Annotated in this window: 34 protein-coding genes (1 of these 34 cut by a window edge); 14 read left to right on the top strand and 20 right to left on the bottom strand. The window is 72.1% G+C overall.

The features are described from left to right. Window positions 1-52 precede the first annotated feature (52 nt). Window positions 53-553 (bottom strand): hypothetical protein, encoded by a 501-nt coding sequence (locus ACZ434_RS27505; RefSeq protein WP_468460422.1) that lies wholly within the window; start codon window positions 551-553, stop codon window positions 53-55. Window positions 554-1,258: 705 nt separating this feature from the next. Between ACZ434_RS27505 and ACZ434_RS27500 the strand changes: the two genes are divergently transcribed. Next, window positions 1,259-1,510 carry a helix-turn-helix domain-containing protein gene (locus tag ACZ434_RS27500; protein ID WP_468460420.1) on the top strand — a complete coding sequence of 84 codons (252 nt, stop codon included), beginning with the start codon at window positions 1,259-1,261 and terminating at the stop codon, window positions 1,508-1,510. Further along, the gene (locus tag ACZ434_RS27495) at window positions 1,447-2,163 is read left to right on the top strand and encodes a hypothetical protein (RefSeq protein WP_468460418.1); all 717 of its coding nucleotides are present in this window, start codon (window positions 1,447-1,449) and stop codon (window positions 2,161-2,163) included. Before ACZ434_RS27500 ends, ACZ434_RS27495 begins: the two co-directional genes overlap by 64 nt. Window positions 2,164-2,643: 480 nt before the next feature. On the opposite strand, the gene ACZ434_RS27490 is transcribed toward ACZ434_RS27495, so the two are convergent. From ACZ434_RS27490 to ACZ434_RS27480, 3 genes are all read right to left on the bottom strand, one after another. Then, on the bottom strand, window positions 2,644-3,687 hold the full coding sequence (locus ACZ434_RS27490; protein WP_468460416.1) for a hypothetical protein: 1,044 nt from the start codon (window positions 3,685-3,687) through the stop codon (window positions 2,644-2,646). A 142-nt stretch (window positions 3,688-3,829) separates the two neighbouring features. Continuing rightward, window positions 3,830-7,657, bottom strand: a complete 3,828-nt coding sequence (locus tag ACZ434_RS27485) for an AMP-binding protein (RefSeq protein ID WP_468460414.1) — start codon at window positions 7,655-7,657, stop codon at window positions 3,830-3,832. Continuing rightward, window positions 7,654-8,592 carry a helix-turn-helix domain-containing protein gene (locus ACZ434_RS27480; protein ID WP_468460412.1) on the bottom strand — a complete coding sequence of 313 codons (939 nt, stop codon included), beginning with the start codon at window positions 8,590-8,592 and terminating at the stop codon, window positions 7,654-7,656. Before ACZ434_RS27480 ends, ACZ434_RS27485 begins: the two co-directional genes overlap by 4 nt. 247 nt (window positions 8,593-8,839) lie before the next feature. On the opposite strand from ACZ434_RS27480, the gene ACZ434_RS27475 reads away from it, so the two are divergent. Next, the gene (locus ACZ434_RS27475) at window positions 8,840-9,496 is read left to right on the top strand and encodes a maleylpyruvate isomerase family mycothiol-dependent enzyme (RefSeq protein WP_468460410.1); all 657 of its coding nucleotides are present in this window, start codon (window positions 8,840-8,842) and stop codon (window positions 9,494-9,496) included. Between the two features lie 88 nt (window positions 9,497-9,584). Here ACZ434_RS27475 and ACZ434_RS27470 read toward each other — a convergent pair whose 3' ends face one another. The 10 genes from ACZ434_RS27470 to ACZ434_RS27425 all read right to left on the bottom strand — a co-directional run bounded on the left by ACZ434_RS27470 (window position 9,585) and on the right by ACZ434_RS27425 (window position 19,942). Then, window positions 9,585-10,259, bottom strand: a complete 675-nt coding sequence (locus ACZ434_RS27470) for a nucleotidyl transferase AbiEii/AbiGii toxin family protein (RefSeq protein ID WP_468460408.1) — start codon at window positions 10,257-10,259, stop codon at window positions 9,585-9,587. Next, the gene (locus ACZ434_RS27465; RefSeq protein ID WP_468460406.1) at window positions 10,256-10,714 is read right to left on the bottom strand and encodes a hypothetical protein; all 459 of its coding nucleotides are present in this window, start codon (window positions 10,712-10,714) and stop codon (window positions 10,256-10,258) included. The genes ACZ434_RS27470 and ACZ434_RS27465 overlap by 4 nt, the downstream gene beginning before the upstream one ends. A gap of 92 nt (window positions 10,715-10,806) precedes the next feature. Further along, on the bottom strand, window positions 10,807-11,772 hold the full coding sequence (locus tag ACZ434_RS27460) for a transaldolase family protein (RefSeq protein ID WP_468460404.1): 966 nt from the start codon (window positions 11,770-11,772) through the stop codon (window positions 10,807-10,809). Window positions 11,773-12,210: 438 nt separating this feature from the next. Beyond that, window positions 12,211-13,392, bottom strand: a complete 1,182-nt coding sequence (locus tag ACZ434_RS27455) for a 3-dehydroquinate synthase family protein (protein ID WP_468460402.1) — start codon at window positions 13,390-13,392, stop codon at window positions 12,211-12,213. Window positions 13,393-13,400: 8 nt separating this feature from the next. Then, window positions 13,401-14,588 (bottom strand): chorismate synthase, encoded by a 1,188-nt coding sequence (gene aroC / locus ACZ434_RS27450; RefSeq protein ID WP_468460400.1) that lies wholly within the window; start codon window positions 14,586-14,588, stop codon window positions 13,401-13,403. 122 nt (window positions 14,589-14,710) lie between these two features. Continuing rightward, window positions 14,711-15,529 carry a class II aldolase/adducin family protein gene (locus ACZ434_RS27445; protein ID WP_468460398.1) on the bottom strand — a complete coding sequence of 273 codons (819 nt, stop codon included), beginning with the start codon at window positions 15,527-15,529 and terminating at the stop codon, window positions 14,711-14,713. A gap of 138 nt (window positions 15,530-15,667) precedes the next feature. Beyond that, complete coding sequence (locus ACZ434_RS27440) at window positions 15,668-17,206, bottom strand: FAD/NAD(P)-binding protein (protein ID WP_468460396.1); 1,539 nt, start codon at window positions 17,204-17,206, stop codon at window positions 15,668-15,670. Between the two features lie 337 nt (window positions 17,207-17,543). Continuing rightward, the gene (locus tag ACZ434_RS27435) at window positions 17,544-17,888 is read right to left on the bottom strand and encodes a LysR family transcriptional regulator (protein ID WP_468460394.1); all 345 of its coding nucleotides are present in this window, start codon (window positions 17,886-17,888) and stop codon (window positions 17,544-17,546) included. Window positions 17,889-17,978: 90 nt separating this feature from the next. After that, entirely contained in the window at window positions 17,979-18,356 is a 378-nt protein-coding gene (locus ACZ434_RS27430) for an AMP-binding enzyme (RefSeq protein ID WP_468460392.1), read from the bottom strand. Further along, window positions 18,353-19,942: a class I adenylate-forming enzyme family protein gene (locus tag ACZ434_RS27425; RefSeq protein WP_468460390.1), complete on the bottom strand. Its 1,590-nt coding sequence runs from the start codon at window positions 19,940-19,942 to the stop codon at window positions 18,353-18,355. Before ACZ434_RS27425 ends, ACZ434_RS27430 begins: the two co-directional genes overlap by 4 nt. A gap of 485 nt (window positions 19,943-20,427) precedes the next feature. On the opposite strand from ACZ434_RS27425, the gene ACZ434_RS27420 reads away from it, so the two are divergent. The 7 genes from ACZ434_RS27420 to ACZ434_RS27390 all read left to right on the top strand — a co-directional run bounded on the left by ACZ434_RS27420 (window position 20,428) and on the right by ACZ434_RS27390 (window position 31,887). Beyond that, complete coding sequence (locus ACZ434_RS27420; RefSeq protein WP_468460388.1) at window positions 20,428-21,837, top strand: extracellular solute-binding protein; 1,410 nt, start codon at window positions 20,428-20,430, stop codon at window positions 21,835-21,837. Window positions 21,838-21,963: 126 nt separating this feature from the next. Further along, the gene (locus tag ACZ434_RS27415) at window positions 21,964-22,923 is read left to right on the top strand and encodes a carbohydrate ABC transporter permease (RefSeq protein ID WP_468460386.1); all 960 of its coding nucleotides are present in this window, start codon (window positions 21,964-21,966) and stop codon (window positions 22,921-22,923) included. A gap of 18 nt (window positions 22,924-22,941) precedes the next feature. After that, a complete protein-coding gene (locus tag ACZ434_RS27410; protein ID WP_468460384.1) occupies window positions 22,942-23,817 on the top strand; it encodes a carbohydrate ABC transporter permease in 876 nt (291 codons plus the stop codon). 147 nt (window positions 23,818-23,964) lie between these two features. After that, on the top strand, window positions 23,965-25,575 hold the full coding sequence (locus tag ACZ434_RS27405) for a glycoside hydrolase family 13 protein (protein WP_468460381.1): 1,611 nt from the start codon (window positions 23,965-23,967) through the stop codon (window positions 25,573-25,575). A 153-nt stretch (window positions 25,576-25,728) separates the two neighbouring features. Beyond that, entirely contained in the window at window positions 25,729-26,739 is a 1,011-nt protein-coding gene (locus tag ACZ434_RS27400; RefSeq protein ID WP_468460379.1) for a LacI family DNA-binding transcriptional regulator, read from the top strand. 229 nt (window positions 26,740-26,968) lie between these two features. Then, window positions 26,969-30,346 carry a CARDB domain-containing protein gene (locus ACZ434_RS27395; RefSeq protein ID WP_468460377.1) on the top strand — a complete coding sequence of 1,126 codons (3,378 nt, stop codon included), beginning with the start codon at window positions 26,969-26,971 and terminating at the stop codon, window positions 30,344-30,346. Between the two features lie 191 nt (window positions 30,347-30,537). Beyond that, complete coding sequence (locus tag ACZ434_RS27390; RefSeq protein WP_468460375.1) at window positions 30,538-31,887, top strand: GOLPH3/VPS74 family protein; 1,350 nt, start codon at window positions 30,538-30,540, stop codon at window positions 31,885-31,887. A gap of 39 nt (window positions 31,888-31,926) precedes the next feature. On the opposite strand, the gene ACZ434_RS27385 is transcribed toward ACZ434_RS27390, so the two are convergent. Together ACZ434_RS27385 and ACZ434_RS27380 are read right to left on the bottom strand one after the other, a co-directional pair. Further along, window positions 31,927-32,409, bottom strand: coding sequence for a hypothetical protein (locus ACZ434_RS27385; RefSeq protein WP_468460373.1), 483 nt, complete (start codon window positions 32,407-32,409; stop codon window positions 31,927-31,929). A 9-nt stretch (window positions 32,410-32,418) separates the two neighbouring features. Further along, complete coding sequence (locus ACZ434_RS27380; RefSeq protein ID WP_468460371.1) at window positions 32,419-33,858, bottom strand: hypothetical protein; 1,440 nt, start codon at window positions 33,856-33,858, stop codon at window positions 32,419-32,421. A gap of 205 nt (window positions 33,859-34,063) precedes the next feature. Between ACZ434_RS27380 and ACZ434_RS27375 the strand changes: the two genes are divergently transcribed. Next, window positions 34,064-34,288, top strand: a complete 225-nt coding sequence (locus ACZ434_RS27375) for a hypothetical protein (protein ID WP_468460369.1) — start codon at window positions 34,064-34,066, stop codon at window positions 34,286-34,288. Beyond that, window positions 34,285-34,662 (top strand): DUF6415 family natural product biosynthesis protein, encoded by a 378-nt coding sequence (locus ACZ434_RS27370; protein WP_468460367.1) that lies wholly within the window; start codon window positions 34,285-34,287, stop codon window positions 34,660-34,662. Before ACZ434_RS27375 ends, ACZ434_RS27370 begins: the two co-directional genes overlap by 4 nt. Window positions 34,663-34,912: 250 nt before the next feature. Here the strand turns inward: ACZ434_RS27370 and ACZ434_RS27365 are convergent, their stop codons facing one another. After that, a complete protein-coding gene (locus tag ACZ434_RS27365; protein ID WP_468460365.1) occupies window positions 34,913-35,599 on the bottom strand; it encodes a ScbR family autoregulator-binding transcription factor in 687 nt (228 codons plus the stop codon). A gap of 171 nt (window positions 35,600-35,770) precedes the next feature. On the opposite strand from ACZ434_RS27365, the gene ACZ434_RS27360 reads away from it, so the two are divergent. After that, window positions 35,771-36,757, top strand: a complete 987-nt coding sequence (locus ACZ434_RS27360) for a ScbA/BarX family gamma-butyrolactone biosynthesis protein (protein ID WP_468460363.1) — start codon at window positions 35,771-35,773, stop codon at window positions 36,755-36,757. A gap of 502 nt (window positions 36,758-37,259) precedes the next feature. Here ACZ434_RS27360 and ACZ434_RS27355 read toward each other — a convergent pair. The 3 genes from ACZ434_RS27355 to ACZ434_RS27345 all read right to left on the bottom strand — a co-directional run bounded on the left by ACZ434_RS27355 (window position 37,260) and on the right by ACZ434_RS27345 (window position 40,970). Next, the gene (locus ACZ434_RS27355; protein WP_468460360.1) at window positions 37,260-38,024 is read right to left on the bottom strand and encodes an SDR family NAD(P)-dependent oxidoreductase; all 765 of its coding nucleotides are present in this window, start codon (window positions 38,022-38,024) and stop codon (window positions 37,260-37,262) included. Between the two features lie 109 nt (window positions 38,025-38,133). After that, entirely contained in the window at window positions 38,134-39,378 is a 1,245-nt protein-coding gene (locus tag ACZ434_RS27350) for an acyl-CoA dehydrogenase family protein (protein WP_468460358.1), read from the bottom strand. Window positions 39,379-39,410: 32 nt separating this feature from the next. Next, window positions 39,411-40,970 carry an FAD-binding oxidoreductase gene (locus tag ACZ434_RS27345; protein ID WP_468460356.1) on the bottom strand — a complete coding sequence of 520 codons (1,560 nt, stop codon included), beginning with the start codon at window positions 40,968-40,970 and terminating at the stop codon, window positions 39,411-39,413. 809 nt (window positions 40,971-41,779) lie between these two features. Between ACZ434_RS27345 and ACZ434_RS27340 the strand changes: the two genes are divergently transcribed. After that, window positions 41,780-42,264 carry the 5' portion of a replication/maintenance protein RepL gene (locus ACZ434_RS27340; RefSeq protein ID WP_468460354.1) on the top strand. It continues 106 nt past the right edge of the window, so 485 of the gene's 591 nt are visible here — the first part of the coding sequence; its start codon is at window positions 41,780-41,782; its stop codon lies beyond the right edge, outside the window.

The following is a 42,264-nucleotide window of genomic DNA, read 5'->3' as shown; positions in this document are numbered from 1 at the left end:
CAGGGAGCAGACACCGGCAGACGGTGCACCCCAGGGAGCAGAACCCGCGCACTCAACCGCGGAGATCCCCTACACCACACAGCGGGACGCCATCCCACCGGTAGGCGTAGTGCGGGTTCAACTGGTACTGGCCTCGCTTGTGCTTCCAGGCGAAGTTGTGCTCGTCGAGCATCTTCATGGCCCGATTAATCTTCGAGTGATGGCAGCCGAAGTACGCACCGAGGCTCTGCTGGGTTGCCTGCACCAGCCCGTCCTCGTCGTGCGTCGCCACTATGTGGTCGAGGAGATCACGGGCCATCGGGCTCAGCTTGAACCGCCAGAGGTTCTCGTGGATCTCTGTGGAAAGGGCGAGGTGCTCGCCGCCGGGGAAGGCGTATCTCTTCCGGGGCGGGTCGGCAACGACCGTGCCGCCGTTCCGGCTGATCCTCTCCAGTGCTTTGAGCAGGGTGCGGGACTGGTCTTCCAGGACACTGCGCGACGGATGAGGAACAGCTGACAGCCGAACCGTCTTCCGTGGTCCGGGAACAACGGCGCTACGCCTCGGTTGGGGCACTGACCTGCTCTTTCTTCAACTCTCCTTGTGGCCGACATACCTAACGAGTCATCCAATTTCCAGTTGCGGGCACGGATCGGCGCGCTGCCCTTGCCACGACCACTTTGTGCATGCAGCTGCACAGTTCGCAGGGTTCCAGGCCCCCGTTTTGTGCACCCTGGGTGCACATAACTCCAGCATCGTCGCAGGTCAGAGGCTCGCCGCTATCTTTAAAGAAGGGGCGGAGGTCCGGCGGTCGCGTGCGGCGCCGTACGTGCGGCCCTGCGGTCCTCGCTGCGCTCCGGTCCTCGGGGTGGTTCCACCGCGTGAGTCGGACCGGACCGTGATCCGGGGCGCAGGACGGTCGGCAGCGAGAAGCGTGGCTGGTGCCCGGCCGTGGTTGCTGGAGGCACACGCGCGCCGGACCGATCGGCTGCCCGTATCGCTGTGGTTGACTTTCGGTGGTTGAGGTTTGGACGGGTGGATTCCGGGTCTTCCGTGGAAGGGCGGTCACCCGCTGTAGGGGCGGTCTGTACAGGCGGACTCGTCCCAACCCGCTGGACGGAGTCGACCACGGCGAGAACCCGGCGGGAACCGCCTGTGCCCGGCCCTACGCGATTGAGGAAAGACGAAACCCCACCCGCCCGGTGAGCGGTGGGGTCACTCGTGTACCTGCGGAGCCGGCCGCGGGTAGCGTTCTGGTGTCGAAGCAGAACAGGAGCCAGTATGCATGCTCTGCCGCAGGACCACACCGGTACCAGAATCGCGCGTCTACGCCGCGAACGGCACCTGACGCAGAAGGCCCTCAGCGAGCTCGCGAACATCCCGTACAGCACCCTGACGAAGGTCGAGCAAGGCGTCATTCCCCCTCGCCCCACGTCGTGGGGGCGTGAGCCCGTGCGCTGCGCGTGGAAGTGGCGACCATCCAGGGCCAGCCCTACGCGGACAAGCTGCGCGTCGACCAACTCGACGTATTAATACGGCCCATCCGTGAAGCCCTCGACGTCTACGACCTGGGCGCGGACCCCGACGTTCGCGCACGCCGACCGGAAGAACTGCGTCGCGAAGCCGAGCAGCTCTGCGCCGATGTGCGGGCAGGGAACATCAAGAGCGCCTCGTCGCGCGTTGCGGGCCTCATCGAGGAGGCCACGACCGCCGCCCACACCGTCCGAACCCGGGAAGGCTGGCTGACCCTCGCGAGCCTCTACCGCACGGCCTACGACGTCGCCGTGAAGCTGGGATTCCCCGACCTCGCCCAGCTCTCCCTCGCCCGGCTCGACTGGGCGGCCCAGCGCGGTTCGGACGCCGTCCTCGGCGGCATGCACCACTACTCGCGCGCGCTGACCTACCTGCGTGAAGGCACCGGAACTGGTCACCAACGCCATCCAGCACGGCAGCGGCGCGCAGGTCACCTTCACCGTGGCGATGCGCGACGGCTTCCTGCGCGCCTGGCCGTGCACATCGAGACGACCGGTCGGCCGGTCGTCCGCCACGCCGACGTCGGCGCCGAGAGCGGTCGTGGCCTCTTCCTCGTCGACCGCCTCACCGCCGCCCACGGCGGCACCTGGGGAACCAGCAACGACGGGGCCACCACCTGGTGCCGTCTCCCCGTCCCCGGCGACCGACCATGACTGCCTCGCCGTGCCCCGGTGGGGACGGTAGCGATGGGCCCGGCGCGGCACACCGGACGAGCGACGACGAGGGGAGCGGCTCGGTGGAAGTGGAGCCTCGTGAGGAGGAGCGGCGCGAAGTCGCACACGAACTTGTTGGCCGCGAGGTCTTGCCCGCATTCGGGGTGCCAGCCACGGTCACGCCGGTCACCTCGGACAGGGACACGCACACCCGGGCGGCGTCCTTGTCCACGCCCAGCTCCCAGCGCGTCAGATCAGTGGGCGGGCGGTCGCTGGGGCGGATTCTTCGCAGGCGTGGTCAACGGGTCGGAGCGCAAGCCCCGGGACACAGCCCTGCTGGGCCGTCCGGCGGCACGGAGACCCGTGTGCATCGCCAGGCGTCCGTCAGGAACCGTGCCGCCTCCTGGTACTTCTCCAGCCCGGCCCGTGGCAGGGTGCGGGCCCGGACGATCACGGCGCCGTAGACGCTCGGTCAGGCGTTCATGATCGGTACGCGTCGTGGTATCTGCGCAGCCGGGGGGTGCGTATTGCGGGCAGGCTGACCAAGGTGTCCTCGAAAGCGCGGTGGTGGGGTGTCAGCGGGCGCCAGGGATGCGGCGGCAGGGGATAGTCGTCGCGCAGGACGCCGTCCGGAAGCACACCCGTAGCGGGTATCGGTGAGGTCTCGCCCGGGTGGGTGAGGTACGCCCAGACCCCGCTGTCCAGCGGCACCACGGCCGCGTCGTCGCCGGGCGGGCGCCAGGGAGTGCCCGTGAGGGGGTGGCAGGGGACCAGGAGGACGTCGGGGCGGGGCCGGGGCGTGCGGATTCCCGGGCCGGCCAGCTCCACGGTACGGGCATCGGGCCCGGCCGGAAGGTACCGGCCGACGGCGTGGCCGAGCAGCTCGGTGACGGGGCCGGCGGGAAGGACCGCGGGGCGCGCCTCGGTTGCCGCCACGAGGTGAGCCAGCGCGACCCCGACCGCCGCTTCCCAGCGACGGCTCCACGACCCGTCGGGTTCGACGGGTGGGACGCGGTGCTCGGCGCGCTCCAGCTCGTCCCAGTCGGGAGGCGGACTGGCGGGGAGCCCCGAGGGGTGGCGTACGACTGCGCCGGGCTCCAGCCATACCGTCTGCCACAGTCCGCAGTCGTCCATGCGGGTCGCCACGGCCCGCCCGCACCCCTCGCAAGCCAGGTTGGGGCCGTCCCGGCCGTCCACACCCCGGCAGTAGCCCTCGCACTTCTCGGGTATCAGGACCATGGACCGGGAGTCGCCGGGGGCGATGACGATCCTGTTCCGCGCGCCGAAGGAGAGGGAGAACACCGGCGCGTACACGCCCTGCTGGGCAGCCGCCTCCTCTCCGACCTCCTCCCACAACCGCCACGGCGGTCCCGTGGGTCGGGGATCGACGGCGTACGTCGCGGGCTTCATCAGCGGAGGATGAAGTTCCTCCCATCCCCCGTGATGGGTATGGACCGGGAGGGCCACTCGGGACACCGGCGCCGTCAGCTCCGTGCCGCACCCGGCACACGCAAACACGTCCAACCAAGCTCCCCTCGCCCCGGTTCTCCGGGAATTGTGCCTCGCCCCTACGGCGAAGGGCCCACCGGATGGTGGATCGCGCGTCGGCCACGGCTACGGCTACGGCGGCCGGGGTGTGCGGGTCGTGGGGCGGCTGCCCCCGTGGTCAGCCGGTGGCGGTCAGGACGCCCGAGATCGTGTGGCCGCCGAGTTCGCGGTCGGTGCCCGGGAGGATGTGGAGTTCGGCGTCGTCGGGGGAGGGGAGGGTCAGGCGGACGAGGTCCGGTACGCGGAGGGTGAGGGCGGAGGGGGTGGGGTGGTCCACCTGGACGACCACGTGGTGGTCGAGGAGCCGGCCGATCAGGGACTGTACGGTCCACGCGTCGCCGGCCAGCAGCTGCCCGGCCCGTTCCATGTCGAAGGGGGCCGCTCCGGCCGATGCGAGGAGGGCGAGGGCCCGGCGCAGCGGTGCGGGCAGCCGGGCGACGGCGGCGGAGGCGCGGGCCAGTACGTCGCAGGCCTCATCGTGGAGTTCCGCCGCCAGGTGGCCGTCGTGGACCAGACCGAGGGCCAGGTCGGGGAGCGTCCACATGGGGCGGGCCGCGAACTTCTCGCCCACGGCGCGCAGGGTGAGGGGGTAGTGGCCCATCAGCTCCGTCACCTTGTCCAGGGCGCCGGGCCCGCCGGCCATGCGCTCGGGACCGGCGACACCCGCGAAGAAGGCGGCCGCGTCCCGGGCCGACAGCGGCCCGAGCTGCAGTGACCGGGCGCCGGGCAGGCCGGGCAGGCGGACGCGGGAGGTCACCAGGGCGAGGCTCGCGCCGTCGGCCGGGAGCAGCGGCAGGACCTGGTCGGTGCCGGCGGCGTCGTCCAGGAGTACCAGCAGGGACCGTCCGGCGCTGAACGCCCGGAACATCCCGGCGAGTTCGTCGGTGTCGTCGGGGAGTGGCCCCGGGCCGCCCGTGCCGCAGTCCCGTAGCAGTCCGCGCAGTACGGACGCTGCCGTGCGCGGGCGGTCGTCGGCGTCGTGCAGCCGGGCGTGCAGCACCCCGTCGGGGAAGTCCCCGGCCAGCCGGTGCGCCCCGTGCACGGCGAGCGCGGTCTTGCCCACCCCGACCGGGCCCAGCACCACCACGACCCGCGGGCCCGCGCCGTGCGGTGCCGGCGGGGTCCCGTCCCGGCGCGTGTCCCCGCCCGTCTGCACGGTCGGCGCGGTCAACTCGGCCAGCTCGGCCAGTTCCCGGGTGCGGCCGGTGAAGTCCGGTGTGTCCAGGGGGAGTCGGCCGTGGGTGGGCTGTGTGGGGCGTGCGGGGTGTGTGGGGGGCTCGGGGGTGGGGGCCGCCGGCCGTGGGGGTGCCGTGAGGGGCAGGGGATCCGGTCCGGGGAGGGCCTCGTTCAGTACGTCCTGCTGGAGCCGCTGGAGCCGTTCGCCCGGTTCGATGCCCAGTTCGTCGACGAGCCGGCGGCGCAGCCGCGCGAAGGCCTCCAGGGCGGTGGCACGCTGCCCCGACCGGTGCGCGGCGAGCATCAGCTGCGCGGCGAACTCCTCGTTGAGCGGGTGGTCCGCGGTGAGCTGGCGCAGTTCCCCCACCAGCCCGCGGTGGCGGCCGAGTTGCAGGTCGGCGGTGATACGCAGCTCCAGCGCGCCGAGCCGGGAGTCGGCGATCTGGGCGATCTGCGCGCCGAGCAGCAGGCCCGTCTCCAGCCCGGCGAACGGCTCCCCGCGCCACAGGGCGAGCGCCTGGCGCAGCAGGGTCGCGGCGGTGCGCGGATCGCCCTCACCGAGCGCGGTGCGGGCGCGTGCGACCCCGTGCTCGAACTCCCACAGGTCCAGTTCCCCCGGCCGCAGGTCGATCCGGTAGCCGCCCGGCCCGGTGCGCACCCGTTCGACCGGATCCCCGGGGCAGCGCAGCGCCTTGCGCATCTGGTAGACGTACGTCTGCACGGTCTTGCGGGCCAGGCGCGGCGGTTCCGTCTCCCACAGTTCCTCGATCAGGGTCGAGGTGGAGACCAGGCGGTTGGCGTTGAGCAGCAGCACCGCCAGGGCGCGCCGGGCCATCGGCGCGGTGGGTGTGCGGTCCTCGTCCCGGCCCTCGTCCTGGGAGCGGATGTCCAGCGGGCCGAGCACCCCGATCCTCAGCGCACCGCCGTCCGCGGCGGGGCGTGCCGTGTCTGTCATGACGTTCTCTTCCTTTCCTGCCCGCGGTGCGGGCGCCTCGCTCACGACGGCGGTGGGGCGGCGGTCCTGGTCCGTGTGTGTGCGGCCGGTGCGGTCGGTGCGGCCGCCCCCTGCCTCGTACCACTGCCGTAGCCGGGCTCTGCGGAGCTTGCCGATGCCGGTCCTGGGGATGTCCTGGGTGTCCACCGGCACCACGCGGGTCACGGTCAGGCCGAGACGGGCGGTGACGTGGGCGCGGACGGCGGCCGCGGCCCGGTCCGGCGGGGTGCCGGGGCGCGGGTGGTAGAAGACGGCGAGTTCGTCGCCGGCGGTGCCGGTGACGGGGCAGGCCACGGTGTGGGACGGGGTGACGAAGTCCAGCTCCTCCACCACGGCCTCGACCTCGTGGCTGTGACAGCGCACGCCGCCGTGCTCGATCAGGTCCCCGGCGCGGCCGGTGACGGTGAGGACGCCGTCCCTGACGAACGCCAGGTCACCGGTGCGGAACCAGCCGTCCGCGGTGAAGGAGCGGCGGGTGTGTTCGGGGTCGTCGAGATAGCCGGCGGTGACGGAGGGGCCGCTCACCTGGAGGTGGCCCACCGTTCCGGCGGGGACCGGCTCGTCGTGGTCGTCGACGCAGCGTACGGCCGTGCCCGGGTGGGGCCGTCCGGCGGGTACGTAGCGGTCGACGGCGGGTACGCCGCGGTCGTCGCGCACGTCGGTGGCGTTCAGGTCGTTCAGGTCGTTCATGTCGTTCAGGTCGGAGAGGCGGCAGTCGACGACGCCGGCGGCCGTCTCGGACATCCCCCAGCCGGGGAACATCGCGTCCGCGGGCAGGCGGAAGGGGGCGAGCAGTTCCATGAAGCGCCGGACCACCGAGGCGTGGACGGCCTCACCGCCGTTCATGAGGTAGCGCAGGCGGCTGAGGTCCCAGGTGCGGCCGGTGAGCCGGTGCGCCTGGTCGTTGACGAGGGAGAAGGCGAAGTTGGGCGCCCAGGTGGTGCAGGCCCGGTGCCGGTCGGCGAGGGTGAGCCAGCGCAGCGGGTCGGCGAGGACCCAGTCCCGCCGGGCGTGCACCTGGTAGGCGCCGAGGTAGACGTCCCGCACGTGGAACAGCAGCAGTCCGCCGGCGTGGTCCAGCGGCATCCAGTTGACGGTGCGGGTCGCGCGGCCGAGTCCGTTGGCGCGGGCGGTGGCGGCGCTGCGGCTGAGGATGTTGCGGTGGGTGAGCGTCACGGCCCTGGGCGCGCCGGTGGAGCCCGAGGTGAGCAGCAGGACCGCGAGGTCGTCGGGTCCGGCCGGGTGCCGGTGGTGGTCGGGGGCGGCGGCGCGCAGGTGGTGCGGGTGGCCGAGCCAGGCCCTGCCCCAGGCGGGGTGTGCCCGGGTGGTGGCGAGGATCCGCTGGTCCCGGCCGGTGACGACACGGGGGCGGCCGTGGCGGTCCCATACGGCGTGCAGCAGGCCGGGTGCGGCGTCGCGGTGGCCGCCGGTGCCGACGAGCAGCGGGACGAATCCGCCCAGTACGCAGGCCCAGAACACGGTCAGCAGTTCGGGTTCGTCGGCGATGTGCAGCACGACCCGCTCGCCGGGACGGACTCCGGCCTCCCGCATCCCGCCGAGGGTGCGGGCCGCTTCCCGGAGGAGACGCGCGTAGCTCCAGTGGGTCTCGCCGCCGTCCGCGTCGACGAAACACAGGCCCGCGGGGGCGGGGGTGAGCGAGGCCCGTACGAGCGCGGTGCCGAGCGTGGCGCACTCCGGGCGCGGGGCGGGCCCGCCGTCGAGCAGGGAGAGGTCCGCCGGGGGGAGGTCCCCCGGGGAAAGGTCCGGCGTGGTCATGAGGCCTCCCGCTCCCTGCGGTAGTCGCGGGGAGTGATGCCGTAGCGGTCGCGGAAGAGCCGGCTGAAGTGGGACGCCCCGTAGAGTCCGGCCCGCTCCCCGATGAGCGCGACGGGCAGGTGGTCCAGGGAGGCGTCGGCGAGTTCGCTGCGGCAGCGGGAGAGCCGCTCGTCGCGTATCCAGCGGGCGGGGCTGATCCCGTGCTCCTGGAAGATCTTCTGCAGGTAGCGCAGGGAGATGTTGTGCTCGCGGGCGATCGTCACCGGGCTCAGCCCGGGGTCGGCCAGCCGCTCGCGCACGTAGGTCTGGATGTTCAGCATCAGCGTCTGCCGGGCGATCTGCGGGTCCTCGGCGAGCTCGCGCATGCGTTCCGCGAAGAGCGCCGCGGTCAGCCCCACGACGCTGCCGCCGAGCAGGTCGACGGCGGTCTCCACCTCCCTGCCGTGCCGGCCGAGCCCGTCGAGCAGGGAGGACAGCAGGGCGGCGAGCCCCTCGGCGCCGGACCACGGCCGGGCCGTCAGGGGTTCGGCGTCGTGGGCGGTCAGGCCGACCAGACGGTGCGTCACCACGATGTCGACCAGGCGGAAGTTCTCCGGCATGACCACCTTGTAGGGGCGGGTGCTGTCGAAGCAGACGAGGTTCGGGGCGCGTACGATCCCGTGCCGGCCGTCCTGGAACACCCAGACCGTGCCGGTCAGCGGCCGTACGACGCGCAGGCAGCCGGGCGTACGGGTGTCGATCTGCCGGGCGGGCCGGATCAGTTCGGCGGGTCCGTCGCCCTTGACCAGTGCCACCCGCACCCCGCCGAACTGGTGGGTCCGCACGGTCCCGGCGATCGGCTCGTCGTGCCCCCTGACGATCTGCACCCCGCCGCGGCCGGCACGAAGGGGTAAGGCCGTGGCGTGCGTCGGCTTCAACTCGTCGATGCGTGGCACCGCATCAGCCTCCATCCGTGACTGCGGGACGGAACCGGCCACCCGCGCGGGTGCGACCGTCACCTCACAGAGAAACATACCTGCATGCTGGTATCGTAGCTCCATCGGAGGGTTCGATGAAGCCCGTAGCGTTCGAACACTCCGGAATCCGAAGGCCGAAACAGGTGCGCTGCGTTCAGGTGCGGTCGATGAGTTCGGGCGGCGACGGGAGTCTGTGGGAGGACACCCGATCTCTGGAGGCCGCCCCATGGCTGGACCGCACGCTTCGGAAACTCGGAAAGCCCTGGAACGGGCGATCCACGTCGAGCGGTCGGCGCTCGCTCAGGACCTCGCCGAACTCAGCGAGGACCAGTGGGCGAAGGCATCGCTGTGTGAACGCTGGACCGTGGAGGAGGTCGTGGCCCACCTGACGGCAGGCGCCGGCACGACGATGTGGCGCTGGCTGCTGAGCATGCTGGCCGCGCGGTTCGACCCCGGTCTGCACAACGACCGACGACTCGCAGAACACCGTGGCGCTACACCCGAGGAGACCTTGCGGCGCTTTCACGGCGCCGTCGCCGGGCCCGCCGGGCCGACCGGACATACTGCGGCCTGGCTGGGCGAAATAGTCGTCCACGGCGAGGACATCCGCCGGCCGTTGGGGCTCGTGCGCACACCACCGGTGGCCACGACGACCGCCGTGGCCCGGTTCTTCGCCGGCCGCGACTTCACCGTCGCGAGCAGCACCGCGATCGCGGGCTTGCGGGTCGAGGCCACGGACGGGCCGTTCGTCACCGGATCGGGGGATCTGCTCCGGGGGCCGACCCTCTCACTGGTGATGGCGATGGCAGGCCGCGCGGCAGCCTGCGAGGACCTCGAGGGAGACGGTGCGGCAGTCCTGCGCGCCCGACTGCGCTCGGGTTGAGAACAACTTGTCGATCAGGCGCTTGAAACATCGATCAAGACCTGGGCCGAGCTGATCGACATTCGAACGCCCTGGAACTGGAACGGGGTCAACCGTCCGTGTCCTGGTCGCGGAGCAGGCGGTGGGCGAGGTCGTCGGCCCATTGCTGGGCCCAGGACATCAGCGCGTCGACCAGAGCGGTGTCCGCCCCGTACGCCTCGAACTCGGCGTCGTCGATCCACGCGACGGCGGTCAGGCGGGTCTGGAGCGAGTCGAGGTCGAAGCGGTCGCGGGCGTGGCGCCGGCCGAACTCCTCCAGGTCGGCGGTGGTCCAGCGGCGGGAGGCGGCGAAGACGTCCAGCACGTCACGGGCGAGACCGCGCTCCGCCAGGGCACGGACCTTGGTACCGATCACGTCCTCCTCGGCGAGTACGGGCCCGTACGAACTGGAGGCGACGGGGCGGAAGAAGACCTCCTTGAGGACGTCCACCTCGCAGGTCTCCCCGGTGGCCGAGCGGGTGTCCGTGACGTTGAGGCGGGCCGAGAGCGGAGCGACCTCGATGACGTCGGCCCGCCAGCCGCGCGCGGCCAGGCCGTCGGTGAGCGTACGGACGATCTCGGCCATGGGCGCCGGGTTCTCGGTGGCGACGTCGAGGTCCTGGCTCGGGCGGGCGAGGAGTTCGTGGGCCTGGACGGCGTAGCCGCCCGTGATCACCAGGGGGTAGGGGGAGCCGATGGCCAGGACGTCCGCGAGGAGACGGGCGTGCAGGTCGGGGAGGATCACGCGGCGGCCGTGCCCCCGTGCGGGCGGCGCCGGGCGGGCGGCCGGGCGGCGGGGACGTCCGCCAGGGCCCGCAGCTCCGGGAACGCCTCCTCCCACACGCCGCGGACCGTGGTCGAGACGAGGATCCGCAGGGTGGGCCACAGCCGCAGCAGGAGGTCACGGTTGAGCAGGGCGCACAGGTCCTCGCGCATGCCTTCGGCGAGGACGGTGCGGTACAGGCTCATGCGCTGCCGCTCGTTGCCGAGGTCGAAGGCGCGCAGCCCGGACCAGACCACGGTGGCCGGCGGCTCCACCACCCCGTCCGCGGGCCCGCGCAACTCCCGGAGGTCGGAGGGCAGTCGGCGCCGGAACTTCTCCCGGTACAGCCCCAGATCCGTACCGCCCGGGCCGGCGGGCTCGCCTGCGCGGGCGGCCCCGGCGGAAGCTGATCGCTGCGGCGCGGGCACGGATGACATGCCTCCATTATGGCCGCTCGGCCGGCGCCCGGGGGCGGGAGCGGGGCGGGCAGCCGTACGGGCAGGGTGTCCGCGCAGGTCTGGGTCCGGGCTCACTCCTGTTCCCGGGCCCCCAGCAGGGCGGCCTCCACGAGGTGTGCCGTCCGTCGTTGCCGGTGGGCGGCGCGGGCCAGGTCGGCCGCTTCGGCGGCGGCGGTCAGCTCGCGGTAGCAGAGGCCGTACGAGGGCAGCGCGTCGAGGATCCGCCAGGCGCTCGCGTCCTTGTGGCTGTGCGTCCCGGGTGGGAGGTCCCACAGCAGCAGGTGCGGGCGGGCGCCCTGCTCGGCGAGCGCGTGCCAGCGCTGCGAGCCGTGGATCTCCTCGCGCATCCGGCGCGCCAGGTGGACGGTGGCGGCCGCGAGGCCCACCGGGCGGTCCGGGCCCGTGTCCGCTCCCGGCTCGCCCGGGCGGCGGCGGGCGGACGCCTCGTCGAGGGCGGCGGTCGCGAGGGAGACGGCCGACGGGACGGCTGCGGGGTCGAGGCCGCCGTCCGCGGCACGCTCCAGCCCGGTCAGTACGGCGTCGACGAGACGGGCGTACCGCTCCAGGGAGACGACGGACACGGCGTGCACCCCGATGCCCGCGGACAGGCACGCGGTGATCGCCGCCAGCCCCCGCTCGGTGGCCGGGACGCTGATCATCAGGTTGGGCCGGCCGACGGCTTCGTGCAGGGCCCGCGCGCCCGCCTCGGTGGCGCCGGGGGAGTGGGCCAGGGAGGTGGGGACGGCGGCGCAGACATGGCCGTCGGCGCGGCCGGAGGCCTCGTAGCGGGGCCGCAGCCGGTCGGCGGTCCGGCGCGCGCCGTGGACGACCAGCTCGGCGAGCGCCTCCGCGACGGGGCGCCCTCGCCGGGCCAGTACGCGCAGATGGGCGTCGTACGGGGGGTACGACGGCGCCGCGCCCTCCGCCTCGTGGATGCCGTGGGTGTCGTGGGTGCCGTGGGTGTGCAGCAGTCCGTCGAGGGGGTTGCCGGGGGTCAGGTGCCGGGCGGAGGGCGCGGTGAGCAGCGCGGCGGTCACCGGGGGCCTCCGTGCCGGGTCGCCCGGGTGGTTCCGGGGAGGGCGGTGGCGGTCCGTTCGTGCCGCCGAGGGTGGGGCGGGCCGTCGGCCGACCGCTCGATGCCGGGCGCCATCGGTTGCCCGGGCAGCAGGCTCGAGGGGTGCTCCGCGTTGGGGTGATGGGCAGGGGCGTCCCCGTGCCGGGGCGCCCCTGGCGGGTGCGGGAGGTGGGGGCGCCTTGGGGCGGTCGGGGCGGTCGGAGCGGTCGGGGCGGTCGGAGCGGTCGGGGTGGATACGGCGACGTGGGCAGGTGCTCCGGGGGGTGCTGTGGTCATCGTGGCTCCTTCTGGCGTGGCCGGCGGTCCGAGGTGGCCGCACCGGCGCTGCGGAGGGCGCGCCCGCCCGGGTCGGAGGAGGCGTCTCCCCCGACCCCGGCGTTCCGTAAGGCCGCAGGCCCCGTCATGTGCCCACCCGGGAGTACGCGGCGTCCAGCAGCTCCGTCGAGGGGTCCTCCAGCAGGCCGGGTCGGCCCGGCGCGTCGAGGACGACGAACCTGAGCCGAGGCCCGCCGCCTGTCGTCCCGCTGCCGGTCGTCCGGCCACCCGCCGTCTGGACGCCGGTCGTCCGGCCACCCGCCGTCCCGCCACCCGTTGTGTCCCCGTCCGCGGCGAACGCCGTGCGCAGTCGCTCCCAGGCGTAGCGCGGGTAGGACACCGGCAGTCCCAGGGACTCCAGCAGGGCCCGGTGCCGCCTCACGTGCTCGGCGTCCAGTCGGCCCGCCTCGTGGGCGAGTTCGGCGGCGAAGACCATGCCGATGGAGAGGGCCCGGCCGGGGCCGATGCGGTAGTTCTCGGCGTGTTCGACGGCGTGGGCGAGCGGGTTGCCGTAGTCGAGGAACTCCCACGGGCCCTCGCCCGGCGCGGCGTCCGCGACCACCGCGGCCTTCGCGCGCAGCGCGCCCTCGATCAGCTCCCGGGCCCGCCCGTCCGCCGGGTCGGAGGCCGCCCGCGGGTCGTCCTCGATCAGGTCGAGCAGGGCGGGATCGCCGATCAGGCCCGCCCTGACGACCTCGGCGAGGCCGTCGGTGAAGTCGGCGCGCGGCAGCCGGGCCGTCAGGTCCAGGTCGCACACCACACCGGCCGGCTCGTGCCGGACACCGACCAGGTTCTTGCCCTGCGGGATGTTGAGGGCGGCGCGCCCGCCGACCGCGGCGTCGACCATGGCCGCCGGTGTGGTGGGGGCCAGGACCAGGTCGATGCCGCCCCGCCAGGTGGCGGCGAGGACTCCGGCGAGGTCGGCGGTGGCGGCGCAGCCGAGGGCGACCACGGCGTCGGAGCCGGTGAAGCCGGACTCGGCGAGCTGCGACCACAGGTAGACGAGGACACCGGCGTCCTTGGCCCCCTCGCCGGGCGGCACCACCAGCGGCAGCACCTGGCGGCCGTGGCGCTCGAGGTCCCCGGCGATCCGGTGGGAGGCCGCGGCCAGCTTCGGCGGGTGGACGAGCGCCACGCGCCGCACGTCCGGCCCGAGCAGGCGCCCGGCCTGCTCGTGCAGTCCGCTGCCGACGACGACGGGATACGGCGCGGGGCCGGCCGAGAGCAGGGTGGTGGACGTGGGGGAGGACTGGAGGGGAAGGGTCACGGTCTGCCTCATTCGACGGCCAGGTGGGTGAGATAGGCACGGTGGTTGCGGGCGGTCTCCGGCACGCTGTCGCCGCCGAACTTCTCCAGGGCGGCATCGGCGATCACCAGGGCGGTCACGGCCTGGGCGACCACGGCCGCCGCCGGTACCGCGCACACGTCGGACCGCTGGTGGTGCGCCACGGCGGCCTCGCCGGTGGCCGTGTCGACGGTGGCCAGGGCGCGCGGCACGGTGGCGATCGGCTTCATTGCGGCGCGCACCCGCAGGAGTTCGCCCGTCGAGATGCCCCCCTCGACACCGCCGGAGCGGCCACTGGCACGGCGTACGCGACCACCCTCGGCGGGGACGATCTCGTCGTGCGCCCGCGATCCGGGGACGGCGGCGAGCGCGAAGCCCGCCCCGAACTCGACGCCCTTGATCGCCTGGATGCCCATGAGGGCGCCGGCCAGGCGCGCGTCCAGCCGGCGGTCCCAGTGCACGTGCGAGCCCAGGCCCGGCGGCAGTCCCCGGACCAGGACCTCGACGACGCCGCCGAGGGTGTCACCGGCCCGGTGCGCCCGGTCGATCTCGGCGACCATGGCCGCCGACGCCGTGGTGTCGAAGCAGCGTACGGGGTCGGCGTCGAGCCGTTCGGTGTCCTCGGGGCCGGGCAGTACGGGCGACGCGGAGCGCTGTCCGCCGAGCGCCACGACATGGCTGACCAGCCCGATCCCGTACGCCTGCCGCAGGAACGCCTCGGCGATGCTGCCCAGCGCGACCCGGGCGGCGGTCTCACGGGCGCTGGCCCGCTCCAGGACCGGGCGGGCGTCGTCGAACCCGTACTTCTGCATGCCGGCCAGGTCGGCGTGGCCGGGGCGGGGACGGGTGAGGGGGGCGTTGCGCGCCTGACCGGCCAGTGCCTCGGCGGGGACCGGGTCGGCGGCCATCACGGTCTCCCACTTCGGCCACTCGCTGTTGCCGACGCGGACGGCGATCGGGCTGCCGAGGGTACGGCCGTGCCGTATCCCGCCGGTGAAGTCCACCTCGTCGCGTTCGAACCTCATGCGCGCGCCGCGCCCGTGCCCCAGGCGGCGGCGGGCGAGGGCGTCAGCGACCTCGTGGGTGGAGGTCCGCACACCGGCCGGCAGTCCCTCGAGCACGGCGGTCAGGGCCGGCCCGTGCGACTCGCCGGCGGTGAGCCATCGCAAAGCAGACAAAGCACTTCCTTCGGTGGGGTGCGGGGCGCCGGAGCCGGCGCGGCGGTGGACACGCGGTACGGAGAACTCGTACGGAAAGCCCGTACGGAAGGTGAGGGGGGCTGCCGACGTCGGCTCGCCGGCTACTCCTCCAGCAGGTCGGGCTGTTCGGCGACGATCTCGTCCCACAGCAGCTGGAAGCTGAACCGGCCCAGCTGCTCGTCCCCGAAGCCCTCGCGGGCGGCGAGGGCCTGTTCGTGGGTGAGGGTCCGCGGGGTGCCGGCGGCGTGGGCGAGCAGCTGCACCTGGGCGCAGCTGTCGTAGGTGAGGAACCAGTGCACGGCCTCGTCCAGGGAGCCGCCCACGGTGATCAGCCCGTGGTGGCGCAGCAGGACGGCCCGGTGGTCGCCGAGGCTCTCGGCGATGGCGCGGCCCTGGGCCACCGAGACGGAGGGGCCCTGGTAGTCGCCGTAGAGCAACTGGCGGCCGTAGAACGCGGCCGATTCCTGGTCGAGGGGTTCCAGCAGCCGGCCCAGCGCGCCGAGGGCCCGGGAGTGCGGGGTGTGGCCGTGGGCGGCGGCGGTGGCACGCGGGTGGAGTTCGTGGATCTGGGAGTGGATCACGAAGGCGCTGGGGTTGACGGGGTGCCGGCCGCTGACGACGTGTCCGGCGGAGTCGACGCAGATCAGGTCGGCGACGCGCACCCGGCGGAACGAGACGCCGAACGGATTCACCCAGAACCGGTCCCCGTGCTCGGGGTCGGGGTCGCGCACGGAGATGTGACCGGATATCCCTTCGCCGAACCCGTACTTGCCGAACAGTCTCAGCGCGGCCGCGAGCCGCTGCTTGCGGTGCCGGCGGGCCTCCTCGTACGTCGCGAAGGACGGCTCGCCGGGAATCGGCAGCCCGGTGGCGGTGTCGGCCAGGTGGGCGGGGCGGGGGCCGGTGGCGGTCGTGCTCATGTGCGGTGGTCCTTCCTGGGTCCTGGAGGGCGGTGGCCCGATCCGGCGGTGCTCCGGTCCGGCGGCCGTCAGGCAGTGGCCGTCAGGCAGCGACTGCCGGCCGGCGCCTGCCATACGGCGGCCATCCGGCGGCAGCCGTCAGGCCGCGACCGGCTCGGCCTCGCCGCGGACGGCCTGCACGGTGGCGGAGTGTTCGAGGATCGCGGCGACGATGTCCTGGCTGCGGTCGACGAGGGAGGGGATGCCGAAGGTGAAGAACAGGGCCCCGGCGGCGATGTTGCCGAGCCCGTACAGCCGCGGATCGGGGCGGCCGTTGCTGGTGAGCCGGCTGGTGGCGCGGGCCAGCTGGAGCCCGCCGTGCGGGTGGCGGCCGGCCGCCCGGGACCGGAGCAGCGAGGTGACCAGGGGCAGCGCCCCGGCGGGGATGCGTCCCTCGGCGGCGTTGACGGCGCTGATCACCCGGTCGGCGCGGAAGGCGGTGCCGTCGGCCGCGAGCACGTCGAAGCCGCCCCCCTCGGAGGGGGTGACGTCGAGCAGGCCGGAGAACATCTCCAGCTGTCCCGCCTCGACCAGTTCGAGCAGGACGGCGGCGCTGCCCGGCGGCATCGGACAGCACAGGCTCATGATGGTGCGGTAGTGGGCGCGCAGGACCTGGATCTTGTCCGCCTCGCGCAGCACCGGCCACACGTCGGGCCCGGTCTCCGGGACGGCGCGCTGCAGGATGCGCAGACCCATCCGGGGCGAGTCGACCTCGTCGATCTGCCGTCGCAGCCGGTCGACCGGGTCCTCCAGGTCGACGCGGATGATTTCGTGGATGACGGCGTCGAGGTCGGCCCCCGCGTCGCGGAACTCGGCCCGCATCACCGCGGCGACGTCCTCCAGGGCCAGCTCCCGCCGGCCCCTGGCCGTGCCGCGCATCCGGTCCGGCGTCAGATGGCGCAGCTCCACGTGGACGGGCCGCTGCCGCACACCCGGCAGCACCCCGCGCCGCGACATGAGGCTGATCGGGCCCTGGTGGCCGCGGGAGACCAGCGACAGCACGATGTCGACGGCCGTCAGACCACTGCCGATGACGGCGACGTGCTCGTCCTCGCCGATGTCGCCCAGCGCGCCGGAGACCGGGTAGGGGTCGCCGACGAAGCCGGGGGTGCCGCCGAGATGGTAGACGTCCTTGGGGCCGTCCCCGCCGACGGACAGCACCACGTAGTCGAAGGCGCGGGCGGTGCCCGGACCGGTGCGCAGCAGCACCTGGTCGGACAGCCGGGCGGCGGAGGTGACGGCCTCGCCGATGATGTCCACGCGCCAGCCCTTGCGCCGCAGTTCGCCGAGGGCCGCGTACGCGGACTCCTCCAGGTAGGCGCCGTAGACCGGGCGGGGCGCGAACCGGGCCCCCGACATCCGGTCGACGCCCTGGCGGACACCGGTGACGCGGTCGCGGGTCTCCAGCCAGCGTTCGAAGTGGCCCGGGTCCCCGGCGCGTACGGACATGTCGTCGGGGGTGGCGTTCACGCGCAGCGTCTCCGCGTCCACCTGGTAGGCCCGGCCGCGCCACAGGTGGGGCGACGGCTCGAACACGGCGATACCGCCCGGGGCCCCGTCGCTGCGGGCCAGGGCGTCGATCAGGCAGACGGTGGCCGCGCCGCCGCCGACGACGCCGATCGAGATTCCAGAGGACATGTGTCAGTCACCTATCGGTATGCGGGAGGGGGAGACGGGCGCGGATGTCCGACGGCGGCGGGAACGATCCGCCGCCGGCGACTCTAGAAACGAACCCGATCCGCCAATTGCCGCCCCGCGCACGGGCCTTTGCCGAATCACGCGCCCGGTGTCCGCCCCGGCGACCCGTCCCCGTGCACACGACCCGTACCCGTACCCGTACACACGACGGCCGGCCCCGGGGAGGGCCGGCCGTTGGAAGGGAAGGAGAGTGGAGGGACGACGCCGACCGCCCCTGAAGGCAGGGACTTGAAGGCAGGGCCTGAAGGCAAGGGCCTGAAGGCAGCCTAAAGGCGACTCACAGGCGGCCGGCCCCCACGGGCCCGACGGGCCGCCCGGTCGCCGCGCGTGCCCCGTGGCCGCCGCGCGGGCGCCGGGCCGGCGGTGTGGACAGGATGACCTCGCGCCGGGCCGTTTCCGCGATCTCGATGATGCGTTCGGCGTGCGGCAGCAGGCGCGCGCCCGCCTCGGTCAGGGCCAGCCGCCGCCGGCTGCGGTCGAACAGCTCGGTGCCGACGGCCTCTTCGAGGTTCTTGATCTGCGCGGTCACGGTCGACTGGGCGTAGTGCAGGTTCTTCGCGGCCCGCGTGAAGCTCAGCTCGGCCGCCACCTCGCGGAAGGCCCGTAACTGTTGGAACTGCATGCCATGGCCCCTTTCACCGACCACGTTCCCGAGAGCGATAAAGATACCAGCATGCCTGTTTCTTTTCGACCCCTTGCTTGAGGTTCCCGTTCAGTCCGACATCGCCACCGGCGACATCAGATCCCGGGCGAGCTGCGGCATCACCCCGTCCAGCAACTCCCCGTCCCGCACGGCCCCTTCCACGGTGCGCGGCAGCTCGTCCACGGCCACGGCATGGGCGTACAGGGCGGGCAGATTGCGCTGGCAGGCCGCGAGCACCGCCCGCCGCCCGGCGATCTCCTGCTCCGGCGCGAGCGGTACGAACGCCACCACCAGCGCGCCGCCCAGCTCGGGCAGCTCGGTGTGGACCACGGCGCACTCCCGCACGCAGGCCAGTTCCAGCAACTCCCCCTCCAGGGAGAAGAAGCCGCTGTCCAGGTCGGCGTCCGGGGCATCCTCGAAGAGGCCGGGCGCGGGGAGGAAGGTCATGTGGGGATCTCCTGATGCTCGGTCTGCTCCAGCTGGAGGTTCAGGGTGATGATCGGAACCACCGCTTCCAGCAGCTCCGCGGTCCGGATCCGGCCCATGGGGCTGTAGGGGATGTGGTCGACCGCGATGACGTGGGCCGGGATCGACGGCACCCGGCGGGCGCAGGCGGTGCGCAGCGCGGTGTGTCCCGAGACCTCGCGGCCGACGGCGACGGCGATGAACGGCACGACGAGCGCGTCGCCGAGCGTGGGCAGACTGACCCGCACCACGGCGGTGTCGCGCAGGCAGGGCAGGTTGAGCAGGTCCGACTCGAGGCGGAACAGCGCCGCGTCGAGGGCGTGGTCGCGGGCGGGCGGCGTCACACCCGAAGCCCGCCCGGTCAGGGTGAGGCGGCCCTGCCCGTCGAGGGCGCCCAGGTCGTCGGTGACGAAGAAGCGCCGCTCGCCCGTCCCCGTGTCGAGGGTGACGAAGGCGTCGTCGTCGCCGTCGAGGTAGCCGTCCATCACATGGGGCCCGCTGACGGCGACCCGGCCGGGTCTTCCGGTCGGCAGTACGGCTCCCTCCTCGTCCAGCACCGTGAGCGTCGTGCCGAGCGTCGCCCGTCCCGTACGCATGCGGGAGACCTGCCCCTCCTCGGGCCCGAGGATCGCGCTCAGCCCGGTCTCGGGCGTCGTGTACGCCAGGTGCAGCACGGGGCCGAGTCGCTCCCAGGCGGCGTTGACCGTCCAGCGGCCCAGGTGCCGGCCCGGGGTGATCACACAGCGCAGGCGCCCCAGGTGGGCCAGCGGCGCGGACGCGGGGTCGGCCAGCAGCCGGCCGAGCGTGGCGGGGTCGAACACCGCGGTGGTGACGTGTTCGGCGGTGACGAGCCCGGCCAGGGTCCCGGCGTCCTGCGTGGCGTCCAGCACCACGGTGGCGCCCACCGCGAGCAGGGTGCGCGCCAGGTGCAGGGAGAGCGGCAGCCACAGGGGCGCGGCCACCAGGTGGACGTCGTACGCGTCGAAGCCGAACTCGTCGATCAGGGCGACCAGTCCCCGCCCCTCGGTGGCGGCCCCGCGCACCGCGACCCGCTGCCCGCCGGGCACCACGTCGAGGCACTCCCGGTGCCGAGGCTCGGGCAGCCGGCGCAACGGCTCGCTCTGCGACAGACGGCGGAACGACACCTCCGTACGCGGCGCCCCGCTGCCCGCCGCGGTGTCCAGCGTGATCCACGCGCACCCGGGCCCGCTCGGCCGGGTGCGCCCCTCCAGCAGCGGCCGGTACCGCGACTCGACGAACACCGCACACGGGTCGAGCGTGCGCAGGAGGGCGTCGAGCCGGCCGCCCTCCTGCGCGGGGTCGAGTCCCGTGCAGGGGACGCCGAGGGTGGCGCAGGCGGCCAGGGCGACCGTGAGCTCCCAGCTCGGGCCGGCCAGGAACACCGCGCGGACGGGACCGGTCTCCGGCAGCCGGGCCATGAGACCGGCCGCGCACCGGTCCACCGCGTCGGCGAAATCCGCCCAGGACAGCCGCGTCGCGCCGTCCACGACGGCGATCGCGTCGGGGCGGGCGGCGGCGTGCCGGCGGATGTCGTCAAGCTTGATCATGTGGCATCTCCGTGGTCGGTGAGCCCGGGCACCACCCAGAGAAACAAACCCGCATGCGGGTTTTCAACGCCTATCGGAAAGTGCGATACACGGCCCCGGCGCGTCAGGTCGCGTCCACTGATCCTCGGTACTGAGGTGACAGGTGATCACTGATTTTCGGAAGCAAGTCGTGTTCTTGCGGACCGATGCTCGGGGATTCGCTGCTTCGTAGGGAATGGCAGCTTGCCAGGTGAGCGGCCTTGTGGCGGCTCACATCGCCGCGATGGCCAAGCGGACGCGCAACCGTAGCGTGACCCGCGTGGACGGGGCGCGACGCCGTCCTCGCTCGGTCGGCTGCTGATTGTCGAGCAATTGCAAAACTGGCGCGATATCTTGCGTAGCGCTGTCACGAGTGGTTGAGTGTGCCGCGCCCCACGCACGCATCGATCCGCACCGATGGTGGGGCCTCCTGCGCCTCCTGCCGTCCTTGCCCGAAGGGGACCACCATGAGAAGTGCCCGGTTCCGCCGTACCCGCCGCGCCGGCGCCGCCGCCCTCGTCTCGACGCTCACGCTGACCGTCCTCGCCGCGTGCGGCACGAGCAGCAGCAGCGACGAGGGATCCGACGGCAGTGGATCGTCCGATCCGTCCGCGCCGCTGGACCCGAAGACCAAGGTGTCGATCACCATCGACTGCATGCCTCCGGCGGCGAAGGCGGCCGAGCTGAAGCAGTGGAAGGAAGACGTCGCCGCGTTCAACAAGGTCTACCCGAACGTCAGGATCGAGGGCCGCTCCACCCCCGGGCAGTGCCTGGAGCCGCCGCGCTTCACGGCGATGCTGAAGGCGAAGTCGCAGCCGGACGTCTTCTACACCTACTTCACCGACCTGCCGCAGGTCCTCTCCGAGGACGGCGCCGAGGACATCACCGCCTACGTCAACGACCGGACCGTCCCGGCCCTGAAGGACATCGACCCTGACGTCCTCGGCCTGCTGAAGCAGGGCGACAAGCTCTACGGCCTGCCCACCAGCAACTACACGATGGGCCTGATGATCAACCGCAGCCTGTTCGAGCGGGCCGGGCTCGACCCCGAGAGCCCGCCGCGCACCTGGGACGAGGTCCGTACCGCCGCCAAGAAGATCGCCGGTCTCGGCGACGGCATCGCCGGCTACGGCGACTACAGCGCGGGCAACAACGGCGGCTGGCACTTCACCGCGCAGATGTACAGCCGCGGCGGCGACATCGTGGACGCGAGCGGCAAGAAGGCCGCGTTCAACGACGAGATCGGCAGGCAGCTCGCCGAGGACCTCCACGCCATGCGCTGGGAGGACGACAGCATGGGCAAGACCCAGCTGCTGAAGTGGGGCGACCTCCAGAAGCAGATCGCCTCCGACAAGCTCGGCATGTTCCTCGCCGCCCCCGACAACATCGCCTACATGGTGCAGCAACTCGGCGCCCAGTACGACAACTTCGGCATCGGCCCGATACCCGGCGGCGAGAACACGCTGGCGGGCGGCAACGGCTACATGATCAAGAAGGGCATCTCCCCGGACAAGATCAAGGCCGGCATCGCCTGGCTCGACTTCAAGTTCACCACCGTCGGCAAGGGCCAGTTCGACTGGGCCCGCAGCAAGGCCGACGGTCTGCCGGTGGGCCTTCCGCAGCCCAACTTCTGGCTGGGCGAGTCGAAGCGGAAGGACGACGCCAACCGGGCGAAGAACGCCACCATGGACGTCGACGCCTTCAAGGCCTTCATGGACAACCCCGTCCCGAGCAAGGCGGAACCGCCGAAGGCGCAGGAGATCTACAAGATCCTCGACAACGTGATGTCCGGCATCCTCACCAACGAGGACGCCGACGTCGACAAGCTCCTCGAGACCGCCGAGTCGCAGGTCAACCAAGTCCTGGCCAACCAGTGACGGTATCGGGCGGGGCGGGGCCCTCCGGAGTGCCCTCTCCTCCCCGCCCGGCGCCCGACGATCCAGCGGCGGACACGCCGGCAGAGACGGCAGACACGGCAGACCAGTACCGAGGAGCGAGCGACGATGTCGGCCCCGAGCCTGACCCCGAGCAAGGCGGGACCTCCCCGCCATTCGAAGCCGCGCCAGGCGGAAGCCCCGCCCACCGGCGGCCGGTTCACCAGGAACCTGCGGCGCAATCTGACGGCCCACGCCTTCCTCATCGGGGCGGTCCTGTGCTTCGCGGTGTTCTCCTGGTACCCGATGATCAGGGAGTTCTTCCTCGCCTTCCAGAAGACCGAGAGCGGCGAGACCGTCTGGGTCGGCCTGGACAACTTCAGCACCGTCCTGAACGACCCGGCCTTCTGGCAGGCCTGGGGCAACACCTTCTGGTTCACCGTTCTGGCGCTGCTCCTCGGTTTCGTGGTCCCGTTCGTCCTGGCGGTCGTCATCAACGAGTTCCGCCACGGCCAGGGCTACCTCCGCCTGCTCGTCTACCTGCCCGTGATGCTCCCGCCGGTCGCGGCCGTCCTGCTCTTCCAGTACCTCTACGACCCTGGCTACGGCCTGCTCAACGAGCTGCTCGGCTTCCTCCACCTGCCGGAGCAGCAGTGGCTCCAGGACGCCGACACCGCGATGTTCTCCCTCGTCGTCGCGTCGACCTGGATGAACATGGGCGGGGCCACGCTGATCTACCTCGCCGCGCTCCAGGGCATCCCGGGCGAGCTGTACGAGGCGGCCGAACTCGACGGCGCCGGGCTGCTGCGCAAGATCTGGCACGTCACCATCCCGCAGACCCGGCTGATCCTCTCCCTGATGCTGCTCATGCAGATCATCTCCACCATGCAGGTCTTCGTGGAGCCGTTCCTGCTCACCGGCGGCGCCGGCCCCGAGGGGTCCACCACGACGGTCGTCTACCTGATCTACCAGTACGCCTTCAACTTCAACGACTACGGTGCCGCCGCCGCGCTCGGCCTGATGCTGCTCGTACTCCTCGCCGGATTCTCGGCCGCGTACGTCAGGCTCAGCCGCGCCGAGGAAGCGTAGGACCGGGGGAGAGACATCATGTCCACGCGCACGCTCATCTCGCCGGCCCAGCTCGCCAAGCCCCGCGGCAGGCGCCTGTACCGGGCGGCCTTCGCCCTGGTCGTCGGCGGCTTCACCCTGGTGTTCCTCGGACCCCTGTACTGGCTGGTGTCCAGCGGCTTCAAGGACGCCCAGGAGGTGATCCGCACCCCGCCGACCCTGCTGCCCGGGACCTTCGCACCCGGCAACTACAGCCGCGCCTGGGAGGTCATGGACCTGTCCTCCCTGCTCTTCAACACCCTCTACTACGCCTTCGGCGCGCTCGCCTTCCAGCTCGTCCTCGACGTCGCCGCCGCCTACTCGCTGTCCAAACTGCGGCCCGTGTTCGGCAAGGCCGTCCTCGGCATGATGCTGGCCACGCTGATGATCCCGGCGACCGTGCTCGTCGTACCGCAGTACCTGACGGTGCTGGACGTGCCGGTCATCGAACGGAACCTGCTCAACACCCCGTGGGCGATCTGGCTGCCGTCCGTCACCAACGCCTTCAACATCTTCCTGCTGAAGCGGTTCTTCGACTCCATCCCCAAGGAGCTGCTCGACGCCGCCGCCATGGACGGCGCGTCACCGATGCGCGTCCTGTGGTCGATCGTCCTGCCGATCTCCCGGCCCATCCTGGGCGTGGTGTCGATCTTCGCGGTCGTCGGTGTGTGGAAGGACTTCCTCTGGCCGATGCTCACCCTGCCGGACCCGGCCAAGCAGACCCTCAACGTCGGTATCTACTCGCTCTCCAACGGCGTCCCGGTGAACGTCCTCATCGCGGCCCTGACGATCGCCTCGCTGCCGACACTGATCATCTTCCTGATCTTCCAGCGCAACATCATGAGCGGCCTCACCGCCGGCGGCCTCAAGGGCTGACGCGCCCACCGGCGGACCCGCCTCTCCCCTGAGCCTTCGCCGCCGTCCCGTGAACACACAACGCCCCGCCGGCCCGGGACGGCGGCGAAGAACCACTCCCGCCCGAAACGAACAACTCCCGAGACGAACCACTCCTGCCCGAAAGGAATGCCCGTGGCAGCCCCTCATCCGTCCCGCACCGGCAACTGGTGGCGCGACGCCGTCATCTACCAGGTGTATCCCCGCAGCTTCGGCGACGGCGACGGCGACGGCACCGGTGACCTCGCGGGCGTCCGGGCGCGGCTGCCCCACCTCGCCGACCTGGGCGTCGACGCCGTGTGGTTCACGCCCTGGTACGCCTCCCCGATGGTCGACGGCGGCTACGACGTCGCCGACTACCGCGCCATCGACCCGTCCTTCGGCACCCTCGACGAGGCCGAGAAACTGATCGCCGATGCCGCCGAACTCGGCATCGGCGTGATCGTCGACATCGTCCCCAACCACGTCTCCGACCGGCACCCGTGGTTCCGGGCCGCGCTGGCGGCCGGCCCCGGCAGCCCCGAGCGGGAGCGGTTCCACTTCCGCCCCGGCCGGGGCGAGCACGGGGAACTCCCGCCCAACGACTGGCCCTCGCAGTTCTCCGGCGACACCTGGACCCGGGTGCCCGACGGCGAGTGGTACCTGCACCTGTTCACCCCCGAGCAGCCCGACCTCAACTGGGCGCACCCCGACGTCCGCGCGGAGCACGAGGACATCCTGCGCTTCTGGTTCGACCGGGGAGTCGCGGGCGTCCGCATCGACTCCGCCGCCCTGCTGGTCAAGGACCCCGCACTCCCCGACCACACCGAGGGCACCGGTCCCTGCCCGTACATCGACCAGGACGAACTGCACGACATCTACCGCTCCTGGCGGGCGATCGCCGACGAGTACGGCGCCGTGTTCGTCGGCGAGGTCTGGCTGCCCGACGCCGAACGCTTCGCCCGCTATCTGCGCCCCGACGAACTCCACACCGCCTTCAACTTCAATTTCCTCGCCTGTCCCTGGGAGCCGGAGCGGCTGCGCCGCGCCGTCGACGACACCCTCGCCGAGCACGCCCCCGTCGGCGCCCCCGCGACCTGGGTGCTCTGCAACCACGACGTCACCCGCACCGTCACCCGGTACGGCCGTGAGGACACCGCCTTCGACTTCGCCACCAAACGCTTCGGCACCCCCACCGACCTGGCGCTCGGCACCCGCCGCGCCCGCGCCGCCGCCCTGCTCACCCTGGCCCTGCCCGGCTCGGTCTACCTGTACCAGGGCGAGGAACTGGGGCTGCCCGAGGCCGACATCCCGCGCGACCGCATCCACGACCCCATGCACGTCCGCTCCGGCGGCACCGATCCCGGCCGTGACGGCTGCCGCGTCCCGCTGCCCTGGGAGGCCGGAGCACCGTGGTACGGCTTCGGCGCCGGCGCCGAGCCTTGGCTGCCGCAGCCCGACGGGTGGGCGCGGTACGCCGTCGACCGCCAGCGGACCGACCCGGAGTCGATGCTCACCCTGTACCGCGAGGCGCTGTCGCTGCGGCGGTCCGAGAAGGGTTTCGGCGACGGCCCGCTGACCTGGCTCCCCGCGGCGGAGGGCGTCCTTGCCTTCGCCCGCGCCGCCGGCCTGGTCTGTGTCGTCAACCTCTCCGAGCGGCCGGCCGCCCTCCCGCCGTACCGGCGGCTGCTGCTGGCCAGCGGACCGCTCCTCGCCGACGGGAGCCTGCCCCGGGACACGGCGGTGTGGTTGCGCGCCTGACACGCCCCCGTCCCACCGGCCGCCGTCCGCTGTCGTGCTGTGCGCCGCCCCCGGAGCCGTACGTAAGGGCCGTACCGCGTTTGCGTCGCCTCCGGGTCGGAACATGCGAATGGACTGCAATCCTCTTGCGGTTCTTGCGTTAGTCTTGCGTTCATGACGCGACGACTTGCTCAGGTGGCGAAGAAGGTCGGGGTCAGCGAGGCCACGGTCAGCCGTGTCCTCAACGGCAAGCCCGGGGTGTCCGAGGCGACCCGCCAGTCCGTGCTCACGGCGCTCGACGTGCTGGGGTACGAGCGGCCGACCCAGCTGCGCGGCGAGCGCGCCCGCCTGGTGGGACTGGTGCTGCCGGAGCTGCAGAACCCGATCTTCCCGGCGTTCGCGGAGGTCATCGGGGGCGCGCTCGCCCAGCAGGGGCTGACGCCCGTGCTGTGCACGCAGACCAAGGGGGGCGTCTCCGAGGCCGATTACGTGGACCTGCTGCTCCAGCAGCAGGTCTCCGGGGTGGTCTTCGCCGGCGGCCTGTTCGCGCAGGCCGACGCGCCGCACGAGCACTACCACCGGCTGGCGGAGCGCAACATCCCCGTCGTCCTCGTCAACGCCTCGATCGAGGGACTGGACTTCCCCTGCGTGGCCTGCGACGACGCCGTCGCCGTCGAGCAGGCCTGGCGCCACCTCGCCTCGCTGGGCCACGAGCGGATCGGCATGGTCCTCGGCCCCGCCGACCACGTGCCGTCCCGCCGCAAGCTGGAGGCCGCCCGGGCGGCGGCGCGGGAGGCGGGCACCGACCTGGCCGAGGAGTACGTGGAGCGGTCCATCTTCTCGCTGGAGGGCGGCCAGGCCGCGACCGCGCGTCTCCTCGCCCGGGGGGTCACCGGCATCGTGTGCGGCAGCGACCCGCTGGCCCTGGGCGCGATCAGGGCCGCCCGCCGACGCGGGCTCCGCGTCCCGGCGGACGTGTCGGTCGTCGGCTTCGACGACTCCGCCTTCATGACCTGCATCGAGCCGCCCCTGTCGACCGTCCGCCAGCCCATCGAGGCCATGGGCCGCGCCGCGGTCGACCTGCTGTGCGCCCAGATCCAGGGCACCCAGACGCACCCCGGCGAGCTGCTCTTCGAGCCGGAGCTCGTCGTCCGCGGATCGACCGCACCGCCGCCGGCCCGCTGACCCTCCGAGGTCCGCCCGAGCCCCGGTACGCCCTTGGCGTGCCGGGGCTTCTTTTTGTCGTGACGGTGACAGAACGGTTGACAAAGCATTCACCCGGTAGAAACCTGAGCCCTCGACCACGCAAATAAGACACAGAATCGCTCAAGAAAGTGTCTTGCTGTCACAGTCACCCACCGGCGGGCGGAGCCCGGACACGGCCCGCACCCGGATGGATCGTGGAGAGGCCACCATGAGAGGCACACACCTGAGCAGACGGCTGGGGGTGGGTCTGCTGACAGCGGGCCTGATCTCCGTCGGCCTGCTGCCCGCCGCCCCCGCGCACGCGGCGGCGGCACCGACCAACCTCGCCCTCGGCAGAGTGGCGACGGCCGGGGGAGCGCACGGCGGCTACCCGGCGGTCAACGTGACGGACGGGAGCCAGCAGACCTACTGGGAGGGCCCGGCGGGCTCCTTCCCGCAGTGGGTCCAGGTCGACCTCGGCACCACGGTCGACCTGGACCGCGTCACCCTGAAACTGCCCAGCACCTGGGAGGCGCGGTCCCAGACCCTCGCCGTCCAGGGCAGCACCGACGGGAGCTCCTTCAGCACCCTGGCCGAGGGAGGGGCCCGCTCCTTCGCCCCGTCCTCGGCGAACACCGTCACGCTCGACCTGCCGTCGGCCGAAGCCCGGTACGTCCGGGTCCGGGTGACCGCCAACTCCGGCTGGAACGCCGCCCAGTTGTCCGAACTGGAGATCTACGGCGAGGACGACGGCGGCCCGGTCGACCCGCCCCCCGAGGGAACCGACCTGGCGCGCGGCAAGCCGGTCGAGGCCACCTCGACGACCCAGAACTACGCGGCGACCCACGCCAACGACGACAACACCGGCACCTACTGGGAGTCGGCGGGGTTCCCGTCGAGCCTGACGGTGAAGCTCGGCGCCGACGCGGACGTCTCGGCCGTCGTCGTGAAACTGAACCCGGACCCGGTCTGGGGCCCGCGCACCCAGTCCCTGCAAGTCCTCGGCCGCGCCCAGGGCGCCGCCGGCTTCACCAGCCTGAAGGCGCGCGCCGACTACGCCTTCAGCCCCTCCCCGGACCGCAACACCGTCACCATCCCGGTGACCGGCCGCGTCGCAGACCTGCGGCTGACCGGCTTCGCCAACTCCGGAGCGCCCGGCGTCCAGGTCGCCGAGCTCCAGGTCCTCGGCACGGCCGCGCCCGCCCCGGACCTCGTCGTCACCGGCCTGGAGTGGACGCCGGCGGCGCCGTCCGAGAAGGACGAGGTGACGGCTCGGGTCACCGTCCGCAACGCCGGCAGCGACGCCGCCCCCGCCACCACGGTGGACGTCAGCGTCGAGGGCACCGTCGCGGGCTCCGCCCCGGTCGCCGCGCTCGACGCCGGGGAGTCCGGGACGGCCGAGGTCACCCTCGGCAAACGCCCGGCGGGCTCGTACACCGTCTCCGCGGTCGCCGACCCCACGGACACCGTCGCCGAACTGGACAACAGCAACAACAGCCGCACCGCGGCGGACAAGCTGACCGTCGCCCAGAGCCCCGGCCCGGACCTGCGGGTCACCGGCATCACCAGCAACCCGGCGGCCCCCGCGGTCGGTTCCCCGGTCTCCTTCACCGTGGCGGTGAACAACCGCGGCACCACCCCCGTCCCCGCCGGCACGGTCACCCGCCTGACCGTCGGCGGGACCACCCTCGACGGCAGGGCACCGTCCATCGCCGCGGGCGACACGGCCCAGGTCGCCCTCCAAGGCACCTGGACCGCGACCGACGGCGGCGCCACCCTCACCGCCACCGCCGACGCCACCGACACCCTGGAGGAGACCGACGAGAACAACAACGTCCTCGCCCGCTCCCTCGTCGTCGGCCGCGGCGCCGCCGTCCCGTACACCGAGTACGAGGCCGAGGACGGCCGGTACCGGGGGACGCTCCTGACCACCGACAAGAAGCGCACCTTCGGGCACACCAACTTCGGCACCGAGTCCTCCGGCCGCGAGTCGGTCCGCCTGGACGACACCGGCGACCACGTCGAATTCACCTCGACGAACAGCGCCAACTCCCTCGTCGTCCGCAACTCGATCCCGGACACGGCGGGCGGCGGCGGCCGGGAGGCGACCCTCAGCCTGTACGCCGACGGCGCGTTCGTGCGCAAGCTGACCCTGTCCTCCAAGCACAGCTGGCTGTACGGCGACACCGACGACCCCGAGGGCCTGACCAACCGCCCCGGCGGTGACGCACGGCGGCTGTTCGACGAGTCCCACGCCCTGCTGACCGAGACCTACCCGGCGGGCACGAAGTTCCGCCTCCAGCGGGACGCCGGTGACACCGCCGCCTTCTACGTCGTCGACCTGATCGACCTGGAGCAGGTCGCGCCCCCCGCCCCCAAGCCCGCCTCATGCACCTCGATCACCGAGTACGGTGCCGTGCCCAACGACGGGATCGACGACACCGACGCGATCCAGCGCGCCGTCACCGCCGACCAGAACGGCGACATCGCGTGCGTGTGGATCCCGGCCGGGCAGTGGCGCCAGGAGCAGAAGATCCTCACCGACGACCCGCTCAACCGCGGCAACCACAACCAGGTCGGCATCCGTGACGTCACCCTCCGCGGCGCCGGCATGTGGCACTCCCAGCTCTACACCCTCACCCCGCCGCACGAGGCGGGCGGCATCAACCACCCGCACGAGGGCAACTTCGGCTTCGACATCGACGACAACACCCAGATCTCCGACATCGCCATCTTCGGCTCCGGCACCATCCGGGGCGGCGACGGCAACGCCGAGGGCGGAGTCGGGCTCAACGGCCGCTTCGGCAAGAACACCAAGATCAGCAACGTGTGGATCGAGCACGCCAACGTCGGCGTCTGGGCCGGCCGCGACTACTCGAACATCCCCGAGCTGTGGGGCCCGGGCGACGGTCTGGAGTTCACCGGGATGCGGATCCGCAACACCTACGCCGACGGCATCAACTTCGCCAACGGCACCCGCAACTCCACCGTCCACAACTCCTCCTTCCGCAACACCGGCGACGACTCCCTCGCCGTGTGGGCCAGCAAGTACGTCAAGGACACCTCCGTCGACATCGGCCACGACAACCACTTCCGCAACAACACCGTCCAGCTCCCGTGGCGGGCCAACGGCATCGCGATCTACGGCGGCTACGGCAACACCGTCGAGAACAACGTCGTCTCCGACACGATGAACTACCCGGGCATCATGCTCGCCACCGACCACGACCCGCTGCCCTTCTCCGGGCAGACCCTGATCGCGGGCAACGCCCTGTACCGCACGGGCGGCGCGTTCTGGAACGAGGCGCAGGAGTTCGGCGCCATCACGCTCTTCGCGCAGGGGCCGGACATCCCCGGCGTGACCATCAGGGACACCGACATCCACGACTCGACGTACGACGGCATCCAGTTCAAGACCGGCGGCGGCGCGATACCGGGAGCGAAGATCTCGGACGTCCGCATCGACGGCTGCGTCAACGGCTCCGGCATCCTCGCGATGGGCGGAGCACGCGGCAGCGCCACGCTCACCGACGTGACGATCAGGAACTGCGCCGAGGGCGAGATCGTCACCGAACCCGGCTCACAGTTCACCATCAACCGCACCTGACCACCTCCGCACCCCGGCGGCGGCCCGTCCCAGGGCCGCCGCCCCGTCGACGCTCGCCGGATCCGGCTGCGGCGAGGGCGGTCCCTCAGCCCCGCATGGGCCGGCGGGTCGGCAACCTGTCGGCGGCCTTCCGCGTCCCCTTCCCAGGGGGAAAGACGGACTCGGGATGGAGACGCATGTGGAAATGGCGAGTGACTCTCAGTCTGGTTCTCTTCGCGTCAGCCGGGCTCGCGGGACTGATCGCCTGGTTCGTGGGGAGCGGAGGTCTCATCTGGCAGCTCGCCATGGGGGCTGCCGCCGTGTTCCTGGCCTGGAAGGGATGCGGAGCACTGTGGGGCAGGATGGAACCGCCGCCGCGGAACGCCGCAGGGCCGGACCGTTCCCGGCCGGCCGGGGTTCCGGGGCCTGACGGGCCGCCGACGTCTGCGGGCGCGCCACGCGCGGGAGGCGGCTCCGGGGACGTCACGCTCGCGCCGCCGGACGCCGCCGCGTGGCCCGGGTCCCACGAGGTCGCCAAGGCGACGGGCAGCGCCCTCGCCGGCGCCCTGCGGGTCATGGGCCGGACCGTGGTCGTGCTGCTGCTGATCATCCTGGTACCGGCGATGATCGGCCTGCTTGTCTGGGGCATCGTCGAGCTGTCGAAGGGCCACATGGTCGAGGGCATCGCCCTGCCTCTGGCCGCCGTGTTCCTCGCGTCGTACTGCTGGGGCCCGCTGCGCGACATGTGGACCGGTGGCTCGGACGAGTCCGACAGCTCCGGGACGCCGGAGCACGGGCGACCGGGCCACGGCTCCGACGGCGTGGTGATCGCAGATCCCCTGCTCGACCCCGCCCTCCCCCTCCCGGAACTCTCCCTGCCGGAAGAGTTCCTTCTCCTCTGCCACATCGAATCCGGTGAGGTCCTGGACGCCGAGCAGGCCAGGATCGGATGCGCGGTCGCCGAACTCGGCGAACTGGCGCTGCGCCGCAGGCTCCAGGCCGTCCCGGACAAGAAGTTCAAGGTCTTCGGGATCGATGCGTACTGGAGGTCCGGCCGGATCCGGCTGCTGGACACCACGCCCACCGGGCTCGCCTGGGCCGACGGAATCCTGGCCGAACTGGAGCGCCGGACCACCGCCGAGGGGGAGTCGCTCGACCTGCGTGAGTGGCTGCTGCTACGCGGCGAGGACGCCTTCCTGCATCACAGGTCGGCGCTGCTCGACCGCACGGTGCTGCTGCACGACCACAGCGGAGAGCTCCACTACGCCGACGCCGCCCTGCGCAACGCCCTCATCGTCCGGCTCCGGGCCGTCGTCGCCGAACAGGCCCCGCTGGACGAGCACATGCTGTTCCTGTGGGACCTCGTCGACGCATCCGACGTGGCCGAACACCTCGGCCTTCGCCTCCGCCCCCGGCAACGGCTCGACCGCGCCAAGGGGGTGGGAGCGGTGGCGGCCCTCCCCCAGGACGTCCGGGACACCAGTACGGTGCTCTCCTTCGCCATCTCGAAGAGCAGACAGACCGCGCCCGACAGCGGGGGCGGAGACGGGGGCGGCGAGTAACGGCCTGCGGCCAGCCCCCGAAGGTGTGAGGGCGGTCCCTCAGCCGCGCATGGCGCCGGCGGGCCAGACCACGTCCACCGGCAGACCCGACGCCCGGGCCTCCTGAACCGTGTCCGCCGTGCCGCCGCCCTTGCCGCTCGGGGGCGTGCCGTCCCAGACGGCGACCAGACGGCCGGCCCGGTGCAGCAGCGTGCGGTTGGCCTCTTCGTAGGCGGCTCGGTTCGCCGTCTCGTGGTCGAGTACGACGACATCGTCCGCAGCCTGCACGAGCCGATCGAATGTGTCGGCGTGGTCGGGTTTGACCTTGCTCTGCCGGTAGTCCTTCGAGGGGATGACCACGACCAGGCTGCCACCCAGCTCGAGAACGACCTCGGCGAACAGAGTGTCGGATCCCCTGGCGATGCACGAGACGCCGGTGAGGCCGTCGGCATGAGGTGTAAGCGTCATGCGCAGCGCATCGCGTACGAGGGGCACGCTGCTGTCGGTCAGATCCATGTGCCCGGTCACGGCGATCGTGGTCACGGCGCTCCTTCAGTTCGACAGGACATCGCGGATCCTTGCCCGCGCCTCGCCGACCGTACGTGATGCCGACCGGCCCACGGTGTACGGGTACAGCTGTCCGAGCTGGATGCGGACACGGCTTGAACGGGTCCGGGCAGCAGCGTCGACTGCATGGTGCGTGTGCTCGACCGCGCCGGTCAGATCCCCCATCAGGAAGTGGCACTCCGCAAGCCCGATCAGATCCAGTGCGTGGCTGCGCCCGGCTTCGCTGCCACGGTCGGCGAGCGCGCCGCGGATGCTGTCGGCGGCGGCCTGCGCGTGCCGAGGGTCCTCGCGGGCCATGTCCAGCAGCCGGCCGCCGGTGACGCCGGCGAGTTCCGCCTTGTCGAAGTACGTGATCCAGTAGGGCTCGTGGCCCTCCGCTTCGGCGAGGGCCTCGGTGGCCTCGCTGGTGGCCCGGCGGAAGGCGGTGGACCTGCCCATGGAGGCGTAGGCCCACGCCTCCCTGGTGTGAAGCATGGCTCGTACGCGGGGGCCGGACTTCTTCGTGGCGCCCTTCTGAGCGAGGTGCACGAGTTCGAGGGCGTCCTGCGGACGGTCCCGGTACAGCATCTGCCGTGCCATACCCGCCAGGACGTTGGCGCCGTAGGCGACGTCTCCGGCGGCGTGGGCGGCGCGCAGCGCCAGCAGGTAGTAGCTCTGGGCCTGCTTCTGGTGTCCTGAATCCCACGCCATCGTTGCCGCGGTACCACCGAGGTGGGCCATCACCTGGAAGAGGCCCCGCTCGACGTCCGGTGCCTGGTGCTCATCCAGGAGGCCGGCCACTTCGTTGAGCTGGCCGACCACTGCCTTGCGGCGCAGGCCGCCGCCGAACTTGTGGTCCCACGCTCGGAAGGCGCGGGCGGTCGCCTCCAGCTCCCGCACCTCCTGCTGACCGACCCGGCCCGGGCGGCGCTCACGGTCGGCGGTGGGTGCCGGCTGGAGCCACGCCTCCACGGAGTCGAGCAGGCCGGCACCGGACAGTCCTGCGCCGGCGAGGGTGCGTGCTGCGGTGCGGCGGTCCATCACGAGATCACTCCTGGTCAAGTCTGCGGCCAGGTGCACGGTCACTACGGGACGCCAGGGGGCGTCGTCGGAGGGAGATGCAGCCGGCGGTGTCGGCGGGTCCGGAATGTCGGGCTGAGTCTCCCAGGGGCGGGCCGCGAGGCCGACCATGTGTCCGGGGATGCGCAGCCCGTCGGCGATGCGGCAGATCACGTCGAAGCTGGTGACCCGCTGCTGTCCGCCGATGATCGTGGAGACCTTGCCCGGGGTGAGTCGGCAGGCCGCCGCGATGCGGTTCTGGGACAGGCCGCCCCACTTCTTGATCAGTGAGAAGGCCGCGGCGAAGTCGTGCTCTGCCAGAGCTCGCTTCACGTCGTCTCTTTCGAGGACTTCGGGGGCGAGCGGGCCGGGGGTGATGGTGTCCATGGGCCAACTTCCGCAGTGATGGTAGGCGCTCCGTTGCGCCCTCGCGGAACCAGTAACGAGTGTATTACCGCCTCGGTAACCCCCACCGGTCATACCGGAGTTGCGTCCGTACGACGACGCTCGACGCGTGGACGAACGAGGCCCCGGCGACCGCGTCGTGAGCGGCCCCGGGGCGTGGTCAACGCTGCGAAGGAGCGTCAACCCCATGAACGCTACAGCCCCTCCGAAACCCGCCGTCAAGCCGAAGCCCGGCGTCAAGATGACGATCCAGGTGTACACCGTGAACGCGCAGGGGACCGTCGTCGAGGACCGGGGCGAGGTGGTCGCCGTCGGCTTCGAGGAGGACCCGGCCGTACTCGCCCCCGGCTCCTTCGGATTCCCGCCCTGCCGGTGCCCCCGCCACCGCGCCCGTCAGGCGGTGGCCCGGTGAATGCCACCCGCCCGAACACCCGGACCACGCCCGTCGACATCGCCACGATGCGCGACACCGTGAATCGGCTGCTGGACCCTGACGCCGTCCCCGAGGCACTGCCGCCGACCGGTGACGAGCTCCAGACGCTGACCGCCCTCGTGCGCGGCCACATCGAAGTGCTGGCCCCCGAGGTGGAGGCGGCTGCCCGGACACTGAAGCCGGGCAGTACCCGCCGCTGCACCACGCTCGGCTGCGTGTGGGAGGCCCGCAGCCGGCTGGAGGCGCAGCCGTCCCCGCGGTTCGGTGGTGCGCCCGGCTACGCCCGCCGACTTGCCCGCACCCTCAGCGCCCTGTGCGACCACTACGAGACGCTCACCGGTCCCGCGCGGTGAGCACGGCCCCGCCCATCCGCCGGGCCTGCCTCGACCCGATCCCGGACCCGGACCCGGGCGACGCCGTGTACCTCGGGCACGAGGACGGGAATCCGGCTCGGTCTTGTCCGCGGCGAGGGTCAGTCCCGTCCCGGCGAGCGCGACGGAGCCGTGTGCCCTGCCGCGCGGCGGGGCGCCGCCCTCGAACCTATGCCGGCCAGGCCTGTGTGCCGAGGGGCCGCCGCGGTCCCCCTGCCTGCGGCGGACCCGTTCACTCGGCCTCGGACTCGGCCTGCTTCTCGCGCTGTTCCTGCTCGACCCTGGCCATCAGCCGTTTGCCGCGGTCGACCGTGATGTCCAGCTGGTCGTAGGTCTCGGGGGTCGCGATCACCCGGGCGAGTCCCCGGTAGAGCACCGCTATCCGTTCCTCGAGGTCACCGCGGTCGCTCATCACCTCCGACATCAGCTGCACGCCGCTGAACGAGCCGACGATCATCTGTGCGGCGTCGGAGATGTCGACGTCCGGCAGCAGCTCGCCGCGCTCGTCCGCCTCGGTGAGGATGCTGAGGTGCGCGTCGATCCACGCCTGGTACGGGACCCGGCGGTTGAGCTCGTGCACCTGGTCCACCGCCAGCCGGACACTGCCCTGCAGCATCCGGTCGAAGGTGAGGCGGTGCGCGACGAGCAGCCCCATGTCGAGCGCGTCCTGGAGCTTGACCGTGCGCTCGCCGGGCGGCACCTCCAGGTAGCCGATCTGGCCGCCCACCTGCTCGTCCAGGACGGCCTGTGCGAGTTCCACCTTGGACGCGAAGTGGAAGTAGAAGGCTCCTTTCGTCACCCCGCACCGCTTGTAGACGTCGTAGATCGTGGCCCCCGCGTAGCCGTGTTCGGCGAAGACCTCCCCGGCTGCGTCGAGGATGGCTTTCCTCGTCCTGACCGCACGCTCCTGTCGTGCCACGCGGCCTCCCATCTGTGCTCAGCCGTCCCGGAAGGACGGCTTCCTGTGCGTGATCGGCGGGCCCGTCGTCGATCCCATTGAAAAACAAACCCGCATGCCTGTACTTTACCGACCGCGGGGGGCGTTCAGCCATACCTCACCGCGCGCACCTTCACCGACGAAGGGACAGCAATGACTTCGAGTGCTATGGCCTCACAGACCCGGGAATTCCGCAAAGGGGCGTACCACGCCTTATTCCCGCAGGTCACAGCCGTAAGACAGCCCGTCGCCCCGGCACTGCCGGTGGGCCGGGAGCTCGTGCACCGGGCACGGCCGCAGGATGTGCTCCCCACCGGATCGACCCGTCACGACGACACCAGCTTCACGGTTTCCGCACGTCTGCCCCATCACCACCGGCTCTTCATGACGTCCGACGGCCGGTACACGGCCTCGTACGTGCTGGAGGCGATCCGGCAGACGACGCTCCTCGTCTCGCACGCCGAACTCGGCGTCCCCCTGGGCCACCACTTCGTGATGTGGGACATGGGCCACCGCCTCGACGTGGACCTGCCGGCCTCCGGCAGCGCCCCCGAGGAACTCACACTGGACGTCGAGGTGACCGACCTGCGCCGGCGCGGGGCCGTACCGTCCGGGGTGGCGCTGGACATGACGATCCGTGCGGCGGGAGACACCATCGGCTCCGGCTTCATCCGGTTCAACATCACCTCGCCCACCGCGTACACCCGCATACGCGGGACCCGCCCCACCTCCGGCCTCCCGACCCCGGCACTGCCCGACCCGGTGGATCCGCCGACCGTCCACCACACCCGGGAGTGCGACGTCGTCCTCGCCGCTTCGGACCGGCCCGGCCGCTGGCAGCTGCGGGCCGACCCGGCCAACACCCTCTTCTTCGACCGGGTCAACGACCACATCCCGGCGATGGTCCTGGTCGAGGCCGCCCAGCAGGCCGCCCGCCTGGTCGTTCCCCGCAGCAGGGGCCGGTTCCTCCCGTCGTCCTCCAGGATGAACTTCAGCCGCTACGTCGAGCTCGACGAGCCGTGCTGGATCGAGGCCCACCAGGACACCACCGAGGACGGAACGACCTCGGTGCGCGTGACCGGTCACCAGAGCGAGCAACTCGCCTTCGTGATCGAGTTCGCCGACACCGCCGCCCGGTAGGGCACCGCGGCGCGCACGCCGCCTTCCCGCGGGAGACCGCCCGGCAGGGCCGCCGTCCCGCTCCCCGACGGAGCCGAACCACCGTCGACGTCGTAGTCGCCGTCGTAGTCGTAGTCGTACGAGTCCGTGAACGAGCCCCTTCCCAGGGTGCCGCCCCGCCGTCTGCTCGTACCGGTCTCCCCCCACGGTCTGTCCCGGCAGAGCACGTCATCGGGTGTTCCCCGCGTGCCCGCGACATCCACCGATCCCCCCACCGATCCCCCCACGGATCCCCCACGGATCCACCCGCGGGTCCCTCCACGGGTCCTCCATGGAGTCCCTCCAGCGACCCGTCCGCGGGTCCCCCACGGATCCCACCGCCCCGTCACCGCCCGCACTCCGGCGGAAGAGCCCCCGTCATACCTGTACGCCGAAGGGGCCGCCGCCCTGCGCTCCCGGGTCCCGTCCGCGCCCCACCGCGCCGGGACCCGGGAGTCCGTCCTGCGCGCGGCGCCATGCCCGGTCACCGGATCGTCCAGCCGCCGTCCACCGGCACGGTGGCGCCGACGACGAACGAGGCCCGGTCGCTGCCCAGCCAGGCGGCCGCCTCGGCGATCTCCTCCGGGCCGGCCAGCCGCGGCAGGGGAGTGGCGTCGCGGATCAACTCCTCGGCGCCCGGCTGCCGTTCGAGCCAGTCGTCCAGCATCTCACCGCGCGTCGAACCCGGCGCGATGGCGTTGATACGGATACCGCGCGCCGCGTACTCGGCCGCCGCCGCCTTCGTCAGCCCGACCACGGCGTGCTTGGAGGCGATGTAGGGCGCCGCGACGGGGGTGGCGACCAGCCCCGCCGTACTGCTGGTGTTCACGATGGCACCACCGCGCGGCAGCATCGCGCGGATCTGGTGCCGCATGCAGTTCCACACCCCGCGCACATTGGTGTCCATGATCAGGTCGTACAGCTCGTCCGCCGTCTCGTGCAGCGGCACCTGGGGGGCCGCCGCGCCCGCGTTGTTGAAGGCGACGTCCAGCCGGCCGAAGCGGGCGAGCGTACGGTCCACCGCGGCGGCCACCTCGGCACCGCGCCTGACGTCGGCGGTCGTGAACTCCGCCTCGTACCCCGCGCCGCGCAGCTCCTCGGTGAGCGCCCGCAGTCTCTCCCCGCGACGGGCCACCAGCATCACCGCCGCGCCGTCGCGGCAGAACACGCGGGCGGCCGCGGCACCGATCCCGCTGCTCGCCCCGCTGATGAAGGCGCACTTACCTGCCAGAGGGCCGTCCTGCTGCATGATCCCCAAACTATCGGAGGAGTGTCTTCCGCTATCGCCCGTGGGCGTCAATTGACCTGATCCCTCCGCCATTTCGCCGGAGTTCGCCCCGACGGCACCGGCCGGCCGCTCAGTCGACGAGGCCCACGACGTAGGCGTTGTGCGGGACACCGCCCAGGAGACGGGCGCCTGCGGACTGCAGGACCTGGTCCTGGGCGACGACGTGCTGGCACATCGTGTTGAGGTCGCGCAGCCAGCGGTCCAGCACGGACGGCCGGTACACCGCCGAGGTCGCCACCAGGTCGAAGAGGGACGCCACCACGGAACGGGCCGTACGGAAGGCGCCCGCCCGCGCCAGCACCGTCGCCACCTGCTCGTCCGGCGTGGGTACGTCGCCGGCCTGGAGGATCTCCCACTGCTCGCGCAGGCTGCCGTAGACGGCGTACCGGGCCGCGGCCAGGTCCATCTCCGCCCGGGCGACGGCCGTCTGGACGCGGTAGCTCTCCGACCACGGCGTCCGCGTGGCGCGGTCGATACGGGTCGCGGCCATCCGCCGTACATGGTCGATCGCGGCACGGGCCACCCCGAGCGGCACGCCCGGCATGTTGCGCAGCACCGCGTCCGACGTGGCGGCGGCCCCGGTGACCCGCGGCCGGGCGAAGCTGAACGTGTACTCCTCGGGCACGTACAGGTTCTCCGCGCGGTAGTCCCTGCTGCCGGAACCGGCCAGACCGGTCGAGTACCAGGTGTCCTGGACCTCGAAGTCCTCGACGGGAGCCACCACGATGCGCCAGTTGCCCGGCGCTCCCGGCGCTCCCGGCGCATCGGGCGGCCCGGGCTCGAGTTCGCCGCCGCGGGTGACCAGCACACCGCCGACGACCCAGGTGCTGTGGGTGATCCCGCTGCCGAAGTGCCACTGCCCCGTGACCCGGTAGCCGCCGGGCACCCGCTCGGCCCGCCCCATCGGCATGATCGCCCCGGCGGTGGCGGCGTCCGGGTCGGCCAGCAGCCGGCGCGCGACGTCCTCGCCGAGGAATCCCGCGTAGATCGGGGTGTCCATGCCGATCATCGCGCACCAGGCGGCGGAGGCGTCACCGATCGCCAGGGCCTCCACGACCTCCGTCTGCTGCACGGCGTCGAGTGCGGGACCGCCCCACTCCCTCGGACGGGCCATACGGAAGACACCCGTCCCGCGCAGCAGTTCGACGACGTCCGGTGGCAGCTGCCGGCTGTTCTCGATGTCCTCGGCCCGCTCGCGCAGCCGGGGCGCGACGGCGCGGGCCCGCGCCAGGATCTCCTCCGCGGTGAGACCGGCGGGGGCGGGGGCGGCGCTCTGCTCGGCGGAGACGGAATCCAGCAGGTCGATGAGGCTCATGGGACGCTCTCCTTCCCGACGCGGCGCGGCAGTTACGCGTAACGCCCCGCGGCGATGACGTGGTGGGGGTCGACGGCATCCTTCAGCCGCCGGGCGAAGGCCCGCGCACCGGTGCCCGCGGGCAGCAGGTCGGCCCAGTGGGTGTGATCGATGTCGAGGCGGTAGGGAATGAACCCCTCGCCGGTGAACAGTTCGTAGAGCCGGTCCAGCGCCCGGTGGGCCCGCTCGGCCTCCCCGCCGTCACGGCCGCCACCACTGCTACGGCCGCCATCGCTGCCGTGGCCGTCACGGGCGAACCGCATCGTCACGACGCAGTCGACGACATCGGCGCCGAGCGCGTTGAACGTGACCCCGCAGCGGATCCCGCTCTCCACACGCACCTGCTCGATCAGTTCGTGCGCCCGCGCCAGCGCCGCCCCGCTGAACGGCACCAGCGGGAGGAAGAACAGGAAGCCGCCCTCCTCGTCCAGCCGGGCGGCCGGGCGGCCGGTCTTCGCCTCGAACAGCGCGTCCGTCGGATCGGGATCACCGGCGTACGCGCGCTCCACGCGCACGGCGACATCATGGTGGGCGGCGGACGGATCGACCGCGTCGGAGTCCGACACCGCGGTGAACACGCGGGACCTGACGGCCTCGACGGTGAGGATGCCGCTCAGCGCGTCCACGACCTCCGGCGTCCCGTCGACGCACACATGGACCAGGTACTGGCCCGGCTCGCTGCCGTACGCCCGGGCGGCGACCTCGTTGTAGATCTTCACCACGCCGCGTGCCAGCCCCTGTGCCACCCAGCGCCGCACCTCGGCGGTGGCCGCCTCCACCTGGTCGGGGGCGAAGTTGAGCCGGACCACCCGCAGCGCCTCGGGCCTCGGCAGCAGCCGCACCGTGGCCGCGGTGACCACGCCGAGGGCGGACTGCACGAACAGCTGTACCAGCGAGGGGCCGAGGCCGTGGGTGTAGACCGGGGTGGGCCGGTCCGGCTCGGGCCACCAGCCGACCCGGATGAGCTCGCCGTCGGGCAGGACGACCTCCAGGCCCGCCAGGTCCTCCACCCGCTGGTGGCGCAGGCCCACACCGCGGTCCAGGGCGTTGCCGACCACGCTGGTGTGCGCGGAGGAGGCGGTCACGTTCAGCATGCGCGCACTGCCCTCGAGGAGCCGGGCCAGCCGCGCCTGGGTGACGCCGGGTTCCACGACGGCCCAGCCGCCGGTGACGTCGACGTCGCGGATCTGGTCGAGACCGGACAGGTCGAGCACGACCGCCCCGTCCTGCGCGGGCTCACGCGAGCCGAGTCCCCAGTTCCCGCCGGTGCTGAAGGCGTGCAGCACGGCGGTGGTCTCCTCGGCGGTCTCCTCAGTGGTCTCCTGGGCGGCGAACAGCTCCACGACGCGCCGCACCTCCTCGGCCGCGCGCGGCCGCACCACCCCGAAGACGGAACGCGAGCGGTAGAGGCCGACGTTGGGCCCGAGCGTGGTCGCCGGGTAGGTGACCCGGTCCGCCCCGACCACCTGTGCGGCCTTGGCGAGCACGGCCCGGAGGCGGTCGGTGGCGGGCTCCGGGTGCCTGGTGGTGGTCGCTTCGGGAAGAACGGTCATCGAAACACCTCGAAGGTCGTGCCGACAGCACTGCGGATGTGGTGCACGCCGGACTGCCAGGTGCCCACGCCTCGCCGCGTGCGCCTCTCCACGCTAGGAAGCCCGGCGCGTTTCGATTCCCGCGTTCGCGCACACCCACTTAGTGGTTCGCGCACACCTTCCGCTGTCGAAATCGGCCTCCACCCCCCGGCCTCGGCCCCCGAACGGACGGTGTGAGGCCCGCGGCCGACCGACTGGATGCGGAGGTACGGAGTCCTACGGGCCGGAGGCTCGGAGGACGGCCCACCCCCCGGCCGTCACCACGCCTTCGCTGCTGCTTTTTCCGTCATGGCCGGCACCACCCGAGACTCGGCACCGCTGCTGCTGACCAGGGCGTTCACCGGGCAACGGCGCCGCACGCGAAGCGAGATGAGCCACGGGGGTCTCTTTTATTAAGAGGGATTTCCGGAAACCCGCCTCTGACCAGTGGGTTTACGTAAGCAAATGTCGGCGGCCACCGACATTACGGGTCCCTGAATGTCGTTGAGCACCGACATTCGGAGGGGAAACATGCGTCTGTCCGCAACTTCCGCCGAAAACATGCGGACAGACGCAACTCTCCCTCCCTGAACCGCTTTGCAGGGACTGCGGGAGGCCGTAGGGGGCCGACACCCGGCCGGACCACCCGGTTCCGTATCGGCGTCGGAGAAGGGGCCTCCGCGGCGCCACCGCAGACTTGCCGTCAGTCGCAACTCTCCGGCGTGGAACATGCGGATGGACACAACTTTTGCCGTACAGTGCCGGGCACCTGTATGCGAAAGGACCCCCACATGGGTGAATCTGCACAGCCCCTGCGTGGATTGCGCGAGGGGCCCGAACCACGGCAGGCGAGACCCGTACGGGCTGTCAGAGCCGATGACGGACCGGACCTCGCGCGCCTCATCGCCGAACAGTTCGGCAAGACCCCGGTGCACGAGGTGAAGACGACCGTCTACCGGCGGCCGCCGCACGACATGCTCGGCGCCGACGGCTACTCACTCGTCAGCAACTACTTCCTGCGGCGGGTGCTGCCCTACTGCCTGATGCACAACGCCATCACGAAACTCCAGTCGGCGGTGCTGTCGAACATCATCGGCCGGCAGAAGAAGGGCAGGATCGCGGTCACCCACGCGGAGATCGCGGAGGAGCTCGGTGTGAAGCGCACCAGCATCGGCCACGCGCTGAACGCCCTGTGCGAGAAGAACCTGATCCACCGCACCAAGAGGTCGACCTATCAGCTCAATCCCCGTGTGGCCTACAACGGCAACGGGCAGGA

The organism is Streptomyces sp. NPDC030893 (assembly GCF_055571535.1).
This window is presented reverse-complemented; position numbering and strand designations above follow the sequence as displayed.

Bases quoted from the DNA above. Each gene is read 5' to 3' on its own strand.
- ACZ434_RS27500 (WP_468460420.1), top strand. From the start codon at position 1,259: ATGCATGCTCTGCCGCAGGACCACACCGGTACCAGAATCGCGCGTCTA.
- ACZ434_RS27485 (WP_468460414.1), bottom strand. From the start codon at position 7,657: ATGACCACGCCGGACCTTTCCCCGGGGGACCTCCCCCCGGCGGACCTC.
- ACZ434_RS27475 (WP_468460410.1), top strand. From the start codon at position 8,840: ATGGCTGGACCGCACGCTTCGGAAACTCGGAAAGCCCTGGAACGGGCG.
- ACZ434_RS27465 (WP_468460406.1), bottom strand. From the start codon at position 10,714: ATGTCATCCGTGCCCGCGCCGCAGCGATCAGCTTCCGCCGGGGCCGCC.
- ACZ434_RS27445 (WP_468460398.1), bottom strand. From the start codon at position 15,529: ATGAGCACGACCGCCACCGGCCCCCGCCCCGCCCACCTGGCCGACACC.
- ACZ434_RS27440 (WP_468460396.1), bottom strand. From the start codon at position 17,206: ATGTCCTCTGGAATCTCGATCGGCGTCGTCGGCGGCGGCGCGGCCACC.
- ACZ434_RS27435 (WP_468460394.1), bottom strand. From the start codon at position 17,888: ATGCAGTTCCAACAGTTACGGGCCTTCCGCGAGGTGGCGGCCGAGCTG.
- ACZ434_RS27430 (WP_468460392.1), bottom strand. From the start codon at position 18,356: ATGACCTTCCTCCCCGCGCCCGGCCTCTTCGAGGATGCCCCGGACGCC.
- ACZ434_RS27425 (WP_468460390.1), bottom strand. From the start codon at position 19,942: ATGATCAAGCTTGACGACATCCGCCGGCACGCCGCCGCCCGCCCCGAC.
- ACZ434_RS27420 (WP_468460388.1), top strand. From the start codon at position 20,428: ATGAGAAGTGCCCGGTTCCGCCGTACCCGCCGCGCCGGCGCCGCCGCC.
- ACZ434_RS27415 (WP_468460386.1), top strand. From the start codon at position 21,964: ATGTCGGCCCCGAGCCTGACCCCGAGCAAGGCGGGACCTCCCCGCCAT.
- ACZ434_RS27410 (WP_468460384.1), top strand. From the start codon at position 22,942: ATGTCCACGCGCACGCTCATCTCGCCGGCCCAGCTCGCCAAGCCCCGC.
- ACZ434_RS27405 (WP_468460381.1), top strand. From the start codon at position 23,965: ATGCCCGTGGCAGCCCCTCATCCGTCCCGCACCGGCAACTGGTGGCGC.
- ACZ434_RS27400 (WP_468460379.1), top strand. From the start codon at position 25,729: ATGACGCGACGACTTGCTCAGGTGGCGAAGAAGGTCGGGGTCAGCGAG.
- ACZ434_RS27395 (WP_468460377.1), top strand. From the start codon at position 26,969: ATGAGAGGCACACACCTGAGCAGACGGCTGGGGGTGGGTCTGCTGACA.
- ACZ434_RS27380 (WP_468460371.1), bottom strand. From the start codon at position 33,858: ATGGACACCATCACCCCCGGCCCGCTCGCCCCCGAAGTCCTCGAAAGA.
- ACZ434_RS27375 (WP_468460369.1), top strand. From the start codon at position 34,064: ATGAACGCTACAGCCCCTCCGAAACCCGCCGTCAAGCCGAAGCCCGGC.
- ACZ434_RS27360 (WP_468460363.1), top strand. From the start codon at position 35,771: ATGACTTCGAGTGCTATGGCCTCACAGACCCGGGAATTCCGCAAAGGG.
- ACZ434_RS27355 (WP_468460360.1), bottom strand. From the start codon at position 38,024: ATGCAGCAGGACGGCCCTCTGGCAGGTAAGTGCGCCTTCATCAGCGGG.
- ACZ434_RS27350 (WP_468460358.1), bottom strand. From the start codon at position 39,378: ATGAGCCTCATCGACCTGCTGGATTCCGTCTCCGCCGAGCAGAGCGCC.
- ACZ434_RS27345 (WP_468460356.1), bottom strand. From the start codon at position 40,970: ATGACCGTTCTTCCCGAAGCGACCACCACCAGGCACCCGGAGCCCGCC.